45 protein-coding genes are annotated in these 50,460 nt (G+C 63.7%); 25 read left to right on the top strand and 20 right to left on the bottom strand.

The genetic code is table 11. From position 1 onward, the window contains the following. Positions 1-212: 212 nt before the first annotated feature. Entirely contained in the window at positions 213-2,120 is a 1,908-nt protein-coding gene (gene quiC, locus ACZ6YA_RS03035) for a 3-dehydroshikimate dehydratase QuiC (RefSeq protein ID WP_465895315.1), read from the bottom strand. A 419-nt stretch (positions 2,121-2,539) separates the two neighbouring features. Between quiC and ACZ6YA_RS03030 the strand changes: the two genes are divergently transcribed. After that, a complete protein-coding gene (locus ACZ6YA_RS03030) occupies positions 2,540-3,913 on the top strand; it encodes an MFS transporter (protein WP_465895314.1) in 1,374 nt (457 codons plus the stop codon). A 124-nt stretch (positions 3,914-4,037) separates the two neighbouring features. On the opposite strand, the gene ACZ6YA_RS03025 is transcribed toward ACZ6YA_RS03030, so the two are convergent. The 5 genes from ACZ6YA_RS03025 to ACZ6YA_RS03005 all read right to left on the bottom strand — a co-directional run bounded on the left by ACZ6YA_RS03025 (position 4,038) and on the right by ACZ6YA_RS03005 (position 10,144). Next, a complete protein-coding gene (locus ACZ6YA_RS03025) occupies positions 4,038-5,450 on the bottom strand; it encodes a DOPA decarboxylase (protein WP_465895313.1) in 1,413 nt (470 codons plus the stop codon). Positions 5,451-5,531: 81 nt separating this feature from the next. Then, on the bottom strand, positions 5,532-6,476 hold the full coding sequence (locus tag ACZ6YA_RS03020) for a LysR family transcriptional regulator (protein ID WP_465895312.1): 945 nt from the start codon (positions 6,474-6,476) through the stop codon (positions 5,532-5,534). Between the two features lie 137 nt (positions 6,477-6,613). Continuing rightward, entirely contained in the window at positions 6,614-7,327 is a 714-nt protein-coding gene (locus tag ACZ6YA_RS03015) for a YebC/PmpR family DNA-binding transcriptional regulator (RefSeq protein WP_465895310.1), read from the bottom strand. Between the two features lie 94 nt (positions 7,328-7,421). Beyond that, positions 7,422-8,813, bottom strand: a complete 1,392-nt coding sequence (locus tag ACZ6YA_RS03010) for an FAD-dependent oxidoreductase (RefSeq protein ID WP_465895308.1) — start codon at positions 8,811-8,813, stop codon at positions 7,422-7,424. 14 nt (positions 8,814-8,827) lie between these two features. Then, positions 8,828-10,144 (bottom strand): MFS transporter, encoded by a 1,317-nt coding sequence (locus ACZ6YA_RS03005; protein WP_465895307.1) that lies wholly within the window; start codon positions 10,142-10,144, stop codon positions 8,828-8,830. Between the two features lie 245 nt (positions 10,145-10,389). On the opposite strand from ACZ6YA_RS03005, the gene ACZ6YA_RS03000 reads away from it, so the two are divergent. Both ACZ6YA_RS03000 and ACZ6YA_RS02995 read left to right on the top strand, forming a co-directional pair. Beyond that, positions 10,390-11,274 (top strand): LysR substrate-binding domain-containing protein, encoded by an 885-nt coding sequence (locus tag ACZ6YA_RS03000; RefSeq protein ID WP_465895306.1) that lies wholly within the window; start codon positions 10,390-10,392, stop codon positions 11,272-11,274. Next, positions 11,259-11,624 (top strand): DUF2784 domain-containing protein, encoded by a 366-nt coding sequence (locus ACZ6YA_RS02995; RefSeq protein ID WP_465895304.1) that lies wholly within the window; start codon positions 11,259-11,261, stop codon positions 11,622-11,624. The genes ACZ6YA_RS03000 and ACZ6YA_RS02995 overlap by 16 nt, the downstream gene beginning before the upstream one ends. Here ACZ6YA_RS02995 and tam read toward each other — a convergent pair. Then, positions 11,621-12,397, bottom strand: coding sequence for a trans-aconitate 2-methyltransferase (gene tam, locus ACZ6YA_RS02990; protein WP_465895302.1), 777 nt, complete (start codon positions 12,395-12,397; stop codon positions 11,621-11,623). The genes ACZ6YA_RS02995 and tam overlap by 4 nt on opposite strands. A 106-nt stretch (positions 12,398-12,503) precedes the next feature. On the opposite strand from tam, the gene ACZ6YA_RS02985 reads away from it, so the two are divergent. Further along, positions 12,504-12,671 carry a hypothetical protein gene (locus ACZ6YA_RS02985; RefSeq protein ID WP_465895336.1) on the top strand — a complete coding sequence of 56 codons (168 nt, stop codon included), beginning with the start codon at positions 12,504-12,506 and terminating at the stop codon, positions 12,669-12,671. Positions 12,672-12,674: 3 nt separating this feature from the next. Here ACZ6YA_RS02985 and ACZ6YA_RS02980 read toward each other — a convergent pair whose 3' ends face one another. Beyond that, complete coding sequence (locus tag ACZ6YA_RS02980) at positions 12,675-14,084, bottom strand: amino acid permease (RefSeq protein WP_465895301.1); 1,410 nt, start codon at positions 14,082-14,084, stop codon at positions 12,675-12,677. A 470-nt stretch (positions 14,085-14,554) separates the two neighbouring features. Between ACZ6YA_RS02980 and ACZ6YA_RS02975 the strand changes: the two genes are divergently transcribed. Then, positions 14,555-15,979 carry an aminotransferase-like domain-containing protein gene (locus ACZ6YA_RS02975; protein WP_465895300.1) on the top strand — a complete coding sequence of 475 codons (1,425 nt, stop codon included), beginning with the start codon at positions 14,555-14,557 and terminating at the stop codon, positions 15,977-15,979. A gap of 201 nt (positions 15,980-16,180) precedes the next feature. Here the strand turns inward: ACZ6YA_RS02975 and ACZ6YA_RS02970 are convergent, their stop codons facing one another. Genes ACZ6YA_RS02970 through ACZ6YA_RS02960 form a run of 3 tightly spaced genes read right to left on the bottom strand, consistent with a single transcriptional unit; the run spans position 16,181 to position 19,766 of the window. Beyond that, positions 16,181-17,203 carry a histone deacetylase family protein gene (locus ACZ6YA_RS02970; RefSeq protein ID WP_465895299.1) on the bottom strand — a complete coding sequence of 341 codons (1,023 nt, stop codon included), beginning with the start codon at positions 17,201-17,203 and terminating at the stop codon, positions 16,181-16,183. Then, complete coding sequence (locus ACZ6YA_RS02965) at positions 17,203-18,441, bottom strand: Zn-dependent hydrolase (RefSeq protein WP_465895298.1); 1,239 nt, start codon at positions 18,439-18,441, stop codon at positions 17,203-17,205. The genes ACZ6YA_RS02970 and ACZ6YA_RS02965 overlap by 1 nt, the downstream gene beginning before the upstream one ends. A 20-nt stretch (positions 18,442-18,461) precedes the next feature. Then, positions 18,462-19,766, bottom strand: coding sequence for an MFS transporter (locus tag ACZ6YA_RS02960; protein WP_465895297.1), 1,305 nt, complete (start codon positions 19,764-19,766; stop codon positions 18,462-18,464). A gap of 155 nt (positions 19,767-19,921) precedes the next feature. Between ACZ6YA_RS02960 and ACZ6YA_RS02955 the strand changes: the two genes are divergently transcribed. From ACZ6YA_RS02955 to ACZ6YA_RS02945, 3 genes are all read left to right on the top strand, one after another. After that, entirely contained in the window at positions 19,922-20,830 is a 909-nt protein-coding gene (locus ACZ6YA_RS02955; RefSeq protein WP_465895296.1) for a LysR family transcriptional regulator, read from the top strand. A 24-nt stretch (positions 20,831-20,854) separates the two neighbouring features. Beyond that, complete coding sequence (locus ACZ6YA_RS02950; RefSeq protein ID WP_465895295.1) at positions 20,855-21,652, top strand: SDR family NAD(P)-dependent oxidoreductase; 798 nt, start codon at positions 20,855-20,857, stop codon at positions 21,650-21,652. Positions 21,653-21,804: 152 nt separating this feature from the next. After that, positions 21,805-22,347, top strand: coding sequence for a WYL domain-containing protein (locus ACZ6YA_RS02945; protein ID WP_465895294.1), 543 nt, complete (start codon positions 21,805-21,807; stop codon positions 22,345-22,347). On the opposite strand, the gene ACZ6YA_RS02940 is transcribed toward ACZ6YA_RS02945, so the two are convergent. Then, the gene (locus ACZ6YA_RS02940; protein ID WP_465895293.1) at positions 22,344-23,063 is read right to left on the bottom strand and encodes a hypothetical protein; all 720 of its coding nucleotides are present in this window, start codon (positions 23,061-23,063) and stop codon (positions 22,344-22,346) included. The genes ACZ6YA_RS02945 and ACZ6YA_RS02940 overlap by 4 nt on opposite strands. Before the next feature lie 79 nt (positions 23,064-23,142). After that, positions 23,143-23,886: a sulfite exporter TauE/SafE family protein gene (locus ACZ6YA_RS02935; protein ID WP_465895292.1), complete on the bottom strand. Its 744-nt coding sequence runs from the start codon at positions 23,884-23,886 to the stop codon at positions 23,143-23,145. 223 nt (positions 23,887-24,109) lie between these two features. On the opposite strand from ACZ6YA_RS02935, the gene ACZ6YA_RS02930 reads away from it, so the two are divergent. Beyond that, entirely contained in the window at positions 24,110-26,578 is a 2,469-nt protein-coding gene (locus ACZ6YA_RS02930) for an RHS repeat-associated core domain-containing protein (protein WP_465895291.1), read from the top strand. Positions 26,579-26,655: 77 nt separating this feature from the next. Here the strand turns inward: ACZ6YA_RS02930 and codA are convergent, their stop codons facing one another. Together codA and ACZ6YA_RS02920 are read right to left on the bottom strand one after the other, a co-directional pair. Further along, the gene (codA, locus tag ACZ6YA_RS02925; protein ID WP_465895290.1) at positions 26,656-27,897 is read right to left on the bottom strand and encodes a cytosine deaminase; all 1,242 of its coding nucleotides are present in this window, start codon (positions 27,895-27,897) and stop codon (positions 26,656-26,658) included. A 25-nt stretch (positions 27,898-27,922) separates the two neighbouring features. Continuing rightward, positions 27,923-28,543, bottom strand: a complete 621-nt coding sequence (locus ACZ6YA_RS02920) for a glutathione S-transferase family protein (RefSeq protein ID WP_465895289.1) — start codon at positions 28,541-28,543, stop codon at positions 27,923-27,925. Positions 28,544-28,672: 129 nt separating this feature from the next. Here ACZ6YA_RS02920 and ACZ6YA_RS02915 point away from each other — a divergent pair, with 129 nt between their 5' ends. From ACZ6YA_RS02915 to ACZ6YA_RS02905, 3 genes are all read left to right on the top strand, one after another. After that, a complete protein-coding gene (locus ACZ6YA_RS02915) occupies positions 28,673-29,194 on the top strand; it encodes a GNAT family N-acetyltransferase (protein WP_465895288.1) in 522 nt (173 codons plus the stop codon). Between the two features lie 87 nt (positions 29,195-29,281). Next, positions 29,282-30,601: an NAD(P)/FAD-dependent oxidoreductase gene (locus tag ACZ6YA_RS02910; protein WP_465895287.1), complete on the top strand. Its 1,320-nt coding sequence runs from the start codon at positions 29,282-29,284 to the stop codon at positions 30,599-30,601. 12 nt (positions 30,602-30,613) lie between these two features. After that, positions 30,614-31,384: an NAD(P)-binding domain-containing protein gene (locus ACZ6YA_RS02905; protein WP_465895285.1), complete on the top strand. Its 771-nt coding sequence runs from the start codon at positions 30,614-30,616 to the stop codon at positions 31,382-31,384. A gap of 114 nt (positions 31,385-31,498) precedes the next feature. Here the strand turns inward: ACZ6YA_RS02905 and ACZ6YA_RS02900 are convergent, their stop codons facing one another. After that, complete coding sequence (locus ACZ6YA_RS02900) at positions 31,499-32,977, bottom strand: FAD-dependent oxidoreductase (protein ID WP_465895284.1); 1,479 nt, start codon at positions 32,975-32,977, stop codon at positions 31,499-31,501. Between the two features lie 209 nt (positions 32,978-33,186). Between ACZ6YA_RS02900 and ACZ6YA_RS02895 the strand changes: the two genes are divergently transcribed. From ACZ6YA_RS02895 to ACZ6YA_RS02885, 3 genes are read left to right on the top strand one after another with little or no spacing between them, the layout of a single operon-like run. Beyond that, positions 33,187-34,566, top strand: coding sequence for an MFS transporter (locus ACZ6YA_RS02895; protein WP_465895283.1), 1,380 nt, complete (start codon positions 33,187-33,189; stop codon positions 34,564-34,566). A gap of 12 nt (positions 34,567-34,578) precedes the next feature. Next, positions 34,579-34,929: a cupin domain-containing protein gene (locus tag ACZ6YA_RS02890; RefSeq protein WP_465895281.1), complete on the top strand. Its 351-nt coding sequence runs from the start codon at positions 34,579-34,581 to the stop codon at positions 34,927-34,929. Positions 34,930-34,939: 10 nt separating this feature from the next. Then, positions 34,940-35,278, top strand: coding sequence for a RidA family protein (locus tag ACZ6YA_RS02885; protein WP_465895280.1), 339 nt, complete (start codon positions 34,940-34,942; stop codon positions 35,276-35,278). A 69-nt stretch (positions 35,279-35,347) separates the two neighbouring features. On the opposite strand, the gene ACZ6YA_RS02880 is transcribed toward ACZ6YA_RS02885, so the two are convergent. Then, positions 35,348-36,409 (bottom strand): GlxA family transcriptional regulator, encoded by a 1,062-nt coding sequence (locus tag ACZ6YA_RS02880; RefSeq protein ID WP_465895278.1) that lies wholly within the window; start codon positions 36,407-36,409, stop codon positions 35,348-35,350. A 199-nt stretch (positions 36,410-36,608) separates the two neighbouring features. Between ACZ6YA_RS02880 and ACZ6YA_RS02875 the strand changes: the two genes are divergently transcribed. From ACZ6YA_RS02875 to ACZ6YA_RS02830, 10 genes are all read left to right on the top strand, one after another. After that, the gene (locus ACZ6YA_RS02875) at positions 36,609-38,000 is read left to right on the top strand and encodes an NAD(P)/FAD-dependent oxidoreductase (RefSeq protein WP_465895275.1); all 1,392 of its coding nucleotides are present in this window, start codon (positions 36,609-36,611) and stop codon (positions 37,998-38,000) included. Positions 38,001-38,010: 10 nt separating this feature from the next. Beyond that, positions 38,011-38,979, top strand: a complete 969-nt coding sequence (locus ACZ6YA_RS02870; RefSeq protein WP_465895274.1) for an NAD(P)-dependent oxidoreductase — start codon at positions 38,011-38,013, stop codon at positions 38,977-38,979. Beyond that, positions 38,976-40,427: an aldehyde dehydrogenase family protein gene (locus tag ACZ6YA_RS02865; RefSeq protein WP_465895272.1), complete on the top strand. Its 1,452-nt coding sequence runs from the start codon at positions 38,976-38,978 to the stop codon at positions 40,425-40,427. Before ACZ6YA_RS02870 ends, ACZ6YA_RS02865 begins: the two co-directional genes overlap by 4 nt. Before the next feature lie 89 nt (positions 40,428-40,516). Further along, positions 40,517-40,834 carry a DUF2388 domain-containing protein gene (locus ACZ6YA_RS02860; RefSeq protein WP_465895271.1) on the top strand — a complete coding sequence of 106 codons (318 nt, stop codon included), beginning with the start codon at positions 40,517-40,519 and terminating at the stop codon, positions 40,832-40,834. 107 nt (positions 40,835-40,941) lie between these two features. Continuing rightward, positions 40,942-42,174, top strand: coding sequence for a M20/M25/M40 family metallo-hydrolase (locus ACZ6YA_RS02855; RefSeq protein ID WP_465895270.1), 1,233 nt, complete (start codon positions 40,942-40,944; stop codon positions 42,172-42,174). 143 nt (positions 42,175-42,317) lie between these two features. After that, on the top strand, positions 42,318-43,817 hold the full coding sequence (gene glcD, locus ACZ6YA_RS02850) for a glycolate oxidase subunit GlcD (RefSeq protein WP_465895268.1): 1,500 nt from the start codon (positions 42,318-42,320) through the stop codon (positions 43,815-43,817). Then, positions 43,817-44,869 (top strand): glycolate oxidase subunit GlcE, encoded by a 1,053-nt coding sequence (gene glcE / locus ACZ6YA_RS02845; RefSeq protein ID WP_465895266.1) that lies wholly within the window; start codon positions 43,817-43,819, stop codon positions 44,867-44,869. Before glcD ends, glcE begins: the two co-directional genes overlap by 1 nt. Before the next feature lie 9 nt (positions 44,870-44,878). Continuing rightward, complete coding sequence (glcF, locus tag ACZ6YA_RS02840; RefSeq protein ID WP_465895265.1) at positions 44,879-46,114, top strand: glycolate oxidase subunit GlcF; 1,236 nt, start codon at positions 44,879-44,881, stop codon at positions 46,112-46,114. Beyond that, entirely contained in the window at positions 46,107-46,517 is a 411-nt protein-coding gene (locus tag ACZ6YA_RS02835; protein ID WP_465895264.1) for a heme-binding protein, read from the top strand. The genes glcF and ACZ6YA_RS02835 overlap by 8 nt, the downstream gene beginning before the upstream one ends. Positions 46,518-46,637: 120 nt before the next feature. After that, complete coding sequence (locus ACZ6YA_RS02830) at positions 46,638-46,976, top strand: hypothetical protein (RefSeq protein WP_465895263.1); 339 nt, start codon at positions 46,638-46,640, stop codon at positions 46,974-46,976. A gap of 112 nt (positions 46,977-47,088) precedes the next feature. Here ACZ6YA_RS02830 and ACZ6YA_RS02825 read toward each other — a convergent pair whose 3' ends face one another. Genes ACZ6YA_RS02825 through ACZ6YA_RS02815 form a run of 3 tightly spaced genes read right to left on the bottom strand, consistent with a single transcriptional unit; the run spans position 47,089 to position 50,318 of the window. Further along, positions 47,089-48,624: a DHA2 family efflux MFS transporter permease subunit gene (locus ACZ6YA_RS02825; RefSeq protein ID WP_465895262.1), complete on the bottom strand. Its 1,536-nt coding sequence runs from the start codon at positions 48,622-48,624 to the stop codon at positions 47,089-47,091. Then, positions 48,621-49,814 carry an EmrA/EmrK family multidrug efflux transporter periplasmic adaptor subunit gene (locus ACZ6YA_RS02820; protein WP_465895261.1) on the bottom strand — a complete coding sequence of 398 codons (1,194 nt, stop codon included), beginning with the start codon at positions 49,812-49,814 and terminating at the stop codon, positions 48,621-48,623. Before ACZ6YA_RS02820 ends, ACZ6YA_RS02825 begins: the two co-directional genes overlap by 4 nt. Positions 49,815-49,844: 30 nt before the next feature. Then, positions 49,845-50,318 carry a MarR family winged helix-turn-helix transcriptional regulator gene (locus ACZ6YA_RS02815; protein WP_465895260.1) on the bottom strand — a complete coding sequence of 158 codons (474 nt, stop codon included), beginning with the start codon at positions 50,316-50,318 and terminating at the stop codon, positions 49,845-49,847. Between the last annotated feature and the right edge of the window lie 142 nt (positions 50,319-50,460).

Below are 50,460 nucleotides of genomic sequence, written 5' to 3'. Positions count from 1 at the left end.
TGCTCCCACTCGTGCTCATGGCACCTGCGGCACTCAGCTTGTCATTCACCGCTCTCACTCCAGATTCTAATCCCTCTTCAAGACACAAGCGGCTTCAGCCGCGAACACCGGCGAAGCCGGTGGCATAAACCGCGTCGCTTTGTTCGCGGCTGAAGCCGCTCCCACTGGGGTCATACTGCTTCAAGCAAGATAGTCAGTACGAAGTAACTCCATTACAGCACAGGCTTGCGCACCGCCCCGCTGCGCCGCTTGGCCATCGCCGCCAAGCGCACCGCCACGTTCGCCGCGCCATATCCGACATAACCGCCTTTACGCTGGATGATCTCGAAGAAGAAACGGTCCTCAAACGACTCGGTGTAAACGTGGAACAACTCACCACCCTGTGCATCACGGTCATAGAGCACGTTGTAATAGGCCAATTCGCTGAGAAACTCGTCGTCGAAATCGAAGCGCGCCGCCAAATCGTCGTAGTAATTCAGCGGGATTTCCAGTAATGGCACACCCGCTTCCTTGGCCCGTGCCACTTCCTTGAAGATATCCGCGCAATCGAAGGCAATGTGATGCACGCCCGAGCCGCGATAGCTGGACAGTGCATGGGCAATCGCGGTGTTACGGTTTTCCGAGATGTTCAGCGGCAAACGCAGGCTGCCGCACTGGCTGCGCAACGCGCGGCTTTTCACCAGGCCGTAGGGATCGGGCAGCACCACTTCGTCATCGGCGGCAAAGTCGAACAGGCTCTTGTAGAACAGCACCCAACTGTCTAGCGACTCGGCCGGCAGGGCCAGGGCCATGTGGTCGATGCGCTGCAGGCCGCCGCTGGCAGTTGCGGCTGGGTCCAGGCGAAAATCGGTGTCGTACAGCGACGGGCCTTCCTTGCCCTGCTCCACCAGGTAGATCAGGCTGCCGTCCGGGGCGCGCACGGCAGGCACTTCGCACTCATTCGGGCCGACCAGGCCGCGAAATGGCTGGCCGCGCAAGTCAGTGGCGCGCTGCAGCGCGGCGTGCTCATCCTTGACCCGCAGGGCGGTGGCGCACAACGACGGGCCATGGGCCTCGAAGAAGTTGTGGCCGAAGGAGTAGGGTTCTGCGTTGAGCACAATATTGATGTCGTTCTGGCGCAGCAGCCGCACATCCTTGCTGCGGTGCTTGCCGGCTTCGGCAAAGCCCAGGCGCTTGAGCCAGCCGCCCAGGCGCGCACCGACGGCTTCGTCGACGGCGAATTCGAGGAACTCCACGCCGTCATAGGCACTGGCGGCGGGCGGCGCGAACAGCACGCCCGGTTCGATGGTGGTGCCTTCCTGCTGCAGGCGCAGGCGGGTCTGTTCTTCGAGGTACAGCAGCGAGCGCAAGCCATCAGCGGCGTTCTGCCGGGGCGGTGCGGCGCGGAAACCGTCGTTGAAGATTTCCAGCGACAGCGGGCCGCGATAGCCTGTGGCGAGGATCGGCGCTAGGAAGCCGGCCAGGTCCATTTCGCCCTGGCCCGGGAAGCAGCGGAAGTGGCGGCTCCACTCCAGCACGTCCATGGCCAGGATCGGCGCGTCGGCCATCTGCACGAAGAAGATTTTGTCGCCAGGGATGTCGCGGATCGCGGCCGGGTCGCCCTTGAGCGACAGGGTGTGGAAGCTGTCGAGGATCACCCCCAGCGCCGGATGGTCGGCCTGGCGCACCAGGTTCCACACTTGCTGGTAGGTGTTGACATGGCGGCCCCAGGCCAGGGCTTCGTAGCCGATACGCAGGCCGCGCTTGCCGGCGTGCTCGGCGAGCAGCCGCAGGTCGTCCACCAATAGCTGTTCTTCACCCAACGCATCGGCCTGCACGTTGCTGCACACCAGCACCAGGTCGGTGCCTAGCTCTTGCATCAGGTCGAACTTGCGTTCGGCGCGGTCGATGTTTTTCTGCAGGCGGTCGCGGCGGCAGCCTTCAAAATCGCGGAAGGGTTGGAACAGGGTGATGGCGATGCCGAGGTCGGCGCACATCTGCCGCACTTCGCGCGGGCTGCCGGCGTAGTAGAGCAGATCATTCTCGAAGATCTCGACGCCGTCGAAACCGGCGGCGGCGATGGCTTCGAGCTTTTCCGGCAGGGTGCCGCTCAAGGACACGGTGGCTATCGAACGCTGCATGGTGGAGTTCCTTGTTATGGGGGCTACGGGGCTGGAAGTCCGCGGTTCTTCTGTATCGGCCTCTTCGCGGGCAAGCCCGCTCCCACAGGTACGGTGCGGTGCCTGTGGGAGCGGGCTTGCCCGCGAAGAGGCCGGTACAGGCAAGAGACCATCTGACTTCTTGGCACGATCGATTATTCGCAGGTAAAGTCACGGCAGCAATTACTTTGTACGGAACAGTTAGTTTTGCGTTCGATTACCGCACAAAACCCGTTTCGGCGAATTGATTCACTGCCACCGCTGAACAACCATGTGATCGCACGCAGGCACATCGACAGCCACCCAGCGCAGCAAATACTCCCGATAGCGATCGCACGCCCAGCACCTGCCTCAAGGCAACGCCAGCTGTGCGATCACCAACAAAAACAACGGAGACAACAATGGCCCACTCTAGCTCTCAAGCCAAGAAAGCGACCGCCAGCGGATGGATAGGCTCAGCACTCGAGTACTACGACTTTTTCATCTATGCCCAGGCTGCGGCGCTGATCTTCCCGCAGATCTTCTTCCCCAACACCGACCCGAAAATGGCCATCATCGCCTCGCTGGCCACCTACGGCGTGGGCTACCTGGCCCGCCCGGTCGGCGCCTTCGTGCTCGGCCACTGGGGTGACACCCGCGGGCGCAAGAACGTGCTGCTGCTGTGCATGTTCCTGATGGGGCTGTCGACCATGGCCGTCGGCCTGCTGCCGACCTACCACGACATCGGCCTGCTCGCCCCGGCCCTGCTGGTGGTGCTGCGCCTGGTCCAGGGTTTCGCGGTGGCCGGTGAAATCTCCGGCGCCAGTTCGATGATCATGGAGCACGCCCCGTTCGGCCGGCGCGGCTACTACGCCAGCTTCACCCTACAGGGCGTGCAGGCCGGCCAGGTGCTGGCGGCAGCCGTGTTCCTGCCGCTGGCCTACTTCATGCCGAGCGAAGCGTTCAACGACTGGGGCTGGCGCATTCCGTTCCTGATGAGTGCGGTGGTATTGATCGCAGGCTTCATCATTCGCAAGGAAGTGCACGAAACCCCGGCGTTCGTTAAGGAAGAGAAGCAGGACAAGGTCGCCAAGTCGCCGATCAGCGAAGCTTTCCGCCACAGCTGGAAGCACATGGTGCTGGTGATGTTCATGGCCCTGATGAACGTGATCCCGGTGGTCGCGACCATCTTCGGGGCGGCCTACGCGGTGCAGCCGGCCTATGGCATCGGCTTCGACAAGAGCGTTTACCTGTGGATCCCGGTGGTGGGCAATATCGTTGCCGTGTTGGTGATCCCCTTCGTCGGCAACCTCTCCGACAAGATCGGTCGGCGCCCGACCATGATCGCCGGTTGCCTGGGCTCGGGCCTGCTGGCCTTCGTCTACCTGTATGCGATCAGCATCCAGAACGTGCCGCTGGCCTTTGCCGCCTCGATCGTCATGTGGGGCATGGTCTATCAGGGTTACAACGCCGTGTTTCCAAGCTTTTACCCGGAGCTGTTCCACACCCGCTACCGCGTCTCGGCCATGGCCATCGCGCAGAACATCGGCACCATGCTGACCGCCATGCTGCCTGCGCTGTTCGCCCTGGTGGCGCCGCCGGGTTCGGAGAACATTCCGTTGGTGGTCGGTGGGCTGGCGTTCTTCATCACCTGCGTGTGTGCGCTGGCGGCCTATATCGCGCCGGAGACACATCGTTTGGCGATGGAAGATCTGGGTAATCCACAGGCCAAGCCGATGGCGAAGGAAGCCTTTGAGGCGAGCCGCAAGGGGAGCTTTGAGGCGGTGAGCAACTGATGGATCGTTGGGGCTGCGTTGCGGCCCATTCGCGGGCAAGCCCGCTCCCACAGGTCAACTGCAGCGCGGTCTCTGTGGGAGCGGGCTTGCCCCGCGAATGGGCCGCAACGCGGCCCCAACGATGTCAGCCTTTGATCACTTCCTGCAACCGCTGCCACAGCGTCTCGACATGCTCGCGCTCGGTCGGCAGCGCCCCAACCGACACCCGCACCATCCAGCGCCCATTCAGGGTCGCCGGCGTCACGTAAGCATCGCCTGAAGCATTGAGCCGCTCGGCCCATGCCCGGGTATGCGCATCCAGCGCCTCCCCCTCCACCCCTGCTGGCCGATGCTGAATGCACAGCGTCTGCAGCTGGACCGGCGCCAACAGTTGCCACTCTGCAGCCGCCTCCACCTGTTCAGCCAGCCAATGGGCATTGTCCAGGTCACGACGCAAACGCTGCTGCAACGCCTCAACGCCTTCGCTGCGCAACATGAACCACAATTTCAACGCACGGAAGCGGCGGCCCAGCGGGATACCCCAGTCGCGCAGGTTCTTCACCTCGCCGTCCACCGCCGACTGCAGGTAGCTCGGGTTGGTGCTCATCACCCGGATCAGGTGCTGCGGGTCACGCACGTAGTAGATCGAGCAATCGAAGGCCACACCCAGCCACTTGTGCGCGTTGACCACCACCGAATCGGCCAGCTCGATGCCGTCCCACATCCAGCGACACTCGGGCAGGATCATCGCCGAACCGGCCATGGCCGAGTCGACGTGCAGCCACAGGCCCTGGGCTTGGGCAATTTCGCCGATCGGTCGCAGCGGGTCCAGTGCCGTGGTAGTTGTGGTACCGGTGGTGGCGACCACCGCGCAGGGCTGATTGCCGGCGGCAAGGTCCTGCGCGATAGCGGCCTGCAAGGCGTCGGGGCGCATGGCGAACTGCGCGTCGGTGGCGATCAGGCGGATGTTGGCGCGGCCGAAACCGGCCAGCAGCGCAGCCTTGTCCACCGAACTGTGGGCGTGGGCGCTGACATAGACGATCAGCGGTTTTGCCTCGGCCTGCAGGCCGCCACGCACCAATGCGTAGTCGGTGGTGCGCTCACGGGCACTGATCAGCGCGACCAGGGTGCTGGTCGAGGCAGTGTCCTGGATCACCCCGCTCCACTGTGCCGATAGGCCAAGCAGTTGGCGCAGCCAGTCGAGGGTGGTTTCCTCAAGCTCGCTTAGCGCCGGGCTGGATTGCCACGACAGGCCGAGTACGCCAAGGCCCGTGCTGAGGAAGTCGCCAAGCACCGATGACAAGGTGCCATTGGACGGGAAGTAGCCGTAGAAGTCCGGGTGCTGCCAGTGCGACAGGCCCGGCATGACCAGTTTATCGACGTCGTCGAGGATTGCCTCGAACGGCTCGCCCTGCTGTGGCGCGCTTGCCGGCAAGGCGCCCTTGAGATAGCCGGGCTCGACCTGGGCCATGACCGGGCGCTCGCCGACCGTCTGGCGGTAGTCGGCGATCAGGTCAATCAGTTGGTGGCCGTACTGGCGAAATTGTTCGGGGGTCACGCGCGGTCTCCTGTGGGCGGGTTTGTGCCGACAGTCTAGGCGCCCGCCCCCTGTCGAATAACCCCGCTTCGCGCATACCTGCTATGGCAAACCCGCATGCCCACCCTGAACGCCAAACTGCGACTGGCGCCACAGCTCGAATACCCGGTTGCGCAGCCAGCGGTGCTCGGCCGACGCCTGCAGGCGCTGGTGCCACACCACCCAATAGCGCTGGGTATGCTCGACGAAGCCCAAAGGCCGCCAGGCCAAGGCATGCAGGCGGCACAACTGGCGGGCGATATGCTCGGGCACGGTGGCCAGCGCCTGGCTGTTGGCAATCACCTGCACCGTGGCTGAGAAGAACGGCACTTCCAGGCTCACCCGCCGCTGCAGGCCCTGGGCGCGCAGGTGGCGGTCGATGAAGCTGTCTTTGTCGCCGCCACCGGAGATGCGCACGTGTTTGAAGGCCAGGTAGTCGTCCTGGCCCAGCACCTCGCAGGCCGCGAGTGGATGCTCCCGGCGCATCAGGCACACCGCCCGGTCTTCGCCGAGCAGGCGCCCGTGCAGGTTGGGCGGCGACTCATCGAACAGTGTGGTGGCCAGGTCGATCTCGCCACTGGCAAGCATGGCGTACTGGCCGGCCTGCCAGGTGCGGTATTCGATGCACACGCCTGGGGCTTCCTGCTCCAGCGCGGCCACCAGCAGCGGCAGCATGTGCTCGGCGACATAGTCGGACGCGGCCAGGCAGAAGCGCCGCTCGCAGCGGGCCGGGTCGAAGGCGGCGGGTTGGCGCAGGGCCTGGAGTTCTTCGAGCACCTGGCGCAGGGGTTCGACCAAGGCTTCGGCGTATTCGCTGAGCACGTAACCGCGGCCCTGGCGCACCAGCAATGGGTCGTCGAAGGCATCGCGCAGATGGGCCAATTGACGGCTCAGGGCCGACTGGCTAACGCCCAGGCGTTCGGCGGCGTGGCTGAGGTTTTTCAACTGCAGGAGGCAGTCGAGGGTGCGCAGGTGGGCGAGGCTGAGGGAGGCGAAAGTTGGGTTCATCTGCCATTCCTGCTGAAATTTCACTGGCCCATTCGCGGGCAAGCCCGCTCCCACAGGTACACCACAGTTCTTGAGACCAGTGGTTTACCTGTGGGAGCGGGCTTGCCCGCGAATGGGCCGCAAAGCGGCCCGGCTTATTAAGCGGTCAGACCCACGTAGACGTTCTGCACGTCATCGTTCTCGTCGATCGCCTCAAGAAACGCTTCAACCTCAGCCAGCGCTTCAGCACTCAGGCTCGCCGCACTCACCGGATTCTTCGGGGTGTAGCCAATCTTCGCCGAAGTAACAGTGAAACCCTGCTCCGGCAGCGCCTTCTGCACTGCATCAAGGTCGGTGGTGTCGGTGATGAACAGGGTCGAGCCCTCTTCTTCACCTTCCTCGAAGTCCTGTGCACCCGCTTCGATCGCAGCCATTTCCGGGTCGGCGTCGTCGCTGGCAGGGGTGGCTTCGATCAGGCCGACATGGTTGAAGTCCCAGGCCACCGAACCGCTGGCACCCAGCTGGCCCTTGCGGAACAACACGCGGATCTGCGCGACGGTGCGGTTGACGTTGTCGGTCAGGCATTCGACGATCAGCGGCACCTGGTGCGGCGCAAAACCTTCGTAGCTCACCGCGTGGTACTGCACGGCATCACCGTCCAGGCCGGCACCCTTGCGGATCGCCCGGTCCAGGGTCTCGCGGGTCATCGAGGCCTTCTTGGCCTGGACGATAGCCAGGCGCAGGCGCGGGTTCATGTCGGGGTCGGCGCCCGACTTGGCCGCAATCTGGATTTCCTTGGACAGCTTGCCCATGATCTTGCCCTTGGCATTGGCAGCTGTTTCTCTATGCTTGGCTTTCCACTGTGCGCCCATGTCGACTCTCTTGTTTCAGCGGCCAGTTCAGGAAGCGACCGGCCAAAAGTGGGAGCAGTTTATACGCCCTCGCGCCTGTGATCGACAACAAATCTCACGCCTTGTCGGCCTTTCCCGCCGCCGCCGCGAAGCGCGCCAAGCGCACGTCCAGGTGGCGTGGCCGCACGCCGCGGTCTTCAGCCCGCTCCTTGCGGCGGATGGCATTGCGCACCAGCAACGAGCCCAGGTAGCGGATCGGCTCCGGCGGGAACAGGCCCAGCGGGCCTTTGACCAGTGGCGAGCGTGTCCACGGGTTGTCCAACCCCAGTGCCAGCGACGAGAGAATCTGCCCACCCATGTGGCACGGCCCGACCCCGCTTCCGGAATAGCCGAAGCCATAGAACACATTACCCTGCCCGTCCAGACGGCCAAAGAATGGCAGCCCGGTCACCGAGCGATCCGATGGGCCGTTCCAACTGGCCGCAAGCGGTACGTCGGCCAGCGCCGGAAAGAAATTGCCCAGGGTTTCGCCCAGCAACGGCCGATACGGCGACGGCTGGTCGAACAGCGGCAACATGCGCCCGCCATAGGCGAAGGTGTTGCCGCCCTTGCCAAGCATCAGGCGGCCGTCGGAGGTGTTGTGGTAGTAATGCACGAAGATGCGCGAGTCGAGCACGCTGATGCCGTTGTTTAGGCCGATTTCGCGGAGCAGCTCGGGGCACGGTTCAGTGATGACCATGTCGCTGGAGACGATCGCCACGCTGCGCTCGAACTGCGGGAAGGCGCGCGCCATCCAGGCATTCAGGCCAAGCACCACGCGGTCGGCGCGCACTGTGCCATGGGCCGTGCGCACCTGCGCCGGGGCGCCGTGCTCAAGGCCAGTCATGGCCGTGCCTTCACAAATGCGCACGCCACGCTGCAAGGCCACCCGGCGCAAGCCCCGCACCAGGCGGCCCGGCTGCACGGTGGCGGCGGCTGGTGAGAACCAGCCCTCCAGATGCCGCGCCGAGCCAGCCAGACGCTGCACATCCTCGAGCGCAAGGCGTTCGAACGAATTGATTCCCCTCTGTTCCAGCGCCGCGATCACTGCATCGGTAGCGCCGACCTGGGCTTGGTTGGTGGCCGTGTACAAAGTACCGTCCAATCGATAGTCACAGTCGATGCCATGAGTGGCACAGAAATCGCCAATCGCGCTGATGCTGCGCTCCGACTCGCGCACCAGGCGCACGGCTTCGGCCGCACCAAACAGGCGTTCGAGGGTGAAATACTTGGCCGACCAGGACAATGCACAACCGCCGTTGCGGCCACTGGCACCCGCGCCGCAGATATCCGCCTCGATCAGCAGCACGTCCAGCGCCGGCACCGCCTCCTTGAGCATCAGCGCGGTCCAAAGGCCCGTGTAGCCACCGCCGACGATGCACACGTCACAACGGGCATCGCCCTGTAGCGGCGGGCACACCGCGTCCTGCTCCGAATCCAGGGCCTGTTGCAGCCAGAAGGGTCTCATTCGCTCGCTTTCCTCTAGGTACGCAGTGGCTTGATCGCCATGCTGGTATTGGGTGCCACGTCATTGACCTGGGGCTGGCTGGCCGGGCGGCTGTTCCAGTGCGGCAGCAGCACCAGGGCCGAGAACAGCGCGCAGCCGGCGAACACGATGAACACCGTGACGCTGTCGAAGTAACCGGGTAGCAGGCCGCCGAGCACCGCACCCACCGAGCCACAACCGTTGACGAAGCCAGCCGCCGTGGCACCGGCCTTGGCCGTGCCAAAGTCGATGGCCGCCGCGCCACTGATCATCGAGTCTGGCCCGTACAGGGTCAGGCCCATCACGAACAGCAGGCCCACCACCATGACGATGCTGCCGCTGTGCATGGCGGCCATGAACAGCGCCAGGGTCACGGTGAGCAACAGCAGGCTGATCACGCAGGCGGGCATGCGCCGAGCTCCGAACAACTTGTCCGAAGCCAGGCCGATGATGATCGGTCCGAGCAGGCCGGCCAGCTCGAACGCGGTGGGGATGATCGCCGCGCCGACCTTGCCCACTGAGGGCATCTGCTCGAAGACGATGACCGGGCCCCACAGCAGAATGGCGTAGCGTGCCGGCTTGAGCAGGAAGTACGCCAGGCCCAAGGTCAGCACTGTGCGATTGCGCAGGATCTCCCGTAGCGGCGCCCAGATGCTGCACAGGTTGCCGGCGGGCGCCATGCTCTGCGGCTCGGGTTCGACCGCTGGCAGCCCAACATCCTCAGGCTTGTTGCGCTGCAGGAAGAAGAACAACACCGCCACTGCGGCTACCACTGCGGCGCTGGAGAAGAACGCCGCGTGCCAGGTACCCACCAGGGTATAGGCCCACCAGCCGGCGAACGGCGAAGCGACCAGGCCGCCGAAGGCATAGCACGAACTCCACAACCCCAGCACTCGACCGCGCTGTGAAGCCGGGAAGAAGCTGCCGATGTTCTTGCACAGCCCGGCCCAGCCGGTCGACTGAGCCAGCCCCTGGATCAGCATGCAGGTGGCGAAGATCGGGAAGGTCGCGTAGCTGCCCATCACCACCGCCGCGACGGCTGAAATCAGCAGCCCCCCGAGCACCACAACGCGCGGGCCGAAACGGTCGGCAAGCATGCCCCAGGTGAACTGGCCCACGGCATAAGCCGCCAGATAGATGGCGTCGAGGTTGGCCATGGCGGCCTTGTCGAGCATGAATGTCGGGTCTTCACCGATGCCGAGCTTAGCCACCGAGAAGGCCTTGCGGGTGAAGTAGAAGGCGGCATAAGCCAGCCAGGTAATGGCGAAAATCTGGATACGCCAGCGCTTCAGCGCGGCTAGGGATTGGTTCATGTCGACTCTGACCTCTTGCTCAAGTGTGCCGGCAGATTGTTAAAAAACGCCTGTCTTGTTGTTGTGTTGCGCACTGCATGACGTGGGCTCGTCATTGGTCAGATGGCGCAGGTTTGCGCGCCATGGCCCAGCGGTCGCGTGTGGCGGCGACCCTGGGTTGAAATCCATGGAAACAGTTGCTGACTGATAAATAAAATCGATTTATCGTATTTCACACATAAGCCCAGCTTGTTACTGGAGTGTTCATGTCGGTGTCCCACGCTCAACTCAAGGCCTTCCACGCGGTGGCCGTGCATGGCAGCTTCACCCGCGCGGCGGAAAAGCTGTTTCTCACCCAGCCGGCGATATCCGACCAGGTGCGCAAACTGGAGGAGCGCTTTAGCGTGTTGCTGTTCCACCGCAACAAGCGCTCGGTGCACTTGACCGACCTGGGCGAACGCCTGCTGGGCATCAGCCAGCGCCTGTTCGCCTGCGAGGCCGAAGCCCATGAACTGCTGCATGACTCCCGCGCCCTGCACACCGGCAGCCTGGTGCTGGCGGTAGATGCCCCAGTGCACGTGCTGCCGCAAATTGCCCGGTTCTGCCAGCGCTACCCGGGCATTCAGGTCAAGGTGGAGACCGGCAATACCGACGAATCCCTCGCCCGACTGTTCAGCTATCAGGCAGACCTCGCGCTGCTGGGGCGCGATGTCGACGATGAGCGGTTGCACTGCGTGCCGCTACGCCGCGACCCGATGGTGGCCTTCGTGTCACACAACCACCCATGGGCCAGCCGTGGCTCGATCAGCCTGGCCGACCTCGACGACACACCGCTGGTGCTGCGCGAACCGGGCTCGGTCACCCGACAGACGTTGGAGGAAGAAATGCAGCGCGCCGGGCTGCGGATTCGCCCGGCCATCCAGGTCGAAGGTCGGGAAGCGGCGCGCGAAGCGGTGGTGGTGGGGATTGGTGTGGGCGTGGTGTCGGCTGCCGAGTTTGGCGCGGATGCCCGGGTGTGTGCGCTGCCGATCACCGATTGCCAGCGGCACCTGACCGAGACGCTGGTGTGCTTGAGCGAGCAGCGTACGCGGCGGGTGGTGGCGACCTTTCTGCAGATGGTTCAGGAAGCGTTGCCATGTTCTTCCGTCTAGCCGCTGACGCCCTGGTGCTGCTGCACCTGGCCTTCATCCTGCTGGTGCTGTTCGGTGGCCTGCTGGTGCTCAAATGGCGCCCAGCGCTGCCCATTCACCTGCCCGCGCTGGCCTGGGGCCTGGCGGTGGAGGGCCTGCACCTGGAGTGCCCGCTGACCGACTGGGAAAACCGCATGCGCTTTGCTGCGGGCGATGCCGGCTACCCTGGCGGCTTCGTCGAACATTACATCTGGCCGCTGATTTACCCGGCAGGGCTGACGCCGCAGGTGCAATGGCTGCTCGGGGCCATCGTGCTGCTGCTCAACCTCGGCATCTACGGGTATGTGATCTGGCGTTGGCGCCGAACCTAGCGGGTTGCGATCACAAACAACCGAGGGAACGGCAGCAGCACGTTTCCGTCTGTGGCCGGTGGGTAGTCGCGCTGCATGGCCTGCAGGTACATCTGCAGGAAGTCCGTTTGCTCCTGCTCATCCAGTTTCGCCAGGTAAGGCCTCAAGGCCGAGCCTTTGAACCATTCCACCACCGCCTCGGCGCCGCCGGGCAGCGGGTGGTGATAGGTGGTGCGCCAAACATCCACCCGCGTGCACAGCGGACTCAACAGGTCGTAGTAGAACGCCGCGTTGTGCCGCGGCGGGAGGCTGAAGTCGGCGAACTTCTCGGCCCACGGGCCGCGACCGGCGATCTCGCGCAACTGGCGGTGGGCCGGCTCGTCGAGGTTGTCCGGGGTTTGCACGGCCAGGCTTCCCCCTTCACTCAACTGGCGAACCAAGTGCGGGTACAGTGAGCCGTGGTCGGGCACCCACTGCAGCGAGGCATTGGCCAGGATCAGGTCCTGCGGTTCGGGGGCGGTCCAGTCGCTGATGTTGGCGATCTTGCAACTGACCCTCGGGATTTTCAGGCGTTTGCGTTCGCGAGCCTTGTCGATCATGTCCTTGTCGCTGTCCAGTGCCGTCACCTGGGCATCCGGGCAGCGCTGCAGCAGCACTTCGGTGGAATTGCCCGGGCCACAGCCCAGGTCGGTGGCGTGACGCACCGGGCGCGGCGGCACGGCGGCGAGCAGGTCGCGTACGGCGCGGGTGCGCTCGTCTTCAAAGAGGGAATACTGGGTGGCGGACCAGGCCATGGGGGGCTCCTTTGGGCGGGCAATGTGCTCAGCATAAGCCATGTGCCCGCGAAGAAGCTGTAAGTTCCAGTCTATGCTTTGGGTCAGCCTCACCCTGCGTATGCCCATGAAAAAATTTCTGACCCTCGCCCTGCTCGCCCTGATCGCCGCCGCCGCCCTTCTCGGCTCACCGTGGATGAACGGGCGTTTTCACATGCCGGCAGAAAAAAACCCGGCTCAACAACGCGAAACGGCCGGGTCCACGCGGGAGCCGGCCGTTTCCAACAACCACTAGCGCTTAGTGTGTCTTGGCGCTGCGAATCTGATGCACCACACCCATGGCCACCACGACGGCTGCGGCGATACCGGTGGAGATCACCAGGATCTGGTAGTCAGGCATGAAGGCCATGGTCACCAGCGCGGCGACGATGAACGCGATCACCAGGTAGGTCAGCCACGGGAACAGCCACATTTTCAGGCGAACTTCCTTGCCTTCGGCGATCAGCTTGCGGCGCATGCGCAGCTGCGAGAAGGCGATCACCAGGTACACCAGCAGGGCGATCATTCCGGTGGTGTTCATCAAGGTGTCCAGCACGTCTTTCGGGCGCAGGGTCTCGCTGAAGTTGATCAGCGCGCAGACCACGGCCACGGCGCACGAACCGATGATCGCGTACACCGGTACGCCGGTACCGGCGCGGGTGATCTTGAAGAACGACGGCGCGTCGCCACGCTGGGCCAGGGAGAACAGCATGCGCGAAGCGGTGTAGTGGCCCGAGATCAGGCAGCTGCTCACCGAGGTCAGCACCACGAAGTTCATCAGCAGCTCGGCGTACGGCACGCCCAGCAGTTCCAGGGTACGGCGGTAGGCACCATAGCCGGAAACGCCCAGGTGCGGGTCATTCCACGGTACCAGGCAGACGATCAGGAAGATCGAGCCGACATAGAACAGGCACACACGCCATACCACCGAGTTGGTGGCCTTGACGATCTGGGTGGCCGGGTCCTTGGCTTCGGACGCTGCGATGGTGACGATTTCGGCACCGAGGAAGGCGAACATCACCCCGAGCAACGCACCGATAACGGTGGTAATGCCATTGGGCATGAAGCCTTCGGCGGTCAGGTGGGTGATGCCGCGCACTTCACCGAACTGCCAGACGTTCATTACCGCAGCGGTACACACGATCAGGAAACAGACGATCGCGATCACCTTGATCAGCGCGAACCAGAACTCGAATTCACCGTAGTGCTTGACGTTGAAGAAGTTCACGGTGATCAACAACAGGGTCGTGGCCAGCACAAACACGTTGACGCTCACATCCGGGAAGAAGCCATGCAGGATCTTGCCCGCCACATAGGCTTCCCAGGCCATGAGGATGACCCAGTACCACCAGTACAGCCAGCCGATGGTGAATCCGGCCCAACGGCCAATGGCGCGGTCGGCGTAGGTGGAGAACGAGCCGGTGTCAGGCGAGGAGGTCGCCATTTCACCCAGCATGCGCATGATCAGTACCACCAGGATGCCGCCGGCCAGGTAGGCTAGGACCGCAGCTGGGCCGGCGCTGTGGATCACGCTGCCGGAGCCGACGAACAAGGCGCCGCCGATAACCCCGGCGATCGACATCATCGTCAGGTGGCGCGACTTGAGCGAGGCACTGAGTTTGCTCTCGTGCCCGCTTTTCGCGGAGGTGGTTGTGGATGTTGCGTCCATCAGTTGTGTACCCCGTGCTTCTTTTTATCCAAGGAAATCTGCGAGGCCGCGATGGTCATCGGCTTCGCCTGTACATCAGTGCTAATGCGGGCAGGAGGTGTGCGGTTACACACGCAGGCCTTCCGTGGCGGCCTGCTGACGCGCCCCAGGGTTTGTACGAAAAGTGCCTGCGCGACGATCATGCTGCGTTGAAAACAGGCTCGGGATGCTCACTGACAACCAGTCAACTCCGCTTCCTCGCCTGTTTTCGCCTTGCCTGATCGCCGCTCGGCGACTTTTAGTGCAAACCCTAGGGTTTGCCCCTCGGGCGAACTGAACATGCTTTATGTGGCGATATCTGACACCTAATGTAAAAATGTCCGACAGATAGAGCCATGCACAGTGGCATGAATCTCGCACTGCACTGTACAGGTCGGCGATGCAATACACCCTGCAGGCGCTTGACGTTACGCACCCCTCAAGGCCCCCGAATGCTTGAATTACATCCAGACTCCTCGACGCCGCTGGTCAACCAGATCATCGACGGGCTGCGCGAGCTGATCGACAACCAGACGCTCAAGCCTGGCGCTAAAGTGCCGTCGATCCGCGCGTTCGCCTCGACGTACTCGGTGAGCACCTTCACCGTGGTCGAGGCCTACGACCGCCTGGTCGCCCAGGGGCTGCTGGTGAGCAAGGGCAACGCCGGGTTCTTCGTCAACCGCGCGGCGGCCGAATTGCTGGACACCCACACCGCCGATGCCGACGCCAGTCGACCATCGTTCAACTCCGAGTGGTACCTGCAGCAGATTTTCGAAACCCGCCAGCTGCCGTTCAAGCCAGGTTGCGGCTGGCTGCCCAACGACTGGATGTACGAAGACGGCCTGCGCCGGGGCTTGCGCCAGGTGGCGGGCAGCCCGCTGGAGCTTTCAGGCTATGGCGACCCGATGGGGCTACCGGAATTGCGCGCACTGACTGCGCAGAACCTGCAGCAAGAGTTGTCGATCGTCGCCAATACGGCGCAATTGATGCTTACCCACGGCGCCAGCCAGGCCTTGGACCTGGCCGTACGCACCCTGGTGCGCCCCGGTGACGTGGTGCTGGTGGACGACCCCGGCTATCCCAACCTGATGAGCATCCTGCGCACCCAGGGCGCCACCCTGATTGGCGTGCCGCGCACCCCCAACGGCTACGACCTCAACCACCTGGAACACCTGCTGGCGCACCACCGCCCGACGGCTTTCTTCACCCAACCACACCTGCACAGCCCAACCTGCTCGCGCACCCCGCTGCCGCAGCTGCACCGACTGCTGCAATTGGCCAGCCAGCACGGTTTTCGGCTGGTGGAAAACAATCTGTACGCCGACATGGTCGCCGAACCGCAGCCGTGCCTGGCCAGCCTCGACCATCTGCAGCAGGTGGTTTACGTGGGCAGCTACTCCAAAAGCATCTCGCCCAACGTGCGGGTCGGTTATCTGCTGGGCAACCCCGAACTGATGCAGAAACTGTTGCATTTGAAGATGCGCTCGGGCCTGACCACCTCGCAGGTGATGGAGCGCGTGGTGTATGCCGCGATCATCGACGGGCGCTGGCGCAAACACCTCAAGCGTTTGCGCCAGCGGTTGGCCGAAGCGCATCAGGAAGTGGGTCGGCACCTGCATCGTTTGGGCTTTGAATTGTTCATCGAGTCCGACGAAGGAATGTACATCTGGACCCGCCACCCGGCGATTCCGGACAGCGCGGCGTTGCTCGACGATGCGCTGGAGAAAGGCATCATGCTCGGGCCTGGCCAGTTGTTCATGGTCGATGCCAAACCGACCGGGTGGATGCGCTTCAATGTGGCGTTCAGCACCGATCCGGCGATGTGGGAGCTGCTGGAGAAGGTGCTTGTGAAACACGTACGGCGTGCGGGGCTGTAGTAAGGGGTTGAAGCTTATGGGGCGCCAGCACCAACCGACATTTCGAGACGTACCAACAAGGCTGGCAACTGTGGCTTATCAGGCAATGGCACGTTGCAACAAATGTGGGAGCGGATTTATCCGCGATGCGCCGCGCGGGCGGCGCTCGATTTCATCATCGCTGAAGATTTTTAGACAGGCTGGTCTCGGCCCAACTTCCGTTTAACGCCAAGCCGCCTTATCTGCAAAGAACGCCTGCGCATTCGCCTCCAGACTCTCCAGGTGATACCCCCCCTCCTGCACGATCACACACGGCAACCGCAACGCCCGAATCCGCTCGCCCAACTCGGCAAACCCCGCCGTCGTCACCGCTACCTTGCTCTGCGGATCCAGCTCGTAGATATCGAACCCAAGCGACAACACCAGCACCTCGGCGCCAAAATCCCTCACCGCATCCAGGGCAATATCCAGCTGCGCCATGAAATCCGCCTCGCTGGCCCCATGCGCCATCGGCAAGTTGAGGTTGTACCCCTCCCCCACGCCGCTCCCATGTTCATCCTCGAACCCAGCAACACCCGGGTAGAAGTTCGTCGGATCACCATGGGTCGACACATACAGCACATCGTTGCGCTCGTAGAAAATCTCCTGAATGCCCTGCCCGTGATGCATGTCGGTATCTAGGATCGCCACACGGCGGTAGCGGCTGCGTAGGGCCTGGGCGGCGACTGCGGCGTTGTTGATATAGCAGAAACCGCCTGCAGCATCAAAGCGCGCATGGTGCCCCGGCGGACGGCACAGGGCATAGGCAGCAGGCTCGCCATCGAGAATGGCCTGAGCAGCGGCTACCGCGCTCTGCGCCGACCAGTACGCTGAATGCCAGGTGTGCTCACCCACCGGGCAACTGCCGTCGGCCAGGTAACGTCCGGCCTGGGCGAGGATGCCGCGCAGGGCATTAGGTTCACGCACGAAGATGTTCGACATGACTTCATCACCCCAATCTTCGGGGACTTCTTTCCAACGCGCGTGGGCTTCTTCGAGGAAGGCCAGGTAGGCTTCCCCATGCACCGCCTTGAGCGGCTCGAGGCCGGCGTCGACAGGCTGACGGATATCGAAGCCGAGGTCCTTGGCCGCCTGCAGCAGGCGCTGGGCGCGCTCGGGGACTTCCTGCGGGGTGCGCATGGCACCGCGTGAGTAGTAACTGCGCGGGTGGTGCAAAAGCTGTTCGGGGTGGAAATAGCAACGCATCAGGCTTCTCCTTCTACTCGGCCGGCGCGGGTCAGCACGGCGTTGAGCAGTACATCGGCACCCTGGCGGGCATCCTCGGGCAGCACATCTTCGGCTTCGTTGTGGCTCAGGCCGCCGACGCAGGGGATGAACACCATCGCCGTCGGGCAGTAGCGGGCCAGCAAGATGGCGTCGTGGCCAGCGCCGCTGACGATGGATTGCTGGGTATAGCCAAGGCCGTCCACCGCCTGTTGCACGGCTGCCACGCAATCAGCGTCGAATGGGGTCGCCGGACTGACCCAGTGGCGCTTGATACGCACCTGCAGGCCGCGCTGGGTGGCGATCGCTTGCAGTTTTTGACCGAGTTCGCGCTCCATGGCTTCGATGGCCTCGTCACGGTGGTGACGCAGGTCGACAGTAAAGCGCAGCACACCAGGGATAGTATTGCGCGACGACTTGGCGATCGACAGCTCGCCCACGGTCGTCAGGCCTTCGGGGGCGAAGTCGGCGGCCAGCTGCTCGACAGCCTGAATCATCTGCGCGGCGCCATACAGGGCGTCCTTGCGCAGCGGCATCGGCGTGGTGCCGGCGTGGGCCGCCATGCCTTCGACGGTCACGTCCAGCCAGCGAATCGCTTGGCCGCCGCTGACCACGCCGATGGCCTTGGCGTTGTCTTCGAGGATCGGACCTTGCTCAATGTGCGCTTCGAAATAGGCATCCACCTTGCCGCCCAATGGGCGCTGGCCGGCGTAACCCGTGCGCTGCAGTTCATCGGCCACACTGATGCCGTCGGCATCGCGAATGGCCAGGGCCTGGTCCAGCTCCAGAGAACCGGTGAACACCGCCGAGCCGAACATGGCTGGGGTGAAGCGCGCGCCTTCCTCGTTGGTCCACACCGCGATTTCCAATGGCTTGCGGGTCTGGATACCAAGGTCGTTGAGGCAGCGCACCACTTCAAGGCCCGCCAGTACTCCGTAGACGCCATCGAAACGGCCGCCTTCAGGTTGAGTGTCGAGGTGGCTGCCCATCATCACCGGTGCAGCGTCCGGGTCGCTGCCGGGGCGGCGGGCGAACAGGTTGCCGATGGCATCCACATTCAAGATCAGGCCAGCCTCGCGGCACCAGTGGCTGAACAGTTCACGGCCGGCTTTGTCCTCGTCACTCAGGGCCAGGCGGCAGTTGCCGCCGCGGGCGGTGGCGCCGATTTCGGCCATGGCCATCAGGCTCGCCCACAGGCGTTCGCCGTTGCTTTTCAACATGTGTGATTACTCCAGAAAATTCAGGCCAGTTCCAGGCGCTGGCTGTGGGCGTACTGGCGCGCCAGGGCGAGCACGCAGACCAGCGAAATGGCCGCGATCAAGCTGTAGAACACCGCCATCGGCCACCACTGGCCGGTGAAGGTGTGGGCCAGCCAGGTGCCGATCAGTGGCGTAAGGCCGCCGGCAATGGCGCCGCATACCTGGTAGGCCATGGAGATCGCGGTGTAGCGCACGCGGGTTTCGAACATGCCGCTGACGTAACCGGCGATCACCGCGTAAAACGAAGCCATGCACGCCGCCGCCAAGGCGATGCCGAGCACGATCAGCGGACCTTGGCCAGAGCTGACCAGCACGAACATCGGGTACGGCGAGGCCATCGCGAGCAAGGCGACCAGGGCCAGGAAGCGCGTGGCACCGATTTTTTCCGACAGCCATGCGGCCAGCGGCTGCACGCAGAACTGGATGACTGCCACGAAGAACAGACATTCAAGGATCAGCGAGCGTTCCAGGTGCAGTTGCTGGGTGGTGTAGCTGATCATGAAGGTGTTAGTGAAATAGACCCCGGCAATGCCCAGGGTATTGGCGCCGATGCACAGCAGCAGCGGGCGCCAGGCAGTGCGCAGCACCTCCAGCACGGGCGCCTGCTCTTTGCGCTGGGCCTTGGCCGCCTGCTCGCGGCTGGCGATGAACTCGGGCGACTCGTTGACCCCGAGGCGGATCGCCAGGCCCACCAGCAGCAACAGTGCGCTGGCCAGGAACGGCACGCGCCAACCCCAGCTCATCAGGTCTTCTTCGGGCAGCCGAGTGACTGCACCGAACGCCAGCAGGGAAAGGATCAACCCCGCCGGGCTGCCCAGCTGGGCGAACGAGGCAAAGAAGTTGCGCCGGCCCTTGGGCGCATGCTCGCCGGCCATCAATACCGCCCCACCCCATTCGCCACCCACGGCAATGCCCTGCACGACGCGCAGGATGATCAGCAGCACCGGCGCAGCAGCGCCAATCTGCGCATGGGTCGGCAACAGGCCGATGCAAACGGTGACGATGCCCATCATCAGCAAGGTGATGACCAGCGACTTCTTGCGCCCGATGCGGTCGCCTACATGACCAAAGACGATGCCACCCAACGGCCGGGCGAAGAAGCCCACGGCGAAGGTACCGAACGCGGCCATGGTGCTGAACAGGCTGTTGTCGGAGGGGAAGAACAACGCACCGAACACCAGCGCGGCGGCGGTGGCGTAGATGTAGAAATCGTACCATTCGATCATGGTGCCGATGAACGCGGCGGCGGCGGCACGGCGCGGCTGGGGCGAAGCGGTGGGCTTCATGGGGGGCTCCTTTGCTTGTTTTTTTGGCAGGAGTTGATCGGGACACGGTGGCGCTCTGAGGGCGCCTGGCTGAGATTTATCGTCTCGGGGCTATGATTAGTCAATTTTCTATTTATTATTCGCACTATTAGCCACGCTTATCATCGAGCCTCCCCATGTCCGACCGCCTGCTCAACGACCGCCTCGACTGGAACCTGCTGCGCACCTTCCGAGTGATCGGCCAGGAGCTGTCCATCAGCCGCGCCGCGGCGCGGCTGCACCTGACTCAGCCAGCCGTTAGCCAGGCGCTCAAGCGTTTGGAGGAGCAGCTTGGGCGCCAGTTGATCGCCCGTCGCGGGCCGCGTTTCGTGCTGACCGACATGGGCGAGCAGCTGTTCCTGCTGGCCGGCGAGGTGTATGGGCAGATGTCGCAGATCGGCGGCCTGCTGGAGCAGCCGGCGGACGAACTGGTGGGCAAAGTGCGCTTGCTGATGATCAGCCGTATCGTCAGCGAGCGCTTCGACGACTTTCTCGCCGACTTCCACCGCCAGCACCCGCGGGTGGATGTGGAGATCGACGTGATGCGCAGCTCTGACATCGTCGCCGCGTTGCAGGAGAAGACTGCCACCGCAGGCCTGAGTCTGAACCGCCGGGCACAACCACGACTGGAGCAACGCCTGTTTCTGCGCCAGCGCTATGCGTTTTTCTGTGGCAAGCACCATGCCTTGTTCGGCCAGGCGCAGAGCGATCTGCAGCGGGAGAATTTCGTCAGTTTCACCAGCGACCAGATTGGCGGGATGCTCTCGCCGCTGACCATCTTCCGCGACCAGCAGGGGTTTTCCGGCAGGATCGTGGCATCATCGCCGAGCCTTGAAGAAGTACGCCGGCTGGTAATTGCCGGCTTCGGCATCGGCTGCCTGCCCGAACATGTGGTGGCGGAAGATGTGGCAAATGGGCTGCTATGGAAGCTGCCGCCGCAGGAAGGGATTGCGGACGTTGATATCCACCTGCTGTGGAACAGAGAACAGCGGTTGAGCCGGGCTGAAGAGGTATTTATCGAGGCGCTGCAGGCCAGTCTAGACTGAGAGATCCATTCAGAGGACGCGCCCATGAACATCGACCTCGGCGGACGCACCGCCATCATCACCGGCTCGACCGGCGGTATCGGCCTGGCCATCGCGCGAGGCCTTGCCCGTGCGCATGCCGACGTGGTCATCGCCGGCCGCAACCAGGCCTCGCTCGACGCGGCACTGGCCGACGTGCGCGCCCGGGCTGGACGGGGCCAAGTCCATGGCGTGGTTGCCGACCTGGGCACTGCTGCAGGCGCCCAGATTCTGTGCGCCGCCCAGCCGACGGCCGACATCCTGGTCAACAACCTGGGCATCTATGACGGCGTCGATTTCTTTGAAGTGCCCGACAGCGAGTGGGCTCGGTTCTATGAAACCAACGTGCTGTCCGGCGTGCGCCTGGCCCGTCACTATGCCCCCGGCATGGTCGACAACGGTTGGGGCCGCATCCTGTTCATTTCCTCCGAATCCGGCATCGCCATTCCGGCCGACATGATCAATTACGGTGTGACCAAGGCTGCCAACCTGGCAGTGTCCCATGGCCTGGCCAAGCGCCTGGCGGGTACTGGTGTGACGGTTAACGCCGTGCTGCCGGGCCCGACGCTTACCGACGGCGTGAGCGCCATGGTGGCCGATGCCGCCAAAGCCTCGGGCCGCAGCATCCGGGATGAAGCCGACCACTTCGTGCGTACCGCACGGCCCAGTTCGATCATCCAGCGCGTCGCCGACGTCGATGAAGTGGCCCACCTGGTGGTGTACCTCGCCTCTACTTTCGCCTCCGCCACCACCGGCGCTGCCCTGCGAGTGGACGGCGGAGTGGTGGACAGCTTGGCTATCTGAATTCATCAAGCTCGTAAGCAAGAAAAGCACAGAGCAGGGATGCTTTGCACTATCAGACGGCTGGAACTTGGATCCGATCTGCTGAAAGAGTATGCTCACGACAGTAGCCATATGCCATCACGCACCGCAACTAGCTTTCAAGGACGAGCCCTTTGCCCAGCCACCCCACCCGCCACACCATCGCCCGCCAGTGGCAACTGCTCAAACTGCTGCCCGACCGCCACCCCGGATCGAGTTCGACACAGCTGCAAGCGGCATTGGCCAAGGCAGGCCACGAGACCAGCAAGCGCACGGTAGAGCGCGACCTCAATGAGCTGGCGGCGTTGTTTGCGCTGCGCTGCAATAACAAGGGCATGCCCTACGGCTGGTACTGGCAACCGGGCCTGAGTCTGGGGGAAGCCCGGCAGTTGCAGCCGGATGTGCTGTCCCCCGCGCAGCAGATCGAACTGAACGCCTGGGTGGATGACGCCCTCGCTCGGCGGTTGGAGCAGCAGCCGCTGTCCGATGACATGCGCCTCGCCCCTCATGGCGCGGGGGGTGCGACGCTGGATGCCACGGTCAACGACAGCCGCGCACTAATGGGCTGGCTGCTGTCACAGGCGGGATCCATTCGTGTGCAGGCGCCTGAAGACTTGCGCATGGCCATGGTCGAGCAATTGCGCCAGAGCCTGGCCTTGCATGACTGCGTCGGCTAAGCACGGCGCCTCGTGAGGCAGGCGTAGCCCAGGCCTACCAAGCTGAGCACCAGCATACCCATCAGTACCGTCAGCTCACGGCTGTACCGCGCTACCCACGCCGGGAAGCCGACGAATTCGCGATAAATTCGTACATCCGCCGCGCCATCGGCATGGCTGATGCTAGTACCCCCTTGGCGGATCTGTGAGTAGTCGGCGTCGAAATAAACCCAGACCTTGCACTCCCCGCCCGGCTCGATGGCGGGGATCTCGACCATGGCCGTGGCGGTCTCGATGATCGTGTCATTACCAGCGGCATCGCGCACCTGCACCAGGCCTTTGGCCGGCAGGCGGATCTTGACCTCACGCACCTCGGCGTCGCCGCTGTTGCGCAGGTCGATCAGCAGGCCAGTGCGGTGGTCCACCAACCCGGCCTCGAACGGCTTGGCGAACAGTTGGGCATAGGGTGCCTGCGCCAGGTCGATTAGCCTGTCGACCTGGTCTTGATTCAATGCCCCTTGGCCAATGCTGCTGATACGCGGCTGCAAGCGCTCGTACTTGAGCTGTTCGCTGGCCTTGCTGATGCGCTCGCTGAACTGGCTCGGGTAGGTCAGATAGGCATAGGTCAGGGACGCTTCAAGGCGCGCGTTGTCCTTGAGCGCCACATAGGCCACCAACGCGAGCATCAGGCCAAGCAACAGGGCTACGAGGAGTTTCCCGACTTTATCCCAACTCAACGGTGTGTTTCCTTCTGTCACGGCACGGGCGGTTCAAGGGCCCCAAAGGGTGCCAAGTTCAACGCCGCCAGGCAAGCGCTCAGCGGCTCAGCAATTGCGGTAGCGATGCCATCAGCATGGCGATGCCGGATAACGTCAGCAAACCCAGCACCACCCGACGGAATGTCATTTCGCTGATACCCAGGTACACCCGCGTACCGAGCAAGGCCGGCAGCGTCATGGCCAGCAGCACCACGCCGAACGACGGCAACATGTCGCGGGTGACAACCCCGGTGCCAAGGTAGGTGAGCATGGTTACCAGCAACATCGACAGGTTGAAGTTCTGGATCACCGCGCGCTGGGTGTCACGCTCGAAACCGCGCAAGGTGCACCACAAGGTAGGCACCGTGCCAGTAAAACCGCCGATGCCGCCCAGCGCCCCGCCGAGCATGCCCACCGCGCCATCGGCGAGGCGGTTGCCAGGCAGGCGCGGCATGCGCGGTGCCAACAGCATCAGCGGGCACCACACCACCAGCAGTGTGCCGAATACGGCCTTGAACCAGAGCATATTCAAATACGGCAGTACCCACACCCCCAGCGGAATGCCGGCCAGGCCACCGAGCACGAACGGCCACAGCAATGGCCAGCTGAAGCCCCGGCGTACGCTGAACACCGCGATCAACTGCCCGGCAAGGCTGCCAAACACAGTCAGCGACGCGGCCAAGCGCGGTTCCAGGCCCCAGGCCCAGAACGACATGGCGACCATGCCGAAGGCGAAACCTGAAAGGCCCTGGACGAAACCGGCGACGACGGCGCCGAGGGCGATGAGATAGAGCGGATCCATGATGATCTCATTTGCTGTGTGACTCAGTGCCATACCATGTCAAAGGGTGAAACAAATGTCTGCAACGCGCGCCTGATTTTCCCTTTTGGTTTTCGCCCGGCATTCGGAGAGCTGCAGATGGACCTGACATTTTTGCCAGGTGTGTGCCCGTGGGCGGCACATTATCCTCTCACCACAGACGCGCAAGCTAACCCAAAGGTCCGCTCAGCTGGAGATTAAGCCTATGCAATCTTCATTCAATCTGGCGACCCAGACCTTCGACGGTCTCGGCCGCCAACTCAGCGTAGAAGTTGGCGGCCGTACCACCGCCTACCATTACGCCATCGGGCAAATGCCCCCCAGCGCCAACACACTGGCCGATGGCCAACGCGTCGACTTCGCTTACGTGGCCGAACTGGACAACCTGGTCAGGCAGATCAAGCCAGACAACGAACCTGCCAACGACTTCACCTACGACCCCAAGCTCGCCCTGATAAGCACCTCGACCGGTCCGCTTGGCCGGCAGACGATGGCCTACACCGCTGGCGGCAAACCCAAGACCGATACCTGGACCGTCGACGGCAAAGACCACACCACCACTTGGCGCCACAGCCTGTCCGGGCTGCTGCTGGGCTTCGAGGACGCCAGCCAGGTCGACCACCAGCGCCAGCACGATGCCTTCGGCCGCGTGCGTCAACTGGTGGTTGGCACCGTCACCTGCGACATCACCTACGACGCGCTGTCCCGGCTCAGCAGCTATACCACCCACGACAGCGCCAGTGGCAACCAACTGGTGCAAACCCTCACCTACGACAGCATGGGCCGTGAGCATACCCGAACCCTTGCCGCCACCGTTTCCGGTGTGACCCGGACCGAAGCGCAGACCCTGACCTACACCGACCTCGACCAGGTCAAGGCACGTCACTGGAAAGACGACAGCCGCGAGGGCACCGAGACCTTCGCCTACGACCAGTTGGGCCGTTTGCACACCTATTCCGCCGACGCTGCGGTGGCGCCGCTGGACCCGTTCGGCAACCGGGTGGTCAAGCAGGTTTTTACACTCAACGCACTGGATGGCTACGACACGGTGATCAGTACCTTCGCCGATGCCAGCGTGGATGAAGCCACCTATCGCTACGACAATGCCAAAGACCCCTGCCAGGTCAGCGCCATCGACCATACCCATAAAGACTGGCCGACCACGATCACCCTGACCTACGACCTACGCGGCCGTCTCGCTTCCGACACCTTGGGCCGTACCCTGACCTGGGACGCCCAGGACCGTGTCACCCGCGTCGAATACAAGGGCCAGGTATGTAAATATGCCTATGACCCCAGCGGCAACCTGTGTGACCGTACCGTCGACGACGTACTCACCCGCAGCTTCCACAGCGCCGATCAGTTGACCCATGAACGGACCGGCAATAACGAGCTGCGCCTGATAGGCGACGCCGGCCAGCTGCTGGCCCTCGACCGCCTCACCCTCGGTGTGCGTCAGGGCAACGCTACCCTGCTGGGCTGCGATGCCCAGGGCAGCGTGCGCATCGAGGCCGACGACGCCGTGCGCACCCGCCATTACACCGCCCATGGCGCCGAAAAAAACCCGCCAGACCAGGCAGCCAACCCGTACGGTTTCGCCGGCGAACGCCGCGAGCCGCTGACCGGCTGGTACATCCCCGGCGGCTACCGGCCTTACGACCCGCTGCTGATGATCTTCCTCGCACCGGACAGCGAAAGCCCGTTCGGCCGTGGCGGGATCAACCCCTATGCCTATTGCGCGGGCGACCCGGTCAACCGCATCGACCCGGATGGCCACAGCTGGGTCAAATGGCTGGTCTTTGGCATTACCACGGCGCTCGCCGTGGTCGGCACCGTCGCCACCTTCGGCGCGCTGGCCCCTGCATTCGCACTCACCGCTACCGGCGTCATGGCGATGGGGGCCGCAACTTTAAGCGCTGTCTCTTTGGGGACCGGGGTTGCTTCTGAATTGCTCACTGCGATGGACAAGGACGAGAAGACCGCCGGTATTTTGGGGTGGATTTCACTAGGGACCGGAATAGCCAGTGCCGGGTTGGAGATTGGGCCCAAGGCTGCGGCAAAGGGATCGAAACTTATCCGAACTCCAGGAAGAGGGATGAACAAAATCGCAAAAGGGGGAGGTTCCTCTAAAGCTGCAGCATCCACATCTACGCTGTCTATGCCCGCTAATCCCAGCAGGCAAGGCCCATCTCAGGTCATTTTCAAGAATAAAAAAGGCGTTACCGATGAGGCCTATCATCCTGACTACCTTGGATCGGGAATGCCTGCCTTTGAAACACATGGCGCTCCTGCGGACCTGAATAGTCGCCTCATGAACTCGACAGGCAAGATGCGACCGGCTAAAGAGGTAGCCCTGGAAATAGAGAGCTGGCTTTCGCACTATCAGCATCCGCCAGGCAAGCAGTTTATTCTTCTTGCTTGTAACGGCGGCAGCTCTGGCGCTGCACAAGTAGTTGCCAATGTAACAGGGAGGCGGGTCTGGGCTTATTCCAAGACTATACTTGTGGACGATCTTACGATCCCTGGACGCATCACCAGAGCCCAATCCAATAATGTTTATACCAACCTGCCCTTGGAGCAGCGATCACTGTTTGATCGTCTCACATCATCTGGAGAGTTTTCCCACTATCCTCATCTCAGAAGAGCACGCGCCAAATATTACGACCCTAGGTAGAGAACCCACAAGATCATCAGTGCTCTGATGAGTGTTGAAGATCCTGTGATGGCTTACATTCGTAAAAGCCCTACCTATCAGGCAAACCGCTCGACCTGCGCCGGTGAACGCCGCATCAATACTTTACCCGCTCGGATGGACACCAGTGCATGCCCCTGACTGCGGACCATCTCGTAATCATCCGGCGCCGACAGCAACAACAGGTTTGCCGGGCGTCCCACCTCGATGCCATATCGCTCGCCAAGGTTCAAGGTCCGCGCACTGTTGTCAGTGATCAGGTCCAGGCAGCGCTGCAGGTCTTCGTACCCCAGCATGTGGCAGATGTGCAGCCCGGCTTCGAGGATGCGCAGGATATTGCCGTTACCCAGCGGGTACCAGGGGTCGACGATCGAGTCCTGGCCGAAGCACACGTTCATCCCCGCCCGGTCGATTTCCGCCACGCGGGTCAGCCCGCGACGCTTCGGGTAGGTGTCGAAACGCCCCTGCAGGTGAATGCTCTCGGTCGGGCACGAAACGAAATTGATACCCGACATTTTCAGCAAGCGGAACAGCTTGGAGCAGTACGCATTGTCATACGAACCCATGGCCGTGGTGTGGCTCGCCGTCACCCGCGCGCCCATGCCACGCACGCGTGCTTCTTCGGCCAGTACTTCGAGAAAACGCGACTGCGGGTCGTCGGTTTCGTCGCAATGCACATCCACCAGGCAACCGGTGCGTTCTGCCAGCTCCATCAGGAACTTGACCGACGACACACCCTGATCACGGGTGTTTTCAAAGTGCGGAATGCCACCGACCACATCCGCGCCAATGGCCACCGCCTCGGTCATCAGCGCCCGGCCATTGGCGTACGATTCGATGCCCTCCTGGGGGAAGGCAACGATCTGCAAGTCGATCAGTTCGCGCACCTCGTCGCGCACCTCGACCATCGCCTTGAGCGCGGTAAGCGTCGGGTCGGTGACGTCGACGTGGGTGCGCACATGCTGGATGCCATGTTCCACCAGCATACCGATGGTCTTCTTGGCGCGCGTCTTGATGTCGTCGTGGGTGGTGATGGCCTTGCGCTCGGCCCAGCGCTCGATTCCTTCAAAAAGGGTGCCGCTCATGTTCCACTTCGGCTCACCGGCGGTCAGGGTGGCGTCGAGGTGGATGTGCGGCTCGACGAAAGGTGGCACCACCAGGTTTTGCTGGGCGTCCAGGTCATCGGCGCTGGCCAGTGTCGCAACCTGTTGCTCTGGCGCGATGGCGGCGATGCGGTCGCCGCTCAACTCGATACGGAAGAGGCCGGCCTTGCCGCGCAGGCGTGCGTTGATGATGTTCATGGGGCTCTCCTGCCTAGTGCTTCGATTATGCCCGAGGCATCAGATCGTACGGATGCTTCCAGCCAGGTTGCGCCTGAAGGCGTGCTTTCCAGGCCTCAATATGGGTGAATTCCGTCAGCGGGATGCCGGTGTCCTCCGGCATGAACACATAGCCCGCCAACGACAGGTCGGCGATGGTCAGGCGCCCGCCGACCATGTAGGGCGTCTTCGCCAGGTGCGCATCCACTATGCGATAGGCCGCCGTGGCGCGCTCGCGGAGGAATTGCGTGACGGGCGTATCGCCGGAATCTTTCAGGCAGAAGATGAACCGCAGTGCCGCGTAGTAGGCCGTGAACTTGTGATTGTCGAACAGCATCCAGCGCCAGATTTCACGCTTCTCCTGCTCATCGCGCGGGCCGAACCGGCCAGTGCGTTCGGCCAGGTATTCGAGGATCAACGCCGACTGGGTCAGCGTCTGGCCGGCGTGTTCCAATACCGGCACCTCTCCCTGTTCATTGACCTCGTCGCGCCAATGCGGGTCGCGGGTCTGGCCATTGAAGAAGTCAACAAACACCGGCTGCCAGTCCTGGCCGGTGAGTTCGAGCATCAGCGCAGCTTTGTAGGCGTTGCCGGATTCAGCGAAGCAATGCAGTTTGTAATCGGGCATGGTGGTCCTTCATTTTCCCTTGATTGGCCGTGAATCCGAGCAAATCACGCCCGCCAGCGCACGGTCAACTCAAACCTGCTTATGGGAAAGTATGCTTAGATGCCCTAACGACTCAGCCAGGATGGCCACATGCCCTACCCCACTCTTCCCCGCACCCTGTCCACGCCTCGCACCCGGCTGGTCCGCCCCGACCCAGCACTTGCCGCACACCTGCGCCAGGCACTGCTCGACAGCTATGCCCTGCACCAGCCCTTCCTGGCCTGGGCCAAGCCCGACTGGACGCTGGAAGAAGTATGCGAAAGCCTGCAATTGAGCGCCAGCGAGTTTCTCGACCCTGCAGCCGAAAAGCGCTTTTTCATCCTGCAGCCGGATGGCAGTGCCGTGATCGGCTGCATTGGCCTGCGCCCAGGAAATGACGAGTACGAGGTGGGCTATTGGGCCAGTCAGGCGTTCAGCGGCCAGGGCCTGCTGCGTGAAGCGCTGAGCCATTTGCTGGATGCCATCGCGACGCCGGTGTGGCTGACCACCGATATCGACAACCAGGCCAGCCAACGCCTGGCCGAGCGCGCGGGTTTCAAGGCGGCCGGCAGCAAGCTCACGGAACTGGACCCCAGCACGCCACGCCCCCTCTATCGACGTGCGCCCGACTGACAGAACATTCCAGTACCCGTCTCAGCCGTTATATGCCCGAAACAAATACCCGTGCGACAGTGGAGAAAACAACACGGATAAACGCCCATGTACAGACACACCTCCACCCCCGCGGACGACAACGGTTGCGGCTGGTTCCACCTCAGCCCCAAGCGCCAGCCACGTGCACCGCACCGGGGGCGGAGCGAAGCACGCTGGGCGGTGCTCGGCGCGGGCTTCACCGGCCTTGCCGCCGCACGGCAACTGGCGCTTCATCACCCCGACGACGAGGTGATCCTGATCGAAGCGCAAGAGGTCGGGTTTGGTGCCTCCGGGCGCAATTCCGGTTTTGCCATCGACCTGCCACACGATATCGGCGCCCCCGACTACATCGGCGACTTGGCCACGGCGCGGATGAACCTCAAGTTGAACCTGCGCGCACAATCCATCCTGCGCGGGCTGATCAACCAACATGGCATCGACTGCCAGATCCGCCCCGATGGCAAGTACCAGGCTGCCGTCGAAGACAAGGGCCTGGCGGTGCTCGAAGCTTACCGCAGCGGCCTGGAAAAACTCGGCCAGCCCTACCAGATGATCGACACCCGCGACCTGCCCGAGCATTTCGGCACTTCGTTCTACCGCAAGGCGCTGTACACCCCGGGCACCCAGTTGCTGCAGCCGGCCGCACTGGCCAAGGGCCTGGCCGACAGCCTGCCGGGCAATGTCACGCTGTACGAGCACACCACCATTACCCGCATCGAACAGGGCAAGCGCATCACCCTCAAGCACGCCAACGGTGAGATCGTCGCCGACCAGCTGTTGCTGACCAACAACGCCTTCGCCTCGTACTTCGGTTTCCTCCCTGGCCGGCTGCTGCCGATCTTCACTTATGCCAGCATGACCCGCCCCCTGACTGAAGCGGAACAGGCCCGTCTGGGTGGCAAGGCAACCTGGGGCATCATCCCCGCCGACCCGTTCGGCAGCACCCTGCGCCGCACCCCGGACCAGCGCCTGTTGGTGCGCAACAGTTTCAGCTTCAATGCCGACGGCCGTGCCAACCCGCGCCACCTGCAGCGCGCCGGGCGCCAGCACCGCGCGTCGTTCGAGCGGCGCTTCCCGATGCTCGCGGGCTTGCCGTTCGAATTCACCTGGGGCGGTTCGATGTGCCTGTCACGCAACCACCTCTCGCACTTCGGCACCCTTGCGCCCAATGTGCATGCAGCGCTGTGCTGCAATGGCCTGGGCATCACCCGCGGCACCGCCACCGGCACCTTGCTGGCCGACTGGCTGAGTGGTGAGCGTGACGAGCTGATCGATTTTCTGCTCGGCTCCGAGGGGCCGAACCGCAACCCGCCAGAACCGCTGCTGAGCGTGGGCGTCAACCTCAACCTGCACTGGGGCCAGCGTCGCGCCGGCCTGGAAAGCTGACAAGGAGGCATCATGCAAAGCCTGGGAATTCTCGGGGTTGGCGAGCTGACCGAAAAAGTGGTGATTGGCCTGCGCCGCAGCGGTTTTGACGGCGCGATCGTGCTGTCGCCACGCAATGCCGAGCGCGCCGAGGCGCTGGCGGCTGGGCAGCGTTGCGTGGTGCTGGAGAGCAATCAGGCGGTCGTTGACCAAGCTGATCTGGTGATAGTCGGCGTGAGGCCGGAATCACTGGCGCAGCTGGCGGATGAGGTACAGCTGCGGCCTGGCCAGCGCCTGGTCTCGCTGGCCGCCGGGGTGAGCTTGGAGCAGTTGCGCGCGGCCTTTCCTCACGCCCAGTGCGTGCGCGTGATGCTGTCGTATGCGGCGCAGTACAACCAGTCCACCGTGGTGGTGTGCCCACCGGATCCGCTCACGGAGCAAAGCCTGGGGCCGCTGGGGACTCTGGTGGTACTTGAGGATGAGGCCGCGTTCGAGCTGGCCACGGTGGCGGCGTGCATGAATGGCTGGTTCTACTTCCTGTTGCACGACCTGCAGCAATGGCTGACCGACAAGGGCCTGCCGGCTGCCGAGGCGCGGGCGTTGGTGCTGGGGAATCTGCAGGATTGCATCGCCAGTGCCCAACAGCAACCTGATTCCAGCCTGAAGACGCTGGGGCAGCAGATTGCCACGCCGGGGACGTTTACGGCCGATGGTTTGGCGGTGCTCAATCATCAGCCGGTGGGGGCCAGTTGGGGGGCGGCGTGTGAGGTGGTGCTGGATGCTTTGTTGACGCGGTCCCGATAGTTTTCGCCTCAGCCGGCCCTTTCGCGGGCAAGCCCGCTCCCACAGGATGGGGTTCACCGCATATCCTGTGGGAGCGGGCTTGCCCGCGAAGAGGCCGGTTGTCACAACATCAAACTAGAGCTGCCGATACACCCGAGCCGTATCGTCCTCAAAGTGCTTCAATTCCTCCTGCCGCCGCACCTCCGACCACCCCATCACCGCCGCCACCCGATGCGACAATTGCTCCACCCGCGCCCGCCCCAGATCCGGGTCCAGCCCCCAGGGCAAGCGCCGACGCACGAGGTCCACCAACCGCACCACATGCTCCCGCGCAATGATCCGGGCAATGTCCTCACCCTCGATACGCTCCCGCTCGATCATGCCTTTGGGCCCCTGGCCACGCTTTCCCAGCCGCGCTTCCACACCACGGGCGATCACCCGCGCTGCGTGACGGTGCAGCATGATGGTCGAACCCGTCAGGGTCAGCAGGCCCGGCTTGCCGGCCGCCTCGCTCAACCGCACTGGCAGGTGGCTGTTGCGCCCGTCCAGGGTAGAGGTCGGACGTACGCCGCACCAACAGTGCTGCACATCGGCACGGGTCAGATGCAGGTCGGGGAACAGCTGGTTGGCCTCGGCGAGTATGTAGTCGATCTCACCGTCCTCCACCCGCACGGTGTCCGGATCGTCCGTGAAGTGCGATTCGGTTGGGCCTATGAAGTGGAACTCGCGCCAGGGGAACACATAGTACGGCTCACCTTTGCTGGAAAACGCCTCCAGGCCTTGGCCACGGTATCCTTCGGGCAGGCGCACCATTACGTTGACACCCTTGATGCCCAACACCCGCGGCCCGCTGTCCGCAGCACCGGAAATACGGTCGACCCAAGGCCCGGCCGCATTGATTACCACCTTCGCCGTGACCTGTGCCTGCCCCTGCGCCTCGGGCGCCTGCTCGTCGAGTGTCAGCTGCCACTGATCTTGCGTGCGCTGCAACTGGCTGACCCGGGTATAGGTACGCAGCGTAGCGCCGCGCCATTGCGCGTCCAGCGCCGTATCGACACAAATGCGCTCCGGCCAGGCATACATGTATTCCTCGAACACCCCGACCCCACGCAATGGCCCACCCAGCCCCGCCGCCAGAGCGCTATCGCCTGCAGCCTGCTGCGACGACTGGCGCCGGTAGGCCAGCGGCACCTTCCAGCCACCCAGCGCCTCGACCAGGCGAAAACCCATGTCCACCAGCCATGGCGGGTAGCGATCAGCCTTGCGGAACGGGTAATGGAAGCGGTGTTTGCTTAGGTGGCCCGGCATGTCATGGACCAGCTCGGCACGGCAACGCATCACCTCGCGGGTGTAGCGCAGCCGCTGCCACATGTCGAAGGGGCGCAAGGGGATTTGCCACAGCGGGTAGCGCGCCGCCAGGTAGCCCAACCCCGAATAGAGCATGCGGCTGGAGCGTGACGACGTACCGGCACCGATGTCGCCTCGGTCCACCAGCAGGGTTCGAAAGTTGCGCGCAGCCAATTGCCGGGCGGCGGCGCAACCGACCGCGCCGGCGCCGATGACCACGACGTCGTAGTGATCGCCGTCGAGGGTTTTCAGGGAGGGGCGGAGCATGCGCAAGGTTCCTTTGTTGTGATTGTTCTGCAGATGGTCGCGCCGCTTCGCCGCCCCGCTCTAGAACGCCCATGACAACTTGCATAAGCCTTCGGCACGCCCGGCCAAGGCATCCCATAACCCGTCCCAACCGTTATAGGGAGCCGCTCCAGAGCAGTGCAATAGTGCCGCAGCGCCCGTGCGCCAGATAACAACAAGAGGTAAACCGAATGACCGCTGCAAAACGCTCTGTGGAAGATGCTCCGCTAAACGCCTTCCACCGCAAACTCACCGTTTATTCCGCCGGCGGCCCGTTTCTCGACGGCTACGTGCTGAGTATCATCGGCGTGGCCATGCTACAGATCACCCACGCCCTGCAACTGTCGGCCTTCTGGGAAGGCCTGATTGCCGCTTCCGCCCTGATCGGCGTTTTCCTGGGTGGTTTTCTGGGTGGCTGGTTCACCGACAAGTACGGGCGCAAGGTGCTGTACTTGGTTGACCTGATCGCCATCGTCGGCTTCTCGGTCGCGCAATTCTGGGTCGAATCGGCCTGGGCACTGTTTGCCTGGCGGTTGCTGATCGGTATCGCCGTAGGCGCCGATTACCCGATCGCCACCTCGCTACTGGCCGAGTTCCTGCCGCGCAAACAGCGTGGGCCGCTGCTTGCCGCGATGGTGCTGATGTGGTTCGCCGGTGCCGCCGTGGCCTACCTGGTCGGTGAGCTGCTGCTGCGCGTGGGTGGCGAAGAAGGCTGGCGCTGGGTGCTGGCCAGTGCATTGGTGCCGGGTGCGTTGTTCCTGATTGCCCGCAGCGGCACACCGGAATCGCCGCGCTGGCTGCTGAGCAAGGGCCGGACCGCTGAAGCGGATGCCGTGATCAAGAAAGTCTACGGCCCGGACTACTCCATCGCCGACCTGCCCGAGCCTGCCAATCAGCAACCAGTGTCGGTGTGGTCGCTGTTCCACTCCGGCTACGGCAAGCGCATGGCCTTTGTCACGCTGTTCTGGACCTGCGCCATCGTGCCGCTGTTCGCCATCTATGCATTCGCTCCGAAAGTACTGCAGGCGTTGAAGCTGACCGGCGACTGGGCGGCTTACGGCTCGATCGCCATCACCGTCCTGTTCACCCTCGGCTGCCTGCTGGCGACCAAGCTGATCAACCGCCTGGGCCGGCGCAAGATGCTGATCCACAGCTTCCTCTGGTCGGGCCTGTCGCTGGTGCTGCTGGGCGTGTTCCCGGACGCCTCGCCCACCACCGTGCTGGTGTTGTTCGGCGCCTACGCGGTGTTGATCGGCGGTGCCCAGGTGCTCGAATACGTCTACCCCAACGAATTGTTCCCCACCGAAATCCGCGCCACGGCCGTGGGCCTGGCCACCTCGTTGTCGCGCATCGGCGCTGCGGTGGGCACCTACCTGGTGCCCATCTCGCTGGCCGCCTATGGCGTTGCCAACACCATGTTCGCAGCCGCGATCATCTCGTTGTTCGGGGCGTTGATTTCCTGGTGGCTGGCACCCGAAACCAGCCAGCTCGACCTGCAGCAGGCCGCCGCCCTTGGCAGCACCGATCCTGCACCGTCCACCGCTTACAAACCTGTTGCCCGTAAAGCCTGAAGGAGCTGATTCATGAGCCAACTACTGACCGTTGTCCGCAACGCCGCCGCCTCGCCACTCGGCGCACCTGCCCCTGCCCGCCTGCCAATCGGTGAACCGGTCGCCCAGGCCGCCACCGCCCAGGACCAGACCGATGAAGCCGTGGGCGCCAGCATCGGCGTGTGGGAAAGCAGCCCTGGCACTTTCCGCCGCCACCTGAAGAACCGCGAGTTCAGCCACATCGTCAGCGGCAACTGCATATTCACCCCCGACGGCGGCGAGCCGGTGGAACTGCGTGCCGGCGATGCGGTGCTGTTCCCGGAAAACTGCGAGGGGGTGTGGGAAATCCGCGAGACCCTGCGCAAGACCTACGTGCTGTTCTAAGAGGCCGCTGATGATCGAACGTATCAACCCCGGCCCGCGTGCCAGCCAGATGGTGCTGGTGGATGGCCGCATCGAGACCTCTGGGATCGTTGCCCTTGAGCCCGGTGATATTGCCGCCCAGACGCGCTGCGTGCTGGCTCAGCTGGAGCAATGGCTGGCACAGGTCGGCGCCGGCAAGAGCAATCTCACACGGATGCAGATCTGGCTGGCTGACATGGGCGAGTTTGCGGCGATGAATGCTGTGTATGACGCCTGGGTAGGTGACCAGCCGCCAGTGCGGGCGTGTGTGGGGGCTGCATTGGCGGCGCCGGACTATCGCATCGAAATTCAGGCGTTCGGGCAGCTTTGAGATTCCCGGGGCCGCTTTGCGGCCCTTTCGCGACACAAGGCCGCTCCCACACAAGTTTGTTCCAAGCGCTTACAGTTCGGGATCCAGGCCCACCTTGTCGCCGTGCCAGTCAAAGCGCTCCACCTCATGGCGGCGCTTCCTGAAGCTGTACGGCGTCTCGCCATACTGCTTGCGGAACCACAAGATGAAATGCGACGCATCGGAAAAACCGCAGGCCAAGGCAATGGTGGTGATGTTCTGGCTGGTGTTCACCAGCAGCCTGCGCGCATGGTCCAGGCGCAGCTTGCGCCAGTAGTTGGCAGGCGGCTCCTGGGTATTGGCAACGAACTCGCGGTGCAGCTGCCGTGGGTGGGTGCCCACCGCTTCGGCCACCGCCTTGAGGGTCATGGACGCGTCGAGGTTGGCACGCATGAAGGCAATCGCCCGCTGCACCCTGTCATTCTGGTACACACTGTCGCTGGCGGCCTGTTGGCTCTCGGCTTCGGCGCGTTCTTCCACAAGCAGGTACTCCAGGCCTTTTTGTGCCCGCACCGCGCCGCAGTGACGGCGGATCAGGTTGGCGGCCAGGTCGATGGCCGTGCCGCCCGGGCAGGTGATGATGCCGCGGTCATCCACGTAGCTCTTGTCGATGACCATGGTCGACTGCGGGAAGCGCTCGCGAAACTCGTCGCGCAAGGTGAAATGCACCGCACAGCGCCGGCCGTCGAGCAGGCCGGCCTTGCCGAGCACGAACGAGCCCGAACACAAGGCGATGATCGGGATGTTCGCCGCGTGCACATCGCGCAGGGCGTCGAGCAGCCAGGCCGGCGGGTCGCGGGTTTCACCCAACAGGCCGCCGGCCAACACGATGTAGTCGTACTGGCCGAACAGGTTGAGCGGTTTGGTCGGCGAAATCGGCATGCCGCAGCTGGCGCTGATCGGCTGGTCGTCGAGGGTCATCCAGTCCCACTGGCAGTAGACCTGCTGGCTGCGGAACGACTTGTCGGCGGCAAACCGCAGCGAGTCAACCAGCCCGGCCACGGGCACCAGCGTGAACTGGTTCATCAGCACGAAGCCGACGCGCAGCTCGGGCTTGACCTGGGGCGGTAACTGGGGCGCCTGCGGCTGTTGTAATTGTTGTTGGGCAACCATGGACGTCGGCCTCATGACCTGCTGAATAACGCCATTGTAGGGGGTGCCCGGCGTCCGGCATATCATATGCGGCACGACAAATAGTAAATCCATGACAAAAGGCGTGGCCGTTCTATCAATTGTCATGACTGTAATATCGGCCCCCAGGCAGCGCTGAGCATCATGTAGACACAAAACAACATGCTCAGAGGCACCCCTCATGTACCGTGGATTCTGGTATGCCCAGGCGCTGGACCTGGACAGCGACCTTGCCCCTGCCCTGCAGGATTCGATTCAAGCCGACGTGTGCATCGTCGGCGGTGGCTTCCTTGGCCTGTGGTCGGCCATCCGCCTGAAACAGGCGCACCCGGAGAAAACCATCGTCATCGTCGAGCGTGACCGCTGCGGCTCCGGGGCCAGCGGCCGTAACGGCGGTGTGGCTACCAACTGGTGGGGCAAGTACTTGTCGGTACGCACCATCTGCGGTGACGTTGAGGCGCGACGCATCTGCGAGGCCGCCGAGTCGGCCATCGACGAGATCGGCAGCTTCTGCCAGGAGCACGGCATCGATGCGCAGTACCGCAAGGATGGCTGGCTGTGGACGGCCACCAACCCGCGGCAGATGAACTCCTGGCGCGTGCTCACCGACGGCCTGCAGAAGCTCGACGTCAACCCGTTTCAAGAGCTGGACCGCCAGACCATCCGCGGTCGCGTCGGCTCGCCGCTGGTGTTGGGCGGTATTTTCGACCCTAACGCCGCCACTGTGCAGCCTGCCATGCTGGCCCGTGGCCTTCGTCGAGTGGCGCTGAAACTAGGCGTGCAGATTTTCGAAAAGTCGCCATTCACCCACTTGGAGCGCGGCAAGCATCCGGTGGTCCACACTGCCAAAGGTCAGGTAAAGGCCAACCATGTGGTGCTGGCCCTGAACGCCTGGGGCGCTCAGTTTCCTGAGCTGCGTCGGATGATCGCGATCATGTCCAGCGACATGGTCGCTACCGCGCCCGTCAAAGCCAAGCTCGACGCCATCGGCTTCAGCGGCGGCGAATGCATGACCGATTCACGCACCGTACTCAACTACTGGCGCAACACCCCGGATGGCCGGGTGGTGTTCGGCAAGCCGCTGGGCCAGTTCGCCTACGCCGGGCGCATCGGCAACCTGTATGAAAAGCCCTCACCGGCTGCCGACAAAGTCGCCGCCGAGCTGCGTCGCCTTTACCCGCAGTTGCAGGACGTGCCGGTGGTTAGCAGTTGGACGGGGCCGATCGACCGGGCCATGAAAGGTTTGCCCAACTTCGGCTACCTCGACCAGCATCAGACGGTCAGCTACGGCATCGGCTTCTCGGGCAATGGCGTGGCCACCACGGTATTCGCCAGCCGCATCATCAAGTCGTTGGCCACTCATGCCAATGACGAGTGGGCCAACTGCGGCCTGGTCGACCAGAAGATGAAACTGCTGCCCCCTGAGCCGTTCCGCTTCTTCGGGGCGCACCTGGTGCGCGATGCCCTGGTGCGCAAGGAATCGCTTGAGGACCACGACCAGGACGCCGGCTTCATCACCCGCCAGCTGGTCGGCATGGCGCCCGCCGGCTACGTCCCGGCGCAGAAAAAATAAGGACGACAGCGTGAACGAACATATCGTATTTCTCGACGACGAAGGCCTCGCGCCTTCCACCCGACTCAAACGCCCTGATTGCCAGCACCATTGGCAGCAGTTCGCCTATACCCACCCCGACCAAGTGCTGGAACACCTGAAGGACGCCACCGTGGCGCTGACCTGCAGCGTGCCGCTGCGCGAAGAACACCTGCGCCAGTTGCCGCGTCTGAAGATGATCTCGCTGGCCTTGACCGGCCGCGACATCGTCGACGTCGAATACTGCGACGCGCACGGCATCGAAGTCGCCAGCGTCCCGGGCTATGCCGCCAACACCGTGGCCGAGCACAGCCTGGCGATGATCCTCGAACTGTTCCGCCGCCCCGCCGCGTTCACTCGGCTGATGCGCCAGGTACATGCCGGTGAGGCCGAGTACAAGAACATCTACTTCGACCACCGCATCCGCGACGTGCGCGGCAAGCAGCTGGCGATCATTGGTAGCGGCCCGATCGCCCTGCGCCTGGCCGAGCTGGCGCGTGCGTTCGGCATGCAGGTGTGGTTCGAAGATCGTGGCGGCAAGCGTCGCGGGACTGATTGCAAGCCGCTGGCCGAGTTGCTGCGCAGCTGTGATGTGCTGTCGATCAACTGCCCGCTGACGGCGCACACCCACAACCTGATCGACGCTGCACAACTGGCGCTGATGAAGCCCGACGCGCTGGTGGTCAACACAGGCCGGGGCGGCATCGTCAACGAAGCAGCGCTGATCGACGCCCTGGGCAATGGCCGCCTCGGCGGTGTGGCGCTGGACGTGGTCGAGCAGGAGCCACTGCACCCGAGCAACCCACTGTTCCAGCTGATCGACCGCGACGACTTCCTGCTCAACCCGCACATCGCCTGGAGCAGCGAGGACGCCATGCAACAGCTGATGGACAGCGCCGTGGACAACATCACCGATTTCATCGCCCGCCAGGGTGCCCAGCAAAGGATTCGTAGCGCATGACCCACGTGACCAAGAGCAGTTACGTCGACGGTGCCTTCGTCGCACTGACGAACGGCAGCGATGTACTGGAAAACCGTAATCCATCAAACCCGGCAGAGGTCATCGAGCGCTTCGAGCGCGCTGACCAGGCCCTGACCGAACACGCCATCGCCGCCGCTCGCCGGGCACAGCCGGCGTGGGCGCGCAGCAACCCGCAGCAGCGCGCCGACGCACTGGACTTCATCGGTAGCGAAATCCTCGCCCGTCGCCAGGAACTGGCCACCCTGCTGGCTCGCGAAGAAGGCAAGATCGTTCGCGAAGCCTTGGGGGAAGTGGACCGCGCTGGTCGCTCGTTCAAGTTCTATGCCCAGGAAGCCCTGCGCGCCGAGGGCGAGAAATACCAGTCGGTGCGCCAGGACGTCGGCATCGACGTGTTCACTCAGCCACTGGGCGTGGTCGGCATCATCGCGCCCTGGAACTTCCCCATCGCGATCCCGGCGTGGAAGATCGCTCCGGCGCTGTGCTTCGGTAACTGCGTGGTGTTCAAGCCAGCCGAACTGGTGCCCTCCTCGGCCTGGGCGCTGGCCGAGATCATCTCGCGCGCCGGTTTGCCTGCGGGCGTGTTCAACCTGCTGATCGGGCCGGGGCGCAGTGTCGGCGATACCCTCATCCGCTCGCCGCTGGTCGATGGCATCAGCTTCACCGGCTCGGAAAACACCGGCCGGCAGATCGCCAGGCTGGCGGCGGAGGGCATGAAGAAGGTGCAGCTGGAGATGGGTGGCAAGAACCCGCTGATCGTCCTCGACGACGCCGACCTGGAGCAGGCGGTGGACGTAGCGCTCAATGGCTCGTTCTTCAGCACGGGGCAACGCTGCACGGCCAGTTCGCGGGTGATCGTTACCGAAGGCATTCACGATGCCTTCGTCGCGCGCCTGGCGAAACGCACCCGCGCGTTGAAGGTAGGCGACGCCCTGCAGGCCAGCACCGACATCGGCCCGGTGGTCGACAGCCGGCAGCTGGAGCAAAACCTGTCGTACGTGGCCAGTGGTCGGGAGCAGGGGGCAACACTGGTGTGCGGCGGCGAGCGTATCGAAGACGAAGCAGGCGGGTATTTCTTCACCCCGGCGCTTTTCACCGAGGTGACGCCAGACATGCGCATCTACCGCGAAGAGATCTTCGGGCCAGTGCTCAGCGTGCTCAAGGTGCGCGACTACGAACAGGCCTTCGCCGCCGCCGAGGACACCGCATTTGGCCTGTCTGCCGGCATCGTCACCACCTCGCTGCGCCATGCCGAGCACTTCAAGCGCAACAGCTCGGCGGGGATGGTGATGGTCAACCTGCCGACCGCCGGGGTGGACTATCACGTGCCGTTTGGCGGCAATGGCGCGTCGAGCCTGGGCTCGCGTGAACAAGGCACGCATGCGCGGCAGTTCTTTACCCGGGTGAAGACCACGTACCAGTTGGCTTGATCATCCCCAAGGGAACTACCACCCCACGCGCGCCCTCTTAAACATTGAGTGGTAATTCCCTTGGGCTTCACGCTACTGGAGATCACGATATGCGCCACCTATTCCTCGCCCCTGCGCTGCTGCTCCTGCTGCCTGCCGGTGCTGCCCTGGCCCGCGTCGATGCGGGCGACGTCGCCACCTCGGCGGGTGTCTCCGCCTCGCTGTATTCGACCTTCAAGGATGACAAACGGATCATCCCCGCCCAAGACGAACTGTCTGCGTTCGTCGCCAGTGGCGGTGCGATTCGTGGCGCCTATGTGGAATCGGCGCTGGAACAGGCTCGCAAGGACAACCCTGGCCTGCAGGCCAGTGATGAAGAGCTGGCCCGGGCAATACTGTCCCAGGATGATCCAGTGGCCCACCATTGATGCCCGTTGTAGCCCTTGGCACGGTCCCCCGCCAAGGGCTGCACTGATTCTGCAGGGTCACGGCTGAAGGACTAGGCTCAACGGTTCACCCCTACAAGGAAGAACCGATGCCTTTGCCCCGCCCTCCCCACGCCATTGCCCTGGCGCTATTGATCGCCTGTACCCAGGCAACCGCCGCCGAACCCACTCCCCAAGACTTGCTCAAGCAGGCCCAGGGCGAACAGTCGGCCTACCTTGAAACCCTCAAGACCCTGGTGTCCGTCGACACCGGCACCGGTACCGAACCTGGCCTGACGCAAGTCAGCGCCGAGTTGGTCAAACGCCTGAAGGCGCTGGGTGCCGAGGTCCAGACCCACCCCGCCAAACCCTCGGTGGGCGACAACATCGTCGGCACATTCAAAGGCTCTGGCAGCAAAGATTTCCTGCTGATGGTGCACTACGACACGGTGTTCGTGCCCGGCACCGTGGCCAAGCGACCGTTTCGCGTCGACGGCCCGCGCGCCTACGGCCCGGGCGTGGCCGATGCCAAGGGCGGCGTGGCGATGATCCTGCATGCGCTCAAGCTGCTGCAGGAACAGGAATTCAAGGGATACCGCACGCTCACCGTGCTGTTCAACCCGGATGAGGAAATGGGTTCGGCCGGCTCGAAGCAGATCATCGCCGAACTGGCCCGCAAGCATGACTACGTGTTCTCCTACGAGCCGCCGGACAAGGACGCTGTGACAGTCGCCACCAACGGCATCAACCGCCTGAAGCTCGAGGTCAAGGGCCGTGCCTCGCATGCTGGCTCCGCGCCAGAGCAAGGGCGCAATGCGCTGACCGAACTGGCCCACCAGTTGCTTCAGCTCAACGAACTGGGCGATACCAGCAAAGGCACCACGGTGAACTGGACCCTGGCCAAGGCGGGCGAGAAAGCCAATATCATCCCGGCCCTAGCCACGGCCGAAGCGGATATGCGTTATTCGGACCTGGGCGAGACCGACCGGGTGCAGGCCGACGCCCAGCGCATCGTGAAGAAGCAGTTGGTGGCCGATACTCAGGCCACTGTCACCCTCGAGAAAGGCCGGCCGCCACTGGCGCGCAACGAGGCTTCGGCGAAATTGGCGCAGACGGCACAGCAGCTGTATGGCGAGGTTGGGCACAAGATCGAACCGATTGCCATGCGGTTTGGTACCGATGCCGGCTATGCCTATGTGCCAGGGAGCGAAAAGCCGGCTGTGCTGGAGACCTTGGGGGTGGTTGGGGCTGGGTTGCATGGGGATGACGAATACATCGAGCTGAGCAGTGTGGCGCCTCGACTGTATCTAACCGTCGCGATGATCCGGCATCTGGCTGAGTGATGTAGCGCCTGAACCGGCCCTTTCGCGGGGCAAGCCCGCTCCCACAAGTACTCTCTGTGACAATCCTGTGGGAGCGGGCTTGCCCCGCGAAAGGGCCGGTACGAGCACCCCACAACAACAAAAATTGCCGTTGAGTGAGCCTGATGAACATTCTCTACGACGAACGGATCGATGGCGTGCTGCCTGCCGTGGACCAACCCGCCTTGCTGCGGGCATTGCGCGACGCCATGCCCGACCTGGAAATCCTGCACCGCGCCGAAGATCTCAAACCCTACGAATGCGACGGCCTCTCGGCCTACCGTACAGTGCCGCTGCTGGTGGTGCTGCCCGAGCGCCTGGAGCAGGTGCAGACACTCCTCGCACTCTGCCACCACCGTGGCGTGCCGGTGGTGGCACGCGGCGCCGGCACTGGGCTCTCGGGCGGCGCGCTGCCGTTGGCCAAGGGCATCCTGCTGGTGATGGCACGGTTCAACCGCATTCTCGAGGTCAATCCGCAAGGCCGTTTCGCCCGGGTCCAGCCCGGCGTACGCAATTTGGCGATCTCCCAGGCCGCGGCCCCCCATGGCCTGTATTACGCCCCAGACCCGTCCTCGCAGATCGCCTGTTCCATCGGCGGCAACGTCGCCGAAAATGCCGGGGGCGTGCACTGCCTGAAATACGGCTTGACCGTGCACAACCTGCTCAAGGTCGAAATCCTCACCGTCGAAGGCGAGCGCCTGACCCTGGGCAGCGATGCCCTCGACAGCCCAGGATTCGACCTGCTGGCCCTGTTCACCGGTTCCGAGGGCATGCTCGGCATCGTCACCGAAGTCACCGTCAAGCTGCTACCCAAACCCCAGGTGGCGCGGGTGCTCCTGGCCAGTTTCGACAGCGTCGAGGACGCCGGCAGAGCCGTCGCCGAGATTATCGCCGCCGGCATCATCCCCGGTGGCCTGGAGATGATGGACAACCTGGCGATCCGCGCCGCCGAAGACTTCATCCACGCCGGTTACCCGGTGGTCGCCGCGGCGATCCTGCTCTGCGAACTGGATGGTGTCGAGGCCGATGTACAGGACGACTGCGACCGTGTAGCGACGGTCTTGCAGCAAGCCGGGGCGCGAGAAGTGCGCCTGGCCTGCGACGAGGCCGAGCGCGTGCGCTTCTGGGCCGGGCGAAAGAACGCCTTCCCAGCCGTAGGGCGTATTTCGCCGGACTATTACTGCATGGACGGCACCATTCCGCGCCGTGAGCTGCCACGCGTGCTCAAGGGCATCAGCGAGCTGTCCGAGGCATACGGTCTGCGCGTGGCCAACGTGTTCCACGCCGGCGACGGCAACATGCACCCGTTGATCCTGTTCGATGCCAACCTGCCCGGTGAACTGGAGCGCGCCGAGGCGATCGGCGGGCGCATCCTCGAACTGTGCGTGGCGGTGGGCGGCAGCATCACCGGCGAGCACGGCGTCGGCCGGGAGAAGATCAACCAGATGTGCGCCCAGTTCAACAGCGACGAAATCACGCTGTTCCATGCGGTCAAGGCGGCGTTCGACCCGCAAGGGTTGCTCAACCCCGGCAAGAACATTCCCACCCTGCACCGCTGCGCCGAGTTCGGCGCGCTGCATGTGCACCACGGGCAACTCCCCTTCCCTGACCTGGAGCGTTTTTGATGAGCACGGATCGCGACATCAGCCAGGACCTGCTGGAGCAGGTCAACCAGGCGTTGAACCTGAACACCACACTGCGCATTCAGGGTGGCAACAGCAAAGCGATGCTTGGCAGGCCCGTGGCCGCGGATATCGTCGATACCCGCAGTCATCGCGGCATCGTCAGCTACGACCCGACAGAACTGGTGCTCACCGCCCGCAGCGGCACCCCGCTGCTGGAAATCGAGGCTGCGCTGTTCGAGGCTGGGCAGATGCTGCCGTGCGAGCCACCGCACCTGGGCCCCGCAGCCACGCTCGGCGGCATGGTCGCGGCCGGGCTGTCCGGGCCGCGCCGGCCCTGGGCCGGCTCAGTGCGCGACTATGTGCTCGGTACTCGGGTCATTACGGGCCATGGCAAGCTGCTGCGCTTTGGTGGCGAAGTGATGAAAAACGTTGCCGGCTACGACGTGTCGCGGCTGATGGTCGGCAGCTTTGGTTGCCTGGGGGTGCTCACCGAGGTATCGCTGAAAGTGCTGCCACGCCCGCGAGAGTCCTTGAGCCTGCGCCTGCCGATGGACCGCCACCAGGCGCTGGCCGAACTCGCCGAATGGGGCCAGCAGCCGCTGCCGATCAGCGCCGCCTGCCATGCTGGCGATGCCCTCTGCCTGCGCCTGGAAGGCGGTGAAGGCTCGGTGCAGTCGGCCCGCCAACGTTTGGGCGGCGAGGAGCTCTACAGCCGTTTCTGGAGCGACCTGCGCGAGCAGCGCCTGGCTTTCTTCGAGGGGCCTGAACCCCTGTGGCGCGTGTCGCTACCCATTGCGGCCGGTGACCTCGATCTGCCAGGCCGCCAACTCATCGACTGGGGCGGCGCGCAGCGCTGGCTGAAGTCGACGGCCCCCGCAGGGCAGATTCGCGAGCAGGTGGCCAAGGCCGGCGGCCATGTCACCGGCTATGCCCTGGGCGATGACAGTACCGCCCCGCTGCCCGCCTCGCTGATGCGCTACCACCGCGCCCTCAAGCAGCAACTCGACCCCCAGGGTGTGTTCAATCCTGGCCGCCTGTACCCGGACCTGTGAGGCCACGCCATGCAAACCAACCTGAGCGACAGCGCCAAACGCCTGGCCCGCGCCGAAGAAGCTGAAAGCATCTTGCGCGCGTGCGTGCACTGCGGTTTCTGTACTGCCACCTGCCCCACCTACCAACTGCTCGGCGATGAACTGGACGGCCCGCGCGGGCGCATTTATCTGATCAAGCAGGTGCTGGAGGGCGAACCGGTCACCGCCAGCACCCAATTGCACCTGGACCGCTGCCTGACCTGCCGCAACTGCGAGACCACCTGCCCGTCCGGGGTGAAATACCATGACCTGCTGGACATCGGCCGCGCGGTGGTCGAGCAGCAGGTGCCCCGTCCGCTTGGCCAGCGCCTGGTGCGCATGGGCCTGCGCGCAGTGGTGCCGCGCCCAACGCTGTTCAAAGCGCTGACCCGCACCGGTCAGGCCCTGCGCCCAGTGCTGCCGGCCACGCTCAAGAGCAAGTTGCCTGCCCAGGTGGTCTCCCCCGGCGTGCGCCCCCCGCTGCGCCACGCCCGCCGAGTGCTGCTGCTTGAAGGTTGCGTGCAGCCGGCGCTGTCGCCCAATACCAACGCCGCTGCCGCACGCCTGCTCGACCGCCTGGGCATCAGCGTGCAGCCGGCGCTTAAGGCTGGTTGCTGCGGCGCAGTCGACTATCACCTCAATGCCCAGGAACGTGGGCTAGAGCGCGCCCGGCGCAACATCGATGCCTGGTGGCCGGCCATCGAGGCGGGCGTCGAAGCCATCGTGCAAACCGCCAGCGGCTGCGGCGCCTTCGTGCATGATTACGGCCACCTGCTGGAAAAGGATCCGCACTATGCTGCCAAGGCCGCCCGAGTCAGCGCGCTGTCGCGTGATCTGGTGGAGGTGCTGCGCGACGAGCCGGTCGAGCAACTGGGCCTGTGCGCCGAACAGCGCCTGGCTTTTCATTGCCCATGCACCCTGCAGCATGCGCTCAAGCTCGGTGGGCAGGTCGAGCACCTGCTGACCCGCCTGGGCTTCAGCTTGACCCCGGTAGCGGACGGCCACTTGTGCTGCGGCTCGGCAGGGACTTACTCGCTGACCCAGCCCGCGCTGTCGCGGCAACTGCGCGACAACCGCCTCAACGCGCTGGAAAGCGGCAAGCCGCAGGTCATCGCCACCGCCAACATCGGCTGCCAGACCCACCTCGACGGTGCCGGCCGCACGCCGGTGAGGCACTGGATCGAAATCGTCGAAGCCGCCCTGAACCAGGAGAACCGCCATGCATAGCAAGTCCGTGATCGGCCAGACCGAGGTAACCCGCCTGCTTGCCGCCGCCCGCCACGAGGCCCAGGCGCAACAGTGGAACGTGACCATTGCCGTGGTCGACGACGGCGGTCACCCGTTGGGCCTGGAGCGCATGGACGGTTGCGCACCGGCCAGTGCCTACATCGCCATGGAAAAGGCCCGCAGCGCCGCACTGGGGCGCAAGGAGACGCGTGATTACGAACAGATGGTCAACGGCGGGCGTACCGCGTTCGTTACAGCGCCCCTGTTGACCAGCCTGGAGGGCGGTGTGCCGTTGCTCATTGATGGCCAGGTGGTTGGAGCCATCGGCGTGTCCGGGGTCAAGCCCGAACAGGATGCCCAGGTGGCGAAGGCCGGGGCAGGCGCGATTGCGCCTCAGCAATGATGCCTACAGCCCCATACTACATCTTCAGAAAATTCCTACTTGCGCGTTCGGAAACGTCTTACTTGTCGAGCCCGTCAAGCGAAAACATGATCGGTGTTCGAGATACAAAGGACGCTGCTCATGCAACCACACACCCGCACCACTGCCGAATTGCGCACTACCCTGCGCGAATTATTGACCCATGACGTCAACAACCCAGAGGAAGATCCGCACCTGTCGGGGGTGCTGTTCTTCTGCGCCACCGACGAACGCACGCGGCAGTTGGTCGAGCGCATTGAGCTGTTGGCCAGCGAGGTGTTCTTCGACCCCTGCGGCCGCGCTATCGCCCAGCGCATGCGTGCGGTTGCAGTCGAAGGGGTCTGTATCAAGCAGAAGCGCAAGGCGTCAACTGATGAGACGGTGATCCGAATTGGGTTAGGGGACAAGGGGTATATCACGGTGAGTACGGCGCGGTTTTGAGGGGGTGCCGGGTGCTCGTCTGACCCTTCTGCTGCTCTTGGGACCGAGCGCCGCCCGCGCGGCGCTCGGCCCCATGGGCGCCATCAGCCCGACGCCTAGCACCCCATCACCCTCAATGCCCCGCCGAAGCCGGCCCCGCCTTGGCAGTGAACGGCGGCTTGGCCAGCCACACCAACAGGATCAACCCGGCAAACACCCACCCCATCAAGGTGAAGTAGTCGACCGTCGACATCATGTAGGCCTGAGCATTGACGATCTGCTCCAGCTGCGCATAGCTCTGTTGGCTCGCCCCACCCAGTTGCTCCAGGGTATGCCGGGTCGCCGGGTCGAACGGGCTGATGTGCTCACTCAAGTACGCATGATGCTGCTCAGCCCGGCGAATCCAGATCCACGTGGTCAGCGACGCCGCAAAGCTGCCCCCCAACGTACGCAGGAAGGTCGCCAACCCGGAACCGTCGGCGATCTGCTGCGGCGGCAAGTCAGAGAGCAGGATGCTCAAGGTCGGCATGAAGAACAGTGCCACGCCAATGCCCATGAACAGCTGCACCAGGGCAATGTGCTGGAAGTCCACCTCGTTGGTGAAACCTGCACGCATGAAGCAACTGGTGCCGATCGCCAGAAACGCCAGCCCCGCCAACACCCGCAAGTCGAAGCGATGCGCATACTTGCCCACGAACGGCGACATGATCACCGGTAGCAGGCCGATCGGTGCCACCGCCAGGCCCGCCCAGGTGGCGGTGTAGCCCATCTGCGTCTGCAACCACTGCGGCAGGATCAGGTTGATGCCGAAAAACCCGGCATACCCGCCCACCAACACGATCGTGCCGATGCGGAAATTGCGGTGCGCGAACAGCCGCAGGTTGACCACCGGATGACGGTCGGTCAGCTCCCAGATGATGAAGATCGCCAGGAACACCACCGAAATCAGGCTGCCGATGATGATGAACGACGACTCGAACCAGTCCAGGTCATTGCCCTTGTCGAGCACCACCTGCAATGCACCAACGCCAACGATCAACGTCAACAGGCCGATGTAGTCCATCGGCTGGCGACTGGTGACCACGGGCCGCGCGCGCATCTGCTGGCGCACCACGGCTGCAGCGAACAGCCCGATCGGCACGTTGATGAAGAAAATCCACGGCCAGCTGTAACTGTCGGTGATCCAGCCACCGAGGATCGGCCCGGCAATGGGCGCCACCACCGTGACCATCGCCAGCAAGGCCAGCGCCATCCCCCGTTTTGCCGGAGGATAGACAGCAATCAGTAACGTCTGGGTCATCGGATACAACGGCCCGGCCACCACGCCCTGCAGAATGCGGAAACCGACCAGCTCGGGCATCGACTGGGCAATGCCGCACAGGAACGACGCCAGCACGAACAGCAACGTGGCCCAGATGAACAGCTTGACCTCACCGAAACGCCGGCTCAACCAGCCGGTCAGCGGCAAGGCGATGGCGTTGCTCACTGCGAACGAGGTGATCACCCAAGTGCCCTGCTCGTAGCTCACCCCCAGGTTACCGGAGATGGTCGGCAGTGCCACGTTGGCGATGGTGGTGTCGAGCACCTGCATGAAGGTCGCCAGCGACAGGCCGATGGTGGTCAGCAGCAGGCTCGGCGGGGTGAATTGCGCCGCAGCGTTGTTGCTCATCGTTGCGCCGTCTTGCCAGTGGCGCTGTTCTGCTGGATGAGCCGCGCGATCAAATCGTCAGCCTCGACCAACTGGCGGTCGTATACCTGGGTGGTGTAGCTGGCCTGTTGCGGCGGCTGCTGGGCCAGGGCCGGGCCGCTCTGGTCGTGCAGGTTGACCTCGACCACGGTGGACAGTCCGATGCGCAGGGGATGGTTTTTGAGCTGGTCGGCACTGATGTGGATACGCACCGGTACGCGCTGGACGATCTTGATCCAGTTGCCGGTGGCATTCTGTGCCGGCAGCAAGGCGAACGCGCTGCCGGTACCGGCACCTAGGCTGTCGACGGTGCCGCTGTACTTGACCTCGCTGCCATACAGGTCGGCGCTGATGTCCACCGGCTGGCCGATGCGCATGTCGCGCAGCTGGGTTTCCTTGAAGTTGGCGTCGATCCACACCTCGTCCAACGGGATCACCGCCATGGTCGCGGTGCCTGGCTGCAGGCGCTGGCCGAGTTGCACGGTACGCTTGGCGACGTAGCCTGTGACCGGCGCCACCAGGGTAGTACGGGCGTGGTCGAGGTAGGCCTGGCGCAGATCGGCGGCTGCGGCCATGACTTCGGGGTGCGACGAGACCACGGTGTCGTCGACCAGCGCGGTGCTGGTGTTGAGCTGCTGGCGGGCGCTGTTGACGGCTGCCTGGGCCACGGTCAGATCATCGCGGGCGTGGGCGATTTCTTCTGCGGCTATCGCGCCGCTGTCGGCCAGCACCTTGCGCCGGTTGTAGTTCTGCTGGGCTTTCTGCAGCTCGGCCTGGCGCGTCTGCACCTGAGCCTTGAGCGAGTCGACGTTGCTGTACAGCCCACGCACCTGGCGCACGGTCCTGGCAAGCTTGGCTTCGGCGGCCTGCAAGGCCACTTCGCTGTCGGCCGGGTCGAATTGCAGCAGCACCTGGCCGGCGTGCACCAGGTCGCCATCATCGGCACCGATGCTGGTGACAGTGCCGGTGACCAGCGGCGTGATCTCCACCACGTTGCCGTTGACATAGGCATCGTCAGTGCTCTCATGCCAGCGCCCGATCAGGCTGTACCAGGCCCACGCGCCAGCACTGCCGAGCAGTACCAACAGCAGCAGGCCGAGCAGCCAGACCTTGCGCTTGCGCGACGGCTGCTGTGCTTCGGAGGGATTTGTGGTGTCTGCGGGAGTGGCCATGACAATACCTTGGAAAATGCGTAACAGGGTTCAACGATCGCCGAAGCGACGGATCGTCAGGGGGTCGCCGGCACCGAGCAGGACTTTGGCCAGCAGGCCTTCGAGGGTCCCCAGCTCGTCGGGCTGGAGCACGCCGACCAATTCGTTCATCGCCGCCGCGCCGATCTCCGGCAAACGGTCGGCCAGGCGCTGACCATCGGCGGTCAGCGCCAGGCGCACCTGACGGCGGTCATCGGCGCAGCGGTTGCGCAAGATCAAACCCTTCTGCTCGAGGCGGTCGAGCATGCGGGTCATCGAACCACTGTCCAGGCCCAGGTAGCGGCACAGTTCGGCCGGGGTATCCACCTGATACTGGGTGACGATGATCAGCACCTTGAACTGCGCGGCAGTGACGCCCTCCGACTCCAGGTGCCAGTCGAGAATGCGGTCCTTGAGAATCGCTGCGCGGCCCAGCAGCATGCCGATGGCGCAGGACTGGAAGTTTTCCGGGGTGAAGTGGGACATCGGCGGCAACTCGGGTAATTGTTTAAAAATATTACTGCCTAGGCAGTGAATGTCAAAGCTTTCATTAGGTACCTATGCAAATTTTCATGGAGAATGGAGCGCGCGAAAGGTTCTCAAACGCGGAAAATCCGTTGCGAAACCG

The sequence above is a fragment of the Pseudomonas sp. NPDC090752 genome (assembly GCF_055584805.1).
This window is presented reverse-complemented; position numbering and strand designations above follow the sequence as displayed.

Coding starts and splice junctions, on each gene's coding strand:
- quiC (WP_465895315.1), bottom strand. CDS start 2,120: ATGCAGCGTTCGATAGCCACCGTGTCCTTGAGCGGCACCCTGCCGGAA.
- ACZ6YA_RS03030 (WP_465895314.1), top strand. CDS start 2,540: ATGGCCCACTCTAGCTCTCAAGCCAAGAAAGCGACCGCCAGCGGATGG.
- ACZ6YA_RS03020 (WP_465895312.1), bottom strand. CDS start 6,476: ATGAACCCAACTTTCGCCTCCCTCAGCCTCGCCCACCTGCGCACCCTC.
- ACZ6YA_RS03015 (WP_465895310.1), bottom strand. CDS start 7,327: ATGGGCGCACAGTGGAAAGCCAAGCATAGAGAAACAGCTGCCAATGCC.
- ACZ6YA_RS03010 (WP_465895308.1), bottom strand. CDS start 8,813: ATGAGACCCTTCTGGCTGCAACAGGCCCTGGATTCGGAGCAGGACGCG.
- ACZ6YA_RS03005 (WP_465895307.1), bottom strand. CDS start 10,144: ATGAACCAATCCCTAGCCGCGCTGAAGCGCTGGCGTATCCAGATTTTC.
- ACZ6YA_RS03000 (WP_465895306.1), top strand. CDS start 10,390: ATGTCGGTGTCCCACGCTCAACTCAAGGCCTTCCACGCGGTGGCCGTG.
- ACZ6YA_RS02995 (WP_465895304.1), top strand. CDS start 11,259: ATGTTCTTCCGTCTAGCCGCTGACGCCCTGGTGCTGCTGCACCTGGCC.
- tam (WP_465895302.1), bottom strand. CDS start 12,397: ATGGCCTGGTCCGCCACCCAGTATTCCCTCTTTGAAGACGAGCGCACC.
- ACZ6YA_RS02985 (WP_465895336.1), top strand. CDS start 12,504: ATGAAAAAATTTCTGACCCTCGCCCTGCTCGCCCTGATCGCCGCCGCC.
- ACZ6YA_RS02980 (WP_465895301.1), bottom strand. CDS start 14,084: ATGGACGCAACATCCACAACCACCTCCGCGAAAAGCGGGCACGAGAGC.
- ACZ6YA_RS02975 (WP_465895300.1), top strand. CDS start 14,555: ATGCTTGAATTACATCCAGACTCCTCGACGCCGCTGGTCAACCAGATC.
- ACZ6YA_RS02970 (WP_465895299.1), bottom strand. CDS start 17,203: ATGCGTTGCTATTTCCACCCCGAACAGCTTTTGCACCACCCGCGCAGT.
- ACZ6YA_RS02965 (WP_465895298.1), bottom strand. CDS start 18,441: ATGTTGAAAAGCAACGGCGAACGCCTGTGGGCGAGCCTGATGGCCATG.
- ACZ6YA_RS02960 (WP_465895297.1), bottom strand. CDS start 19,766: ATGAAGCCCACCGCTTCGCCCCAGCCGCGCCGTGCCGCCGCCGCCGCG.
- ACZ6YA_RS02955 (WP_465895296.1), top strand. CDS start 19,922: ATGTCCGACCGCCTGCTCAACGACCGCCTCGACTGGAACCTGCTGCGC.
- ACZ6YA_RS02950 (WP_465895295.1), top strand. CDS start 20,855: ATGAACATCGACCTCGGCGGACGCACCGCCATCATCACCGGCTCGACC.
- ACZ6YA_RS02935 (WP_465895292.1), bottom strand. CDS start 23,886: ATGGATCCGCTCTATCTCATCGCCCTCGGCGCCGTCGTCGCCGGTTTC.
- ACZ6YA_RS02930 (WP_465895291.1), top strand. CDS start 24,110: ATGCAATCTTCATTCAATCTGGCGACCCAGACCTTCGACGGTCTCGGC.
- codA (WP_465895290.1), bottom strand. CDS start 27,897: ATGAACATCATCAACGCACGCCTGCGCGGCAAGGCCGGCCTCTTCCGT.
- ACZ6YA_RS02920 (WP_465895289.1), bottom strand. CDS start 28,543: ATGCCCGATTACAAACTGCATTGCTTCGCTGAATCCGGCAACGCCTAC.
- ACZ6YA_RS02915 (WP_465895288.1), top strand. CDS start 28,673: ATGCCCTACCCCACTCTTCCCCGCACCCTGTCCACGCCTCGCACCCGG.
- ACZ6YA_RS02910 (WP_465895287.1), top strand. CDS start 29,282: ATGTACAGACACACCTCCACCCCCGCGGACGACAACGGTTGCGGCTGG.
- ACZ6YA_RS02905 (WP_465895285.1), top strand. CDS start 30,614: ATGCAAAGCCTGGGAATTCTCGGGGTTGGCGAGCTGACCGAAAAAGTG.
- ACZ6YA_RS02900 (WP_465895284.1), bottom strand. CDS start 32,977: ATGCTCCGCCCCTCCCTGAAAACCCTCGACGGCGATCACTACGACGTC.
- ACZ6YA_RS02895 (WP_465895283.1), top strand. CDS start 33,187: ATGACCGCTGCAAAACGCTCTGTGGAAGATGCTCCGCTAAACGCCTTC.
- ACZ6YA_RS02890 (WP_465895281.1), top strand. CDS start 34,579: ATGAGCCAACTACTGACCGTTGTCCGCAACGCCGCCGCCTCGCCACTC.
- ACZ6YA_RS02885 (WP_465895280.1), top strand. CDS start 34,940: ATGATCGAACGTATCAACCCCGGCCCGCGTGCCAGCCAGATGGTGCTG.
- ACZ6YA_RS02880 (WP_465895278.1), bottom strand. CDS start 36,409: ATGGTTGCCCAACAACAATTACAACAGCCGCAGGCGCCCCAGTTACCG.
- ACZ6YA_RS02875 (WP_465895275.1), top strand. CDS start 36,609: ATGTACCGTGGATTCTGGTATGCCCAGGCGCTGGACCTGGACAGCGAC.
- ACZ6YA_RS02865 (WP_465895272.1), top strand. CDS start 38,976: ATGACCCACGTGACCAAGAGCAGTTACGTCGACGGTGCCTTCGTCGCA.
- ACZ6YA_RS02860 (WP_465895271.1), top strand. CDS start 40,517: ATGCGCCACCTATTCCTCGCCCCTGCGCTGCTGCTCCTGCTGCCTGCC.
- ACZ6YA_RS02855 (WP_465895270.1), top strand. CDS start 40,942: ATGCCTTTGCCCCGCCCTCCCCACGCCATTGCCCTGGCGCTATTGATC.
- glcD (WP_465895268.1), top strand. CDS start 42,318: ATGAACATTCTCTACGACGAACGGATCGATGGCGTGCTGCCTGCCGTG.
- glcE (WP_465895266.1), top strand. CDS start 43,817: ATGAGCACGGATCGCGACATCAGCCAGGACCTGCTGGAGCAGGTCAAC.
- glcF (WP_465895265.1), top strand. CDS start 44,879: ATGCAAACCAACCTGAGCGACAGCGCCAAACGCCTGGCCCGCGCCGAA.
- ACZ6YA_RS02835 (WP_465895264.1), top strand. CDS start 46,107: ATGCATAGCAAGTCCGTGATCGGCCAGACCGAGGTAACCCGCCTGCTT.
- ACZ6YA_RS02830 (WP_465895263.1), top strand. CDS start 46,638: ATGCAACCACACACCCGCACCACTGCCGAATTGCGCACTACCCTGCGC.
- ACZ6YA_RS02825 (WP_465895262.1), bottom strand. CDS start 48,624: ATGAGCAACAACGCTGCGGCGCAATTCACCCCGCCGAGCCTGCTGCTG.
- ACZ6YA_RS02820 (WP_465895261.1), bottom strand. CDS start 49,814: ATGGCCACTCCCGCAGACACCACAAATCCCTCCGAAGCACAGCAGCCG.
- ACZ6YA_RS02815 (WP_465895260.1), bottom strand. CDS start 50,318: ATGTCCCACTTCACCCCGGAAAACTTCCAGTCCTGCGCCATCGGCATG.